Source organism: Demequina activiva, assembly GCF_016862815.1.
In the GTDB taxonomy this organism is placed as follows: domain Bacteria; phylum Actinomycetota; class Actinomycetes; order Actinomycetales; family Demequinaceae; genus Demequina; species Demequina activiva.
Genome location: NZ_BONR01000001.1, coordinates 837,490 through 893,564, shown reverse-complemented (window position 1 = coordinate 893,564; position 56,075 = coordinate 837,490). Strand labels below are relative to the sequence as shown.

Sequence of the window (56,075 nt, the reverse complement as noted above, 5' to 3'; positions counted from 1 at the left end):
CGCGGTGCTGGAGCGCCACCTGGGAGATCCCGAGCTCACGGAGGAGGACGCCGCACGCGTGCGCGAGATCCTCGTCGACACCGGTGCCCGCTCCCGCGCCGCCTCGCTCGGCAGGCGCCACGCTCGTCAGGCGGCGCGCATCGCACGCGAACGTGTCCCAGCACCCCTCAGCGGGTTCCTCCTCGACCTCGTGGAATCGCTCGACGGTCGCGCATCATGAGCCGCTCCCGGCAGCGCGCGGCGAACGACAACGAGACCTCGCTCGAGCTGTACGACCAGGCGGCCCAGGCTGCCTCGGCGCAGGTCATCGCGCACTACTCCACGTCCTTCGGGGTCGGCTCCCGCATGCTCCCGCGCGCGATGCGCCATCACATCGAGTCCGTGTACGCGATGGTCCGCGTCGCGGACGAGATCGTCGACACGTACATGGGCCCTGACGCCCCGGCGCTGCTGGACGACTTCGAGGCCGAGGTGCTCCGCGCCATGGACGGCCGCTTCTCCACCAATCTGGTCGCCCACGCCTTCGGCGCGACCTCCCGCGCGGTGGGCATCGACCGGACCATGGTGGACCCGTTCTTCGCGTCCATGCGCATGGACCTCGAGCGCACCGAGCACGACCAGGCCAGCTTCGAGCGCTACGTGTTCGGCTCCGCGGAGGTGGTGGGCGAGATGTGCCTCGCGGTGTTCGTCAACACGAGAACGGGCCCGCGCCCCATCCCCGATGACCTGCGCGCGGGCGCGCGTCGCCTGGGCGCCGCCTATCAGAAGGTCAACTTCCTGAGGGACCTGGGCGCGGACAGCGAGCAGCTGGGCCGCTCGTACTTCCCTGGCATCAGCGCCAGCACTCTCACCGACCACCAGCTCGCCGGGCTGGTCGAGGACTGTCGGGCGGACATCGACGCCGCCCGTGCGACCCTGCCGGGCCTGCCACGCCGTGCCCGCATCGCGGTGGCGACCACGATCGACATCTACGAGCGCCTGCTGACCCAGATCGCGGCGACCGACGCCTCCGCGCTGGTGGCGACGCGAGTGCGCGTGAGCGACCCGACCAAGCTGGCACTGGCGGCGCGCAACATCGTGGGGAGGCAGTCATGAGCGAGAGCACGGGCGGGGGAAGGGTCATCGTGATCGGCGGTGGCGTGGGCGGTCTCGCGAGCGCCGCACTGCTGGCCCGCGGCGGCGCGCAGGTGACGCTGCTGGAGCGCCACTCGCGCGTGGGCGGGCGAGCGGGCCGGCTCGAGGTGGACGGCTTCACGTTCGACACAGGACCGTCGTGGTACCTGATGCCCGAGGCCTTCGAGCACTTCTTCGCGCTGCTGGGAAGGGACGTCGAGGACGAGCTCGACCTCATCGACCTGGACCCGCGCTACCGCATCTTCTTCGAGACGGCCGATGCTCGGGGAGCGGACATCCTGGACGTCACCTCCTCCTCGGAGCAGAACTGGGCTGCCTTCGACGCGATGAGCCCGGGCGACGGCCAGGCCATCCGCGAGTACTCGCAGGAGGCCACCGCACTGTACGAGCTCGCGCTCGAGCGCTTCCTCTACACGACCTTCCAGCGCCCCCTGTCCGTCGCCGACGCATCGCTGCTGCCGCGGCTGCCCCAGCTCGCCGGGCTGCTGACCCGCTCGCTGGGCGCGCGCATCGGCTCTCGCGTGAGCGACCCGCGCCTGCGCCAGCTGCTGGGCTACCACGCCGTGTTCCTGGGCTCCGCTCCTGAGCGGGTGCCGTCCCTGTTCTCGCTCATGAGCCACCTCGACCTGGTGGACGGCGTCCGCTACCCCCGCGGCGGGCTCTATGCCGTGATCGAGGCGCTCGAGCGGGCGGCGCTCGAGGAGGGCGTCGAGATCGTCACGGACGCGGACGTGGCGCGCATCACCGTCGAGAACGGCCGCGCCACCGGCGTGCGGCTGCGCTCAGGACGCACCCTGAGCGCCGATGCGGTGGTGTCGGGCGCGGACATGCACCACACGGAGACGGAGCTGCTGGAAGCCCAGTACCGCACCCGGCCCGAGCCCGCGTGGAAGAAGGTCCGCCCGGGCGTGAGCGCCCTCCTGGTGATGGCGGGCGTCGAGGGTGAGCTGCCGGAGATCGAGCACCACAGCCTGTTCTTCACGCAGGACTGGGACGCGAACTTCCGCGCGATCATGGACGAGCGGACCGTGCCGCATCCCGCATCGGTGTACGTGTCGCGCACCTCCGCGACCGATCCGTCCACGGCCCCGGACGGACACGAGAACCTCGTGATGCTGGTCCCGTTCCCCGCGGACCCCGCGCTGGGCGCGGACGAGGCCTCTCGCGAGACGATGCGCCAGCACGCGCTGCGGTATCTGGATCAGGTGGGCGACTGGGCGAGCATTCCGGACCTGCGCGCGCGCACGGACATCAAGGCGATGCTGACGCCGTCGGACTTCGCCACCTCTCTGTCCGCGTTCCAGGGCGGCGCGCTGGGACTCGAGCACACCCTGCGCCAGTCCGCCATGTTCAGGCCCCGCAACGTCTCCGCCAAGGTCGACAACCTCCTGTACGCCGGCGCGTCGACGGCTCCCGGCATCGGGGTGCCCATCTGCCTCATCTCCGCGGAGCTGGTCGCCAAGCGCCTGCTGGGCGAGACCGGCGTCAAGCCGCTGAACACCCCGCTGCCGCACGGCTACCTGCGCCGCACCCTGCGCCGTGACCGGCTGGGCGCGCTCGCGAAGGCGATGGGAGCGCAGGCCGTTCCCACGGAAGGCGCACTGTGACGCAGTACCTGTACCTCATCGCGCTGCTGGTGAGCCTGATGGGACTGGGCACCCTCGACTGGCGCTACCGCGTGGCGCTGTTCGCGGACGCGCGGCGCACGCTGCTGACGCTCGCGATCACGGTCGTGCTCTTCCTGCTGTGGGACCTGGTGGGCGTGGGGCTCGGGATCTTCTTCATCGGCGAGGCGCCGTACTTGAGCGGCTGGCTGGTCGCGCCCGAGGTGCCCGTCGAGGAGATCGCCTTCCTCACGCTGCTGACCTACCAGACGCTGTTGCTGTGGCTGGCCTTCGCGCGACGCCACGCGCGACGCCACGCGCGGCGCACGGACGCCGCTGGAGCGGAGGCGTCATGACGTACGTGGTGCTCTCCGTCGCGGTGCTCGCGCTGCTCGTCCTGGCGACGGCGCCCGTGCTCAAGGCGCTGCCGTCCAGGCCGCTGCTGCTCACCGCCGCCGTGCTGCTCACGCTGACGGTGGTGTTCGACAACGTGATCGTCGGCACCGGGATCGTCGACTACGACGAGGCCCTCATCAGCGGCGTGCGCATGCCCATCGCCCCCATCGAGGACCTCGCCTACGCGATCGGCGCCGTGCTGCTGGTCCCCACGGTATGGGAGCTGCTCGGCGGACGCCGGCGCGCCTCCGAGCCCGCCGGCGGCACGGAGGACGTCGCATGATCGCCGCGATCGTGCGCGCGTCGCGCCCCATCAGCTGGATCAACACCGCGTTCCCGTTCGCCGCCGGCTATCTCATGGCGGTGCGCGAGGTCGACGCCGTGCTGATCGTGGGCACCCTGTTCTTCCTCATCCCGTACAACCTGCTCATGTACGGGGTCAACGACGTCTTCGACTACGAGTCCGACCTGGCCAATCCGCGCAAGGGGGGCGTCGAGGGGGACGTGATCCGGGACCGTGCCGCCGCCGCGCGCGTGCACCGGGGAATCCTGTGGGCGAGCGCCATCACCGTGGTGCCGCCGGCGATCTGGCTGCTGCTGCAGGGAGGCGTGGCCGCCGCGATCACGCTGGTGCTGGTGCTGTTCGGCGTGGTCGCCTACTCCGCGCCCGGCCTGCGCTTCAAGGAGAGGCCCTTCCTGGATTCGCTGACCTCCGCGCTGCACTTCGTGGGCCCGCTCCTGTATGCGCTGGTGCTCGCCGGGGTGTCGCTGGCGGACCCCGTCGTGTGGCCCATCTGGGTGGCGTTCGTGCTCTGGGGCATGGCGAGTCACGCGTTCGGCGCGGTGCAGGACGTGCGTGCGGATCGCGAGGGCGGGATCGGCTCGGTGGCGACCGTCATCGGCGCCCGTGCCACCACCCGGCTCGCGGTCGCTCTCTATGCCGGCGCATCGGCCGTGCTGCTGGCCCTGCCGTGGCCGGGCCTCCTCGCCGCGGCGCTGCCGCTCGCCTACGCGGTGTCGGTGGCGCGCTTCTGGAACGTCACGGACCAGACCTGCGAGGAGGCGAACCGCGGATGGCGCACGTTCCTGTGGCTCAATCAGCCCGCGGGATTCCTCATCACCGTGCTGCTGATCGTGGAGTGGAACGGCTGGCTCTAGGCACCCGACGTTCGCGGCTGCGCTGGCGCTACTGGCGCACCAGCGGCGACAGCCCCGCCGAACGGCCCTCGGCGTCCGGCATGCCGCACACCTCGAGCCAGTTGGCCAGCAGCCGGTGCCCGCCCTCGGTGAGCACGGACTCCGGGTGGAACTGGACGCCGTGCAGCGGCAGGTCGCGGTGCTGGAGACCCATGATGATGCCGTTGTCCGTGCGCGCGGTCACCTCGAGAGCGTCATCCACGGTGCCCTCCTCCACGGCGAGCGAGTGGTATCGCGTCGCCGTGAACGGGGACGGCAGGCCGGTCAGCACGGACTCCTGCTCGTGGTTCACGGTGGACGTCTTGCCGTGCATGAGCTCGGGAGCGTGGCTGACCACGCCGCCGTAGACCTCCGCGAGCGCCTGGTGCCCCAGGCAGATGCCCAGCATGGGCGTGCCCGTGCGTGCGCACTCGCGGATCACGTCGTTCGAGGCGCCGGCCTCCGCGGGCGTGCCAGGACCGGGCGAGACCAGCACGCCGTCGTAGTCGTCGATGTCGCCGGCGTCCGCGACGGCGTCGTTGCGCACCACCACGGTCTCCGCGCCCATCTGGCGCAGGTAGCCCACGATCGTGTAGACGAACGAGTCGTAGTTGTCGATCACCAGGATGCGCGTCATGTCTCCTCCACCGTGGTCTCCTGCAAGGCAAGGTACTCGCTGATCCAGGGGAACACGTACTCGAACAGCACCAGCACCACGGCGGCCACCACGATCAGCAGGATCAGCAGCCTCACCAGCGCCGGGCCGGGCAGCGCGTTCCAGATGCGGGTGGAGATCATGACGGCACCTCGAGCAGCTCCTCGGGCACCCCGTTGCCGGTGGGAGCCCAGTAGTCCAGCGACCCGTGCACGATCCACCGCTCGGCGGCGGAGAACTTGGGGTGGCAGGTGGTCAGGGTGATCATCCGCTCCGTGGGCGCCTCGCCCGGCGCATACGGATCCGGCGCGATGACCTCGACGTCCGTGGGTCGCACGATCTCCCATTCCTCGACGCTGTACACGAACCAGGCGTCCTCGGTCTGGATGATGAGCGAGTCGCCCACCTTGAGATCGGACACGTCCGCGAACGGCTTGCCGTAGGTGGTGCGGTGGCCGGAGATGGCGAAGTTGCCCACCTCGCCCGGCAGCGCGGTGTCGGGGTAGTGGCCGATCCCGAGGGGATCGAGCACGTCCGCGCGCGTCACGCCCTCGGACACGGGCTTGATGTAGTCCTCGCCCCAGCGCGGGACCATCATGGTCGCGAAGGTCTCGGTGAAGTCGGGGTAGTCCATCGCGGGCGGGTCCACGTCCGTGAACTGCAGCTCCGCCGGAATGGTCGCGGGGCCGTCCTGACCGCCGGCCTGGATGCCGTCCACGACGTCGGGCTCGACCCAGTCGAGGCTCTCGACCACCTCGCGCTGGGCGCGCTCTCCCTGGACGTCGGTGTAGAACAGCTGCCACAGCACGAACAGCGCGAGCAGCGCGCCCGCCAGGATCAGCAGCTCGCCGATCACTCCCACCACGCTCAGGCGTTCGCGCTCCGGGCGGCCAGGCGCGGGCGGACGCTCGGCCTGCGACGGGGGCGCGGTGGGGGCGGTCATGGTGCGTCCAGGGTACGCGAGCACGGGGGCGCGCCCAAGCATCGGCCGCACAGTGGGTACCCTGGGGGCCAGGAACGTCCGCACCGCGCGGACCGCGGCAGAGCGATGGAGCACCACGTGGCACTGAGGAAGAAGCGCGACGACGACAAGCAGGTCTACAAGGCACCTCGCAGGCTGGGCAAGGCCAAGGCCGAGGACGAGAACCCTGGGTGGCTGCTGCCCACCGCGATCACGCTGCTGGTGCTGGGCCCCGCCTGGATCGTCGTCTACTACATCTCGAAGGCGCAGTACCCCCTGCCCATCGGCGACTTCAACCTGCTCGTGGGCTTCGCGTTCATGGCCGCGTCGATGGCGCTGCTGACCCGCTGGAAGTAGCCGCGACGCGAGTTACACGCCTGTAGTTATCCCCCGTTGTGGACAACGGTGGGGATAACTACACCCGTGTTATTCACAGTGGGGACAGGCCTGGGGATGGCCGATGCGCGGGTGGGGTCCGCGTGCACCACCCCGCCGACAGTGCGCACCACCCACGCCGCGACACGCCGTCTCGGGGAGCGGCTCGGTCGCGACGCGCCGCGCCGGGCGTCCAAAATCGGTTCGAACTGTCGCGGGTCAGGCGGAGGCGCGGACCGTGCGCTCGCGCCTGTCCACGCCGCGGAACATCGCGAGCATGATGAGTGCGCCGGCGACCGCGCCGCCCAGGTGCCCCTGCCATGACAGGCCGGAGAAGAACGCCAGGCCGGGAATCAGCTCCGCCACGAGCGGACCGCCGATGAAGATCGCGGCGATCACCAGCACCGAGGTGTAGGGCAGTCGCAGCCGCTTCAGGACGATCCCGTAGGCGGCGAGGAGGCCGAAGATCGCGCCGGACGCGCCGGCATGCACGGACCCGGGCACGCCCAGCAGCTCGGTCGCGATCGCGCTTCCCACGAGTCCACCGGCGTAGAGCGCGAGGAAGCGCCAGCGGCCCAGCGCCGGCTCGAGCGCCTGGCCCAGCTGCCACAGCGCCAGCATGTTCATGCCGATGTGGAACGGCCCGAAGTGCGTGAACCCCGCCGTCACCCACCGGTACCACTCGTTGCCGGCTCCATAACACCAGAACTCTGCGGAGGCATTGCAGATCGCCGCCTCTGCGTCAGACAGGCCCGGCCACATGCCCCAGGCGTCCTGCCACACTTCGGACGAGCCGTACAGCAGCGAGCCGACGAGGTACGCCAGCACGTTCAGCCCGATCAGCGCATACGTCACGACGGGCGGGCCGGCGGACATCGTGAAGCCGAGCCGGGAGCGCACCGGGCGTGCCTGCGCCTGCGCCTGCTTGAGGCAGTCGACGCACAGCACGCCCACCGCGGCGGGACGCTGGCACTCGGGGCAGGCCGGGCGCTCGCACCGCTGGCACCGCACGTAGGACACGCGGTCCGGGTGGCGCGGGCAGGTGGGAGCGCCGGCCGCTCCCGGCTGCTGGGTCACGAGGCGGAGCCCTAGGAGATCGTGACGCCCGTGATCATGACGTCCTCGAGGGGACGGTCACGACCGTCGACGGGCGTGGAGGCGATCTTGTCGACCACGGCCTTGGACTCGTCGTCCGCGACCTTGCCGAAGATGGTGTGGCCCTGGTTCAGGTGCGGCGTCTGCGCCACCGTGATGAAGAACTGCGAGCCGTTGGTCCCGGCGGGCTTGCCGGTGATGGGGTTGAGGCGCTTGCCGGCGTTCGCCATCGCCAGCATGTACGGCTCGGAGAACTGGTTGTTCGGGTGGATCTCGTCGTCGAAGGTGTAGCCAGGACCGCCCGTGCCGGTGCCCTCGGGGCAGCCGCCCTGGATCATGAATCCCTGGATGACGCGGTGGAACACCAGGCCGTTGTAGAAGGGCTCGTTGCTCTTCTCGCCGGTCTCCGGGTCCGTCCACTCCTTCTCGCCGGTGGCGAGGCCCGTGAAGTTCTTCACGGTGGCGGGGGCGTCGTTGGGGAGCAGTTCGATGCGGATGTCACCTGCGGTGGTCTCAAGAGTTGCGATCATGCGGACTATTCTCGCACGCCCCTCGCGTTACCCACAGTGAAGTGACAAGATGGAAGGTCAGGACACCCCTGCTAAACGGAGGCACCCCAGTGGCACGCAAGAAGAATCCCCTCGACGACATCGACGTGGACCAGTACCGCGCGCAGGCTCAGGAGGCCGCCGCGAGCGCCAAGGTCGCGGCCGAACAGGCGGCAGCATCCGCCAAGGAAGCCGCCAAGCGGGCCCAGGATTGGGCTGGACCGCAGTACGACAAGGCCAAGGATTGGGCCGGTCCGCAGTACGACAAGGCCAAGGCGTGGGCCACGCCCAAGGCCAAGAAGGCGTACCACTCGGGCGCCCGCAAGGCTGAGCCGTACGTGCGCAAGGCCGGAGAGACCACCACGCGCTGGGCGGACATCGCACACGCGGCGATCGTGGGAGCCGCGATCCCCGCGGCCGTGGGCGCCGTCGAGCACGCCGCCGAGGACGACACGCCGCAGGGCCGCAGCTGGGGCCGGCTGCTCATCCCGATCGCCCTGGCAGGCGCCGCCGCCGCCGCGCTGGTGGTTTGGGCGCGTCGCGACCCGGGCCGCGACGAGTGGGCTGGCGACGACGAGGAGTGGGAGCTCGCCGGCGACGGCGACTTCAAGCAGCAGCTGCGCGACAACGTCAACAAGGCGACGGATGCGGCGATCGAGGCTGCGAAGAAGGCCGGCGAGGCTGCGGCCTCGGCCGCCTCTGCCGCGGCGGACCAGGCTGCTCCGGTCATCGACAAGGTCAAGGAGCAGGCGGGCCCTGCGGCCGAGCGCGTCAGGGACACGGCGGTCGAGCAGAGCAAGAAGCTCGCAGACCAGGCCGGTCCCGCCTACGCGAAGGTCAAGGACACCGCGGTCGAGCAGAGCAAGAAGCTGGCGGACCAGGCCGGCTCGAGCGCCGCGAAGGTGCGCGACACCGCTGCGAGCGAGGTGAGCAAGGTGCGTGCGTCGGTGGACGATGCGCGTGACCGGGCCACGGCTGCCGCGGAGAGCACGCTCGACGACGCCGAGGACGTGTGGGAGGACGAGGCGGCCGACGCCGCCCCTGCCAAGAAGCCCGCTCCGGCCACGAAGCCGACGGCTCGCAAGTCGACTCCCAAGAAGTCAGGCGGCGCCGCCTCCTAGCGGCACCCGTCCCTGCGGCGCCCTGGCCCTCGTGGCCGGGGCGCCGTTGCGTTCACCCCACCGGCGAGCCGATCTCCACTCCGTGGCCATCCGCGAGCTCGCTCACGCACCGCGCCACCTGACGGGCACGCTGGGCCTCGTCCCATCCCATCCTGGGCGCCATCGCATCGGCCACCCGCTCGACCACCTCCCGGGTCACGCGACCCTCGAAGGCCAGCGAGGTGCGTCGCTGGAGGATGTCGGAGACGGTCCGCGCATGCTCGGCTGCCACGAGATAGTCGACCTCCCGGATGCTGAGCCGGTCTCCCAGGATCGCGTGGTCCTCGCCGTCGCGGAGATGGTCGAGGACCTCGGGCGCGCGCGTCCCGTACCGACGCAGCAGCTCGTCGCGGCGGCCGGGCTCGGCAGCAGCCAGGTGGTCGGCGGCCCACTCCAGGCGATCGTCGGCGCTCAGGGGAAGCCCGCGGGCGCCGCCGATCGCCACGTCGCGGGTGTCGCGGAGCCGGGACAGCCCCTGCGCCTCCAGAACCTGATCCGCGACCCGCTCGCCCAGCGCGCGGAACGTGGTCCACTTTCCGCCGACGATGCTGAGCCGCAGCCGCCCCTGCGCGTCCTCGCTCGTCTCGATCCGGTAGTCCCGCGAGACCGCCCCGGGCGCCGTGCGGTCAGCGCGTGGCAGGGGCCGGATGCCCGCGAAGCGGTACACGATCTGCGCGGGCTCGACGGTGATGCCAGGGAACACGTCCGCGACGAGGTCCAGGAAGTACTGCACCTCGTCCTCGGTGCAGCGGGCCGGCTCGCGTGGATCCGCCGGGATGTCCGTGGTCCCGATCATCACGCGCCCGTGCATGGGGTGGATGAGCACGATGCGCCCGTCCGCGTGCTCGAAGAACATCTCGTGACCGCCGGTCGCCGCCAGCAGCTCCGGATGGTCCACGACGATGTGCGAGCCCTTGGTGCCGCCCATCCACGCGGTGGGCTCGCCCAGGGCTGCGTTCGTCAGGTCCGTCCAGGGGCCTGAGGCGTTCACGATCACGTTCGCGTCCACCACCACGGTCTCGCCCGTCTCGGCGTCCGTGACCACGGCGCCCTCCGGCTCCACGCCCGTCACCTCCGCGTAGGTGACCGCTCGCGAGCGCGGGTTGGCCTCGAGCGCATCCCTCAGCAGGTCGATCGCCACGCGCTCGGGCTGCGCGACGGCGGCATCGAAGTACGTCGCCGTGCAGCGGACCTCCGGCGCGAGAGCCGGGAACATCTGGTGCGAGCGCCGCCGCCCGCGGAACTCGTGGCGCGGCACCGGCCCGCCAGCGCCGGAGAACGCGTCATACGCGAGCAGGCCCACCTTGACCAGCACGGCGCCTCTCTCGCTGTGGTGGGCGGAGCGGGTCAGGCGCAGCAGCCGCAGCGGCGCCGTGAGCAGGCCGGACCAGTAGCGGCGCAGCGGGATGGTCGTGGGAAGCGGCGCGACGTGGTGAGCGGCGTTGCGCAGCAGTCGGTTGCGCTCCTGCACCGACTCTCGCACCAGCCGCAGCTCGCCGTACTCCAGATAGCGCAGCCCGCCGTGCACCATGCGGCTCGAGGCGGCCGATGCGCCGGCAGAGATATCGCCGCGCTCGACCAGGACAGCGTCCACTCCCTGCAGACACAGGTCGCGGAACACGGCGAGTCCGTTGATGCCGCCGCCGATCACCAGCACCGTGGGGCGCGCCCCGCCGGCGATGCTGCTCGCGAGTCTGTCCGTCATGCCTTCCACCTCATCACCACGCGCCCCGGTGCGCAATGGTGGAGGCAGCATCGCGGTGGCGCCTCACCCGCCGGTGCCCGTAGGTTCGTGGGAGGGAGAGCGAGCGAAGGAGCCCATCGTGACGTGCATCGTGGCCATCGATCAGGGCACCACCAGCTCGCGCGCGCTCGTGTTCGACGAGTCGGCGACGGTCATCGCCACCGGCCAGGTGGAGCATCGTCAGCACTTTCCCCAGCCCGGCTGGGTCGAGCACGATCCGCTGGAGATCTGGGAGAACGTGCGGGAGTCGGTCGCGCTCGCCCTGGCTCGCGCGTCGCTGACCCGTCACGACATCGCGGCGGTGGGGATCACCAACCAGCGCGAGACCGTGGTGGCGTGGGATCCCTCGACCGGCACTCCCGTGCATCCGGCGATCGTGTGGCAGGACACGCGCACGCAGCCGCTGATCGACCGGCTCACGCAGGAGCACGGGCGCCATGCGTTCGTGCAGGAGACGGGGCTGCCGCTCGACGCGTACTTCTCCGCCTCCAAGATTCGCTGGCTGCTGGACCACGTGGACGAGGGCCAGGCGCGCGCGGAGCGCGGGGAGATCCTCGTGGGGACCATCGACAGCTGGCTGCTGTGGAACCTCACCGGCGGCCCGGACGGCGGCGTCCACGCGACGGACGTCACCAATGCGTCGCGCACGCTGCTCATGGACCTGCGCAACCGGCAGTGGAGCGACACCATGCTCGCGCTGTTCGACGTGCCGCTCGCGTGCCTGCCGGACATCCGCACCTCCTCGGATGCGTTCGGCCGGGTCAGCCAGACCAGCCTCCTGCGGGAGGTGCCCATCACGGGAATCCTGGGCGACCAGCAGGCTGCGACCTTCGGGCAGGCGGCGTTCGCGGCGGGAGAGTCGAAGAACACCTACGGGACGGGCAACTTCGTGCTCCTCAACACCGGGTCGCAGCCGGTGTTCTCCGACAACGGCCTCATCACGACGGTCGCCTACGAGCTCGAGTCCGGGGAGCTCGCCTACGCGCTCGAAGGGTCGATCGCGGTCACGGGCTCGCTGGTGCAGTGGCTGCGCGACTCGCTGGGGATCATCTCGACCGCCGCGGAGGTCGAGGAGCTCGCGAGCAGGGTGCCGGACAGCGGTGGCGTGGTGCTGGTGCCCGCGTTCTCGGGCCTGCTCGCTCCCCACTGGCGCTCCGATGCGCGCGGCGCGATCCTGGGGATCACGCGGTTCACGAACCACGCCCACATCGCTCGAGCGGCGCTCGAGGCCGTCGCGTGGCAGTCCCGCGACGTGCTGGACGCGATGGTCGCGGACACGGGCACGGTGCTGACGGAGCTCAAGGTCGACGGCGGCATGGTGGTCGACGATCTGCTGATGCAGATCCAGGCCGATGCGCTGGGAGTTCCGGTGGTGCGGCCCGAGGTCGCGGAGACCACGGCGCTGGGAGCGGCCTATGCGGCCGGGCTCGCCGTGGGCTTCTGGGAGTCGATGGACCAGCTGCGGAGCCTGTGGCGCGAGGGGGCGCGGTGGGAGCCTCGCGTCGACTCGGAGGCGCGCGAGCGCGCCTTCGCGCAGTGGCACAAGGGCGTGGACCGCTCGCTGGGCTGGGCGGACTGAGGGGGCCCGGTGACCGTCCCGGTCAGCAGGTGAAGCTGAAGTTCAGCGGCCCCGTGGGGGTGTCCGCGGATCCGGTGACGGTCCGGCCGTCCTTGACGAGATCCGCGAGGGTGGTCTCGATGGGCGCCAACGAGTCGCCCAGCACGAGGCCGTCGTCCGACGTCAGGAAGAAGTCGGTGCCGTCGTCGAGGGTGGTCGCGATGCGGAAGTAGTCGTCGCCCTCGAGGCCAGTGACGTCCTGCGTCTCGCACAGCCCCGTGCCGGCGCTCGGGTCGAAGTCGGAGGCGTCCAGGTCCGAGCGTGCGCCCGCCCACTCGACGTATCCCTCCTTCGCCACCTCCGGTGCATCGCCGCCGGCCTCACCGCCGTCGCCACCGTCCGCCGCATCGGCTGGGCAGGAGAAGGCGAACTCGACGGTGATGTCAGCGTTCTGGCCCGCCAGCGAGCCCATCACGATGGTGCCTGTCGCGCCGGTGTCCGTGATGGTGATGTCGAAGCTGTCCGGCTCGTTGGTGCGATAGCTCGCGGCGCCCTCGGCATCCGTGAACTCCGCCGCGACGATCTCCGGCGGATAGTGCGTGAACTCGAACGCCGGGAAGCCCGTCGCTCCCGCGGCCGTCATCATCCGCGGATCCGTGGAGTCGTAGGCGGACTCGAGGCTGCAGATGTCCAGCGTCACGTCCTGGGCGACCCCGTCGACCAGCAGTGTCACCGGCGCGCCCTCAGCCGGCTGCTCGGCCTGGGGCGCGGGCTGCGCGTCGGTGGCGGTCGGGGCAGGGGTGCTGGGGCTCGGACTGGCCGTGGGCCCAGCATCGTCCTCGCCACCCGAGCATGCGGCGAGCATCAGCGCGGACGCTGCCGCCCAGGCGATCGCTCTCATCGCGCCTCCTCTGCAGGCCTCGTGCGCCGCGGTCGCGGGCTTCCTCAGGCTACGTCGGATGCGACCGATGCGCGAAGTCGGGTGCGCGGGGGCAGGCTCTCAGGGCCGCGCGAACCAGTCCCCGGACTCGATCGCCGGCAGCCCGTCGATCAGCGCCCCGGCGCCGGCCACGTAGAGCCAGCCCCACCTGTCCGCGCCGTCCCGTGGGTCGACGAAGGTCAGCGGGACGCGCTCGTAGTTGTTCGCGGCCCCACCCAACGTGAAGCCCTCGAGAAGGTCGAGGTCGCGGCGCAGGGAGACCTGGGCCCGTGCGTCGGCCGGTGGCATCACGACCTCGGCCCGCACCGCCGCACCGTCGCGCGGAAGCACGTACGGATAGCCCGCGGGCGCGTCGACCATGGCGAAGCCGTCGAGGATGAGCGAGCCAGTCCATCGGCCGCCGTGGCGCGTCACCAGGTGGGCGTTCGAACCGCCCTCGCGCAGGGTGCCGTAGACGAGGTACGGGAGATCGAGGCCGCCGTCCAGCGGCGGAGGGGTCAGGGGTGCCGTCACAAGGAGATTGTGCACGCACTGCGCCTGAGGATGGTGGAGCCTGGGGGAATCGAACCCCCGACCTCCTGCTTGCAAAGCAGGCGCTCTACCAATTGAGCTAAGGCCCCGCGTCCCGATCAGTGATCAGAACTCGTGGTGGACATCATCCCAGATGTCGCGTCTCGCGTCACGGGCCAGGGCCCCATACGCGAGAGCAGCCGCCGCGATCACTGCGGCGAGGACGACGATCTTCTTCATACGACCACCTCGGTGGGCCCAGGAGGACTTGAACCTCCGACCTCTTCGTTATCAGCGAAGCGCTCTAACCGCCTGAGCTATGGGCCCGTTGCGGCGAAGGCCGCGGCGACCAACAATACAGCACCGCCACGCGCGCGACAAAACCGGTGGCGGCCGATGCCGGACAGACCTGGCGCGGGCGCTCGTCAGTCGTCGGTGAGGGTGACGTACACGCCACCCACGACCTTGGAGACCGTGTTGTAGAGCAGCGCGCCCAGCGTGGACAACCCGGTGAGCAGCACCACGTTCACCACGGCGACGAGGGTGGACGCCGCCATCCACTTGTTGAGGTCGAACACCGGCATGATGTTGACCTCCTGCTCCGCGGTGAACAGCTGCTGCACCCAGTCGTTCGCCAGCCCGAAGAACTCGATCGAGTTCAGCACGGACCAGATCACGTAGACGGCGACCACGAGCATGATGCCCAGGGCGATCGACAGCAGGAAGCCCATCTTGAGCGCGGACCATGGGTCGATGCGGGAGACGAGGACGCGGGCCTTGCGCGGGCCGCCCCTGCGCTCGGAGGCCCGGATGTCGTCGCCTGCCGTGAGATCGTCCTTGGCCTTGATGGCGAAGCCCTTGATCTTGTCGAAGCCCGTGCCGAGCGTGGCGCCCACGCTCGCGCCGGCGGCCGTGCCGCCCACGAAGGACTGCTGGTCGCCCGTGGTGGGCTGGGAGGCGCGCGTGGGCTGCGGGGCAGACGTCGGCTGCGGCGAGCTGGTGGGCTGCGGCGCGGAGGACGGCTGGGGCGCCGACGTGGGCTGCGGTGCGGTCACCGGAGCGAACGGGGACGGCGCGTTCGTCGTGGGGGCCTGCGCGCTCGACGCCGCGGGCTGCTGGCCGGACACGGGCGCGTACGACGGCGCGGCGGCGCGCTGCTGGCCGGAGGGAACCTCTCCCGTGATGGGGCGCAGCGAGGTGCGCTGCGGCTGCGACGTGGGCGCCGCGGCGCCATCCGGGCGCGGCGTGAAGGTCGAGCTGGTGCTCGACGTGGCGCGGTCGTCCGCATTCATGACGTCTCCTCCTGGCCCGCGCGAGGGCACGAGCATGGTGTCAAGGGTACTTGAGGCCGGTGAGAGCGCGATCGCCGGGCATCGTCACCGGCCCCGACCGCTGTTCGGCCCACCGTACCCGAACGTCTGAGCACGCGCGAGAGGTTCCCCACGCCTCGGTGGTCCGTCCCCGTCTGTGACGGCTCGGACCCGTCGCGGGGGCTGGTGGCCGCAGACGTGCATCGGCCGGACCGTCCTAGGGGGGTGGGACGGCCCGGCCGATGGTCCATGACCGGGGTGCGGCGCGCTGCGCCGTCCGGTGACTCTCGTCTCGCGGCGCCGCTGGGAGCGGTCACCGGATCCTGTCGCCCATTGTGCCAGGGCTCTGCGGAGCGCACCACCTGAGGACACGCCGCAGGGGCCCGATGCGCGGCCGCTTTCTGTGCAGAGGGCGGCCGCGCATCGGCCCGGTGGAGGTCAGACCTGGGCGGGCTCCCAGCCGGTGCCGGGCTCTCCGGCCTCCTCGGGAGCACCGGCCGCCTCGAGGTTGGACCGCAGCTTGGCGCCCAGGTCCGCGTCGACGTTGGTCCAGTACTGGATGGCGCGCTCGCGGATGTCATCCGACTTCACCGCACCCACATGGCCGGTGATCTGCTCCAGGATGTGCGCCTTCTGCTGGTCGTCGAACACCTCGCGGTACATGGTGCCGGCCTGACCGAAGTCGTCGTCCTCGGCGTGCAGGGTCGCGGCGGCGCGCACCATCTCGCCGTCCGACTCCCAGTTGCCCGCGTCGCCCGCACGCTCCGCGTCCGCGTGCGCACCTCCGGTGCTGTTGGGCGCGTACACCGGGGTCGAGGCGGAGGAGAAGGAGTAGCGCATCGCGCCGTCCTTCGAGTAGGAGTGCCCGTGCGGGTCCGCGTTCTTGGCGGCGTTCACCGGCAGGTCAGCGTGGTTGGTGCCCACGCGGTAGCGGTGAGCATCCGCGTAGGAGAAGATGCGCGCCATCAGCATCTTGTCCGGGCTCGCGCCGATGCCGGGCACGAAGTTGGACGGCGCGAACGTCGCCTGCTCGATCTGCGCGAAGTAGTTCTCCGGGTTCTTGTTCAGCTCCATGACGCCCACGTCGATGAGCGGGTAGTCGCCGTGAGGCCACACTTTGGTGAGGTCGAACGGGTTGAAGCGGTAGTCCTTGGCGTCCTCGTAGGGCATGATCTGCACCTTGAGGTCCCAGCGCGGGAAGTCGCCGGCCTCGATGTGCTCGTAGAGGTCGCGGATGTGGTGGTCGCCGTCCGAGCCTGCGAGCTGGGCCGCCTCGTCGATCGAGAGTCCGTGCACGCCCTGCTGGCTCTTGAAGTGGTACTTGACCCAGAACCGCTCGCCCTCGGCGTTGATCCACTGGTAGGTGTGCGAGCCGTAGCCCTGCATCTCGCGCCACGAGCGGGGAAGGCCGCGCTCGCCCATGAGCCAGGTGACCTGGTGGGCGGACTCGGGCTGGAGGGTCCAGAAGTCCCACTGCATGTCGTTGTCACGCAGGTGCGAGCCAGGAAGGCGCTTCTGCGAGCGGATGAAGTCGGGGAACTTGATCCCGTCGCGGATGAAGAACACCGGGGTGTTGTTGCCCACGAGGTCGTAGTTGCCCTCGGAGGTGTAGAACTTGAGCGCGAAGCCGCGGGGGTCGCGCCACGTGTCGGGCGAGCCCGACTCGCCGGCCACCGAGCTGAAGCGCGCGAGCATCTCCGTCTCGACGCCGGGCTGGAACAGCGCGGCGCGGGTGTAGTTCGCGATCTCCGGGTTGGTGACGGTGAAGGTGCCGAACGCGCCGCCGCCCTTGGCGTGGACCACGCGCTCCGGCACGCGCTCACGGTTGAACTGCGCGAGCTTCTCGACCAGGTAGTGGTCGGTCAGCGTGGTGACGCCGTCGTTGCCGACGGTCTGCGAGTGCTGGTCGGAGGCGACGGGCGCCCCGGCGTTGGTGGTGGTGAACTTCTCAGACACGTTTCTCTCCTTGATTGGCAGTGGGCGAGTCAGCGGGGGGAGCCGGCGTCGACCCGCGCAGCCATGGCGGCTGAGCAGTCGGCGCAGGTGCCCCAGAAGGTGACTTCGGCCTCGGCGAGGTCGAAGCCGCTAGTCTGGCTGGGCGTCAGGCAGGGCGCGTGCCCCGTGACGCAGTCGACGTCGGCGACGGCACCGCATCGCTGGCACACGATGTGGTGGTGGTTGTCGCCCACGCGAAGCTCGTAGAGTCCGGGCTGGCCGGCAGGCTCGATGCGGCGTGCGAGACCGGCCGCGACGAGGTCCGTGAGGACGTTGTGGATGCTCTGGCGCGAGGTGGCGGGGAGCGCGTCTCCCACGGCGTCCAGGATCGTGTCGACGCCCGAGTGCGGCAGCACATGCAGCGCGGCGATCGCCGCCACGCGCGTGTCCGTGACGCGCAGGCCCGCGTCGCGCAGCATCGCGACGGCGTCTGGAGCTGGGACAGCGGTGGACGTGGTCATCGGTGTGAGCATACGGGCTTGTTTTGACTCTGTCAAAAGGTAGCGATCGTGCGCGTCGGCGCGGGCCTCGGGACCAAGGACCCGCGTGCACGGCACGGCGGCGTCCTAGCGTGAAGACGACACCTGATACCCCCGGAGGTATGTGATGAAGATCGTCGTCGTCGGCGGAGTGGCCGCCGGAGCGTCCGTCGCCGCACGCGCCCGCCGTCTCGACGAGACGGCGCAGATCATCGTGCTCGAGCGCGGTCATCACGTGTCGTTCGCCAATTGCGGCCTGCCGTACCACGTGGGCGAGGTGATCACCGAGCGGTCGCGCCTGATCCTGCAGACGCCGGAGAGCCTCAGGGAGGCCCTCGATCTCGATGTGCGCCTGGGAACCGAGGTGATAGCGATCGACCGCTCCTCGCGCACGGTCGCGCTGCGCGACACGGACACCGGCGAGGAGACCACCGAGAGCTACGACGCGCTGGCCCTGTGCATGGGCGCCGAGGCAGTGCGTCCACCGCTGCCCGGCATCGACCACCCCACCGTCCACGTGCTGCGGCGCATCGGCGACATGGACCGGATCAAGGCGCGACTCGATGCCGCTCTCGCAGCACAGCGGGCCGGTCGCCGCGGCGTGGTCCGGGCAGTGGTGGTCGGCGCCGGGTACATCGGCCTCGAGATGGCGGAGAACCTGCACCACCGCGGCGTCAAGGTCGACGTCGTCGAGCTGTCGGACCAGATACTGCCGCCCGTCGACCACGAGATCGCCGCACCGGTCGAGCAGCACCTGACCGCTCGTGGCATCGGCCTGCACCTGTCCACCGCCGCCGCGGCGTTCCGGCCACTCAGCGGTGAGGGCGGCGACGGAGAGCAGGACGAGCGTGTCGCCGTCGAGCTCGACTCGGGCACGACCATCGATGCCGACCTCGTGATCCTCGCCGCCGGCGTCAAGCCGGCCGTGGCGCTGGCAGCGGAGGCCGGCCTTGAGCTGGGGCCTCGGGGCGGGATCGCCGTGGACACCCACATGCGCACCTCCGACCCCCACGTGTGGGCGGCGGGCGACGCCGTCGAGACGCCGCACCCGGTGCTGCCGGGCACGCATCTGAACCCGCTCGCGGGTCCCGCGAACCGCCAGGCGCGCGTCGCGGCCGAGAACATCTGCGGACGCGACACCGAGTACCGCTCGACGCAGGGCACCAGCATCGTCAAGGTGTTCGACATGGTCGCGGGCGGGACCGGCGCCACCGCCCGTCAGCTCGACGCGGCAGGCGTCGCCTACCGCGTGGTGCACCTCCATCCGTCCGGCCACGCCGGCTACTACCCCGGCACCGCGATGATGCACATCAAGCTGCTCTTCGCGCCCACGGACGGGCGGGTGCTGGGCGCGCAGGCGTGCGGATTCGACGGGGTCGACAAGCGGCTGGACCTGTTCGCCATGGCGATCCGCGCAGGCCTCACGGTGTACGACCTCGAGGAGCAGGAGCTCGCCTACGCACCGCCCTTCGGCTCGGCCAAGGACCCCGTCAACATGGCAGGCTTCGTCGCCGCGAACGTGCTGCGCGGCGACCTGAGCCTCTGGTACGCCCAGGACTACCCGGCGGGCACGGCCGGCACGCGCCTGGTCGACGTCCGCACCCCGGAGGAGTACGACCTGTGGCACATCCCCGGAGCGCAGAGCGTGCCGCTCGCCACGCTCCGCGATGCGATCGCCGACTGGGATCGCACCACTCCCGTGCGTCTGTACTGTGCCGTGGGCTTCCGCTCGTACCTCGCGCACCGCATCCTCGTCCAGACCGGCTTCGAGGACGTCGCGACCCTGTCCGGCGGCTCGACCACCTTCAAGCACGTGCACCATGGTGGCGAGAGCTCGGAGGCACAGCCACCCATGGAGAGCTACGCCGAGCACGTCTCGGTGGCCTCCGCGGTCGCGGCGGCCACCGGCGCGCTCACCGACCTCGACTGCACCGGTCTCGCCTGCCCGGGCCCCATCATGCGCCTCGCCGCCGCCATGAGGACGGCCGATGCGGGGGACGAGATCCGCGTGACCGTCTCGGATCCAGGGTTCGCCCTCGACGGGCCGGCGTGGGCATCGAAGAACGGGCACACCCTGGTGTCGATGGAGCCACAGGGTCCCGGCTACGTCGCGACCTTCCGCAAGGGCGGCACCGCGCCGGTGACCAGCTCATCGGCCCCCGGACCGGCGAAGACCTCGATGGTGGTGTTCTCCGGCGACCTCGACAAGGTCCTGGCGGCGTTCATCATCGCCAACGGCGCGCTCGCGATGGGGCAGGACGTGTCGATGTTCTTCACGTTCTGGGGTCTCAACGCCCTGCGTCGCGAGGATCCCCCACCACGCGAGCGCACGGCCATGGAGAGGATGTTCGGCGCGATGATGCCGCGGGGCGCGGACAAGCTGACGCTGTCACAGATGCACATGGCAGGCGCGGGCACAGCGATGATCCGCAGGGTGATGCGCCAGCACGATGTCCAGCCGCTGCCAGAGCTCGTCGCCGCAGCGCAGGCCGGTGGCGCCAGGCTCATCGGCTGCACCATGACCATGGACCTGCTGGGGATCGCGCAGTCCGACCTCATCGAGGGCGTCGAGCTGGGCGGTGTGGCGACGTTCCTGGGCGAGGCTCAGGAGTCCGGGAGCACCCTGTTCATCTGAGGGGCGGCTAGGCCCACTGTCCGCGAGCGACCAGCACGTCTTTGAGGATGTCCGCGCGATCCGAGACCAGGCCGTCGACGCCGAGGTCGAGCAGGTGCTCCATGTGATCGCGCCTGTTCACCGTCCAGATGTGCACCTCGCGCCCCGCGGCGTGCGCGGCGTCGATGTGCTTGCGGCCGATGAACGGCACCGGCCCGTTGCGCCACGGGATCTGCAGCGCGTCCACGTCTCCCAGGGTGGCCTGCGCGTCCGCCCCGGTCCACACGCCGATCCACCACGCGATCGCCTCGCGCTGGGCGGCGGGAGTCGCGACCGGCTTGGACAGCAGCTTCAGTGTCGCCCGGCGGCGATCCGCCGAGAACGAGCCGACGCACACGCGATCGTGCGCCTGGGTCCTCTCGATCGCGGCCGCGATGGGGCCGATGCCGGACTCGCCCTTGACGTCGATGTTCACCTTGACGTCGGGCCAGGTTCCGAGGATGTCCTCAAGGCGCGGCACGGGCTCGACGCCGCCGATGCGCGCAGCCTTGACGCGCGACCACGGGTGGTCGGCGACCTCTCCGGTCGCATCCGTGGTGCGGTCGAGCGTCGAGTCGTGCAACGCGACCGCCACCTCGTCGCTGGTTCCATGCGCATCGGTCTCGAGATAGCGGTATCCCAAGTCCACCGCCGCCTGGAAGGCCCTCATGGAGTTCTCGAGCCCCTCGAGCGAGAAGCCACGATGCGCGAGGGCGACCGGGCGGCCGCCATTGTCGAAGTACGGGTGACGAGCGCTCATTCCAGCACTGTATCCACGAACGCCTCCACGGCGTCGAGGAAGGCCTGACGGGGCCCGGGCGCGGACAGCGTGAGGTCATGGATGGCGCCGTCGATCACGACCTCGTGCACATCAGGCCCCAGGCCCTGCGCCCACGCCGCGATGAGAGAGACGTCGATCACCACGTCCTGGCTCTGATGACGCGGGTTGCTGTCACGATCCGGGCCCGAGGAGTCCGAGCGGCCCACCAGGACAGGGACCTGGATGTCCAGGCCTTGCGACACCCGGCGCTGCGCCGCGCGCGTGGCTGCGAGCCAGCCAGCGGTCGCGGGTTCGCCGCCGGGCTTCTTCCACGCCGGGTCGAACTCCCATCGGCCCTTGTCGATCAGGGCGACCGTGTACGGCGAGGGCACGCGCGCGATCACCGTCGCGGGCCGCACCCGGCTGATCGCGGGCGTGGCCGTCATCGCGTATCGCTCCCACGGTCGCAGCAGCAGCCCGAAGAAGGGGCTGTTGAGGATCACGGCCGCGAGGTCGGGGTCGGGGGTGTCGGATGCCCAGATGGCTGCCGCGAGGCCGCCGGTCGAGTGGGCATGGACCACGAGCGGGAGGCTGTCATCACCGGTGACCGCGCGCGCGTCCACCACCGCAGCCGCGGCCGCAGCGGAGATGTCCGCGCCCAGCTCCGCGATGTCGGTGATGTGATGAGGCTTCTCGCCGGGCTGGAGCGAGCGCCCCGCGCGCCGCATGTCCACCGCATAGAACGCCAGACCCATCTCAGTGAGCGCCTCGGCCACATGCGTGGTGAAGAAGTAGTCGTTGTAGCCATGCACGTGCAGCACCACCGCGCGGGGCTGCTCGGGACGGCCGATGCGCCGGATCAGCGTCGCGGGGGCCAGCGGCGCCTGCTCGTACCCGTCGAGCACATCCTGCTGCCAGTCGAGAGTGGTGGGCGCGCTGACGGGATCCATCTGCTGATGCTATCGCCGCGCGCCCGCCACCCGCCGTTCACCGAGGTAGGGCACGCTGTGACCTATGAGCGACCACGACGACGTGCTGCCCTCCATCGCTGACGCCCGCGTGCCCGCCGAGGGCGGGACCATCCCGCGCCGGCGGGTGTGGGCATGGGCGCTGTGGGACTGGGCGACGCAGCCGTTCAACACCGTGATCATCACCTTCGTGTTCGTCGCGCTGTACCTGACCAAGGACGGCTTCATCGATCCGGAGATCGCGGCACTGGGCGAGGACTCGCCTCAGGTCGAGACGGCGCTCAGCGATCTCGCGGCGGACTTCGGCCTGGGCATGACGATCGCGGGGATCCTGGTGGCTCTCCTGGCTCCCGTGCTGGGGCAGAGGGCGGATGCGACAGGGCGACGCAAGGCCTGGCTGGGGGCCATGACTGCGCTGGTGGTCGCGTGCACCCTGGGCCTGTTCTTCGTCCAGCCCTCTCCCGACTACTTCTGGCTGGGAGCGGGGCTGATCGCGCTCGGCGGCGTGTTCGGCGAGATCGCCGGCGTCAACTACAACGCGATGATCGTGCAGGTCACGACGCCGAGGTCGATGGGCCGGGTATCCGGTCTGGGCTGGGGCCTCGGATACCTGGGCGGGATCGTCGCGCTGGTGATCGTGGTGGTGCTCACCGAGCTCGACTGGTTCGGCATGGACACCTCCAACGGCATGGCCTTCCGCGTCATCGCCGTGGGCTGCGCCGTGTGGACGCTGCTGTTCGCCTGGCCGGTCTTCGCCTTCGTGCCGGAGTCGACGGCCGCGGCTGGTCGGCCGCGGGTGGGGATCTTCCAGGGCTATGCCGTGCTGTGGCGTGACCTCGGCGACCTGTGGCGCACCGCGCGCTCGACGCTCTGGTTCCTGCTTGCGTCCGCCGTGTACCGCGACGGGCTGGCGGGGGTGTTCACCTTCGGAGCGATCCTCGCGACCCAGGCGTTCGACTTCGGCGACAGCTCGGTGATCGTCTTCGGCATCGCCGCCTCCGCGATCGCCGGCGTCGCGACCATCATCGCCGGCCGGTTCGACGACCGGCTAGGGCCCCGCCGGGTCATCCTGTTCTCGTTGGGGGGCGTGGTGGCCGCGGGCCTCGCGGTGCTGGTCTTCAATGCCGCTGGCGCCATCGTGTTCTGGGTCGCAGGGCTGATCCTCACGGCGTTCGTGGGGCCGGCGCAGTCGGCGTCGCGCTCGCTGCTGGCTCGCGTCGCGCCCGCCGGGCGCGAGGCCGAGGTGTTCGGGCTCTACGCGACCACGGGGCGTGCGGCCTCGTTCCTCGCGCCGCTCGCGTGGTGGGCGAGCATCGAGCTGCTGGGCGCGACCATCTGGGGCACGCTCGGCATCATCGCCGTGGTGGGCGCCGGCATGGTGCTGCTGCTGTTCGTGAAGACGCCGGCGGATCGCGGATCGCGAGTCTAGGCGGGAGCGTTGAGCGCTGGGCCACCCGCGGGTGAGGCCTCGTACCGCGCCTCCTCCTCGAGCTGGTCGTGATCGCTCGGTCCCAGGAACAGGTACGCCACCCATGCCATCGGCACCAGCACCACGATGCCGAGCGCCACGAGGATCGCGACCACCGTCCGGCGCGCGCGTCGGGGCCGGTCATAGCGGGAGACCCACCAGACCGCGCTCGCCAGGAACGCCACGAACCCCAGGGCTGCCACCGCCCAGGTCACGGCCGCACTGATCTCCACTCGAGCCCCGTCTCCGCGTCTCGGCACAGCTGCCGACATGCCGATGGTAGAGCGAGAACCCGGCGTCGAGGCCCTACTCGCCCGGGCTGTCCTCCGGTGCGCCGTCGGCCTCGCCGTCCTCGAGCGGCTCGTCGACGTCGAGCTTGCGCTCCACGTTGCGAGCGATACCGATGATGGTGTCACCCTTGGCCGGCTTGGCGAACGTGACGCCCATGGTGTCCTTGCCCTTGGCAGGGACCTCCGAGACGGTGGATCGGACCACCTTGCCGGAGCCCATGATGACGAGCACCTCGTCGTTCTCGTCCACGAGCATCGCACCCACCAGGTCGCCGCGCTCCTCGGTGAGCTTGGCGACCTTCACGCCGAGCCCGCCGCGGTGCTTGGGGGTCCAGGCGGACACGGCCGTGCGCTTCGCGAACCCGTTCTCGGTGACCACGAAGGAGAACGGACCGCCCGCATCGGCCGCCACGTCCGCGGCGTCCTCGTCGGAGGCGTCGGAGACGCCGAGCTCCTCGGCGTCCGGGACGGACGCATCGATCACGTCGAGCGCGAGCAGCTCGTCGTCGCCGCGGAAGCTCATGCCCTTCACGCCGGACGTCGCACGGCCCATGGGGCGCAGCTCCTCATCCGTGGCGTGGAAGCGCACGGACTGTCCCTTGCGGGAGACCAGCATGAGGTCGTCCTCCGGGCTCACGAGTCGCGCCGCGACGAGCTCGTCGGGACGCAGCTCGCCATCCTCGCCCTCGACGTCTCGCAGGTTCACGGCGATGAGGCCGCCAGTGCGGTTCGAGTCGTACGCGGTGAGGTCAGTCTTCTTGACCAGGCCGCGCTTGGTGGCGAGCACCAGGTACGGCTTGTCCTCGTAGGACTTGAGGTCGAGCACCTGGGCGATCTCCTCGCCCGGCTGGAAGGCCAGCATGTTCGCGACGTGCTGGCCCTTCGAGTCGCGGCCGCCCTCGGGCAGCTCGTAGCCCTTCGCGCGGTAGACGCGGCCCAGGTTGGTGAAGAACAGCAGCCAATGGTGCGTGGTCGTCACGAAGAAGTGGTCGACCATGTCGTCCGTGCGCAGCGTCGCTCCACGGACGCCCTTGCCGCCGCGCTTCTGGGCGCGGTACTGGTCCGAGCGCGTGCGCTTGGCGTAGCCGGAGCGGGTGATCGTGACGACCACCTCCTCCTCGGCGATGAGGTCCTCCATCGACACCTCGCCGTCGAAGGGCGAGATCTCGGTGCGACGCTCGTCGCCGTACTTGCGGACGATCTCGCCCAGCTCGTCGGAGATGATGGTTCGCTGGCGGGCGTCGTCCGCGAGGATGTCCTTGAGATCGGTGATCTCCTCCATCAGGGCGGCGTAGTCGTCCTGGATGCGCTGGCGCTCGAGGGCGGCGAGACGGCGCAGCTGCAGGTTGAGGATCGCGGTCGCCTGGACCTCGTCCACATCGAGCAGCTCCATCAGGCCGGTGCGCGCCTCCTCGGCGGACGGCGAGCGGCGGATCAGCGCGATGACCTCGTCGATCGCGTCGAGCGCCTTGAGATAGCCCTGCAGGATGTGGGCCTCGCGCTCGGCCTCGCGCAGGCGGTACGCGGTGCGGCGCTGGATGACCTCGAGCTGGTGCGCCACCCAGTAGCGGATGAACCCGTCGAGCGCGAGGGTGCGGGGAACGCCGTCCACGATCGCCAGCATGTTGCAGCCGAACGTGTCCTGCAGCTGCGTGTGCTTGTAGAGGTTGTTGAGCACCACCTTCGCGACCGCGTCGCGCTTGAGCACGATCTCGAGTCGCTGCCCGGTGCGGCCAGAGGTCTGGTCGCGGATGTCCGCGATGCCGCCGACCTTGCCCTCCTTGACGAGGTCCGCGATCTTGATCGCGAGGTTGTCCGGGTTGACCTGGTACGGAAGCTCGGTGATCACCAGGCACATGCGGCCCTGGATCTCCTCGATGTTCACCACCGCGCGCATCGTGATCGAGCCGCGACCGGTGCGGTACGCCTCCTCGATGCCACGGCGGCCCAGGATGGTCGCACCCGTGGGGAAGTCCGGACCGGGGATGCGCTCGATGAGCGCCTCGAGCAGCTCCTCGCGCGAGGCGTCCGGGTGATCGAGGTGCCACTGCACGCCGTTGGCCACCTCGCGCAGGTTGTGCGGCGGGATGTTGGTGGCCATGCCCACCGCGATGCCGGCGGAGCCGTTGACCAGCAGGTTGGGGAAGCGGGCCGGCAGGATCTGCGGCTCCTGCTCGCGGCCGTCGTAGTTGTCCTGCCAGTCGACGGTGTCCTTGTCGATGTCGCGCACCATCTCCATGGCGAGCGGAGCGAGCTTGCACTCGGTGTACCGCGAGGCGGCGGCACCGTCGTTGCCGGCGGAGCCGAAGTTGCCCTGGCCCCAGATGAGCGGGTAGCGCAGGGACCACGGCTGGACCAGACGGACCATCGTGTCGTAGATCGCGCTGTCACCGTGCGGGTGGTACTTGCCCATGACGTCGCCCACCACGCGCGAGCACTTCGAGAAGGCGCGGTCGGGGCGGTAGCCGCCGTCGTACATCGCGTAGAGCACGCGCCGATGCACGGGCTTGAGGCCGTCGCGGACCTCGGGCAGCGCACGGCCCACGATGACCGACATCGCGTAGTCCAGGTAGGACCGCTGCATCTCGGTATTGAGATCGACGTCCTCGATCTTGCCGTGGTTGAACACCTCAGATGTCAAGGAAACGCACATCCTTCGCATTGCGCTGAATGAAGTTGCGGCGGGACTCGACGTCCTCGCCCATCAGAACCGTGAAGACCTCGTCCGCCTGCGCGGCGTCATCCATCGACACCTTCAGGAGGGTGCGGGTCTCGGGGTCCATCGTGGTGACGCGCAGCTCCTCGTGGTCCATCTCGCCCAGGCCCTTGTACCGCTGGATCCCGTTCTCCTTGGGGATCTTCTTGCCCTCCGCGATGCCCGCCTTGAGCAGAGCGTCGCGCTCCTTGTCGGAGTAGACGTACTCGTGCTCCGCGTTGGTCCACTTGAGCTTGAACAGCGGTGGCTGCGCCAGGTACACGTACCCGGCCTCGATGAGGGGGCGCATGAAGCGGAACAGCAGCGTCAGCAGGAGGGTGCGGATGTGCTGGCCGTCGACGTCGGCATCGGCCATCAGCACCACCTTGTGATACCTGGCCTTCTCGATGTCGAAGTCCTCGCCGATCCCCGCGCCGAACGCGGTGATGAGCGACTGCACCTCGAGGTTGGCGAGCGCCCGGTCCAGGCGCGCGCGCTCGACGTTGAGGATCTTCCCGCGGATGGGCAGGATCGCCTGGAAGTAGGGCTCGCGACCGGCCTTGGCCGAGCCTCCCGCGGAGTCGCCCTCGACGATGAAGATCTCGCACTCGTGCGGGTTGCGGCTCTGGCAGTCGGACAGCTTGCCCGGCATGCCGCCGGACTCGAGCAGCCCCTTGCGGCGCGTGGCCTCGCGGGCCTTGCGCGCGGCCATGCGCGCCTGCGACGCCTGGATGGCCTTGCGGATGATGTCCTTGGCCTCGTTCGGGTGCGCGTCGAAGAAGTCGGTGAGCTGCTCGCCCACGATCTTCTGCACGAACGTCTTCGCCTCGGTGTTGCCCAGCTTGGTCTTGGTCTGGCCCTCGAACTGCGGCTCGCCCAGCTTCACGGAGATCACGGCGGTGAGGCCCTCGCGGACGTCGTCGCCGGTGAGGTTCTCGTCCTTGTCCTTGAGGATCCCCTTGTCTCGGGCGTAGCGGTTCACCAGCGAGGTGAGCGCCGCGCGGAAGCCCTCCTCGTGAGTGCCGCCCTCGGTGGTCGAGATGGTGTTCGCGTAGGTGAACACGGACTCCGAGTAGGCGTTGGTCCACTGCATGGCCATCTCGAGGGAGATCTTCTTCTCGGTGTCCTCGGCCTCGAGGGAGATGACCTCGGCGTGCACGCGCTCGGACTTCTTGGTGTCGTTGAGGTGGTTGACGTAGTCGACCAGGCCGCCGTCGTACTTGTAGGTGACCACTCGCGAGGTGGGCTGATCCTCGGCGTCGGGATCCGCATCGGCCGCGATGTGATCGGGGCGCTCGTCGATGAGCGTGATCGAGAGGCCCTTGTTGAGGAAGGCCATCTGCTGGAAGCGGGCTCGCAGCGTCTCGAAGTCGAACTCGGTGGTCTCGAAGATCGTGTCGTCAGGCCAGAAGGTCTGCTGGGTTCCGGTCTCGTCGGTGGCCTCGCCCTTGACGAGCGTGCCCTGCGGCTTGCCGCCGTCCCCGAAGGTCTGGCGCCACACGTGCCCCTGGCGCTTGACCACGGTCTCGACCTTGGAGGACAGCGCGTTGACCACGGAGATGCCCACGCCGTGCAGACCACCGGAGACCGCGTAGCCGCCGCCGCCGAACTTGCCGCCCGCGTGCAGGATGGTCATGACCACCTCGACGGTGGGCTTGCCCTCCGTGGGGTGCATGTCCACGGGGATGCCGCGGCCGTTGTCCGTGGTGCGCACACCGCCGTCCTCGAGAAGCGTCACCGTGATGGTGTCGCAGTGGCCGGCGAGGGCCTCATCCACCGAGTTGTCGACCACCTCGTAGACCAGGTGGTGCAGTCCCCGCTCACCGGTGGAGCCGATGTACATGCCCGGGCGCTTGCGGACGGCCTCGAGGCCCTCCAGGACGGTGATGTTCTCGGCGCCGTAGGCAGGCTGGCTCGCCTGTGCGTCGGTGTCGGCCACAGATTTTGCCTTTCACGGGACTCTCGCGGCCTCGGACGGGACGCGGTGTACTGCACGTCATTCTAGTCGGTTCTAGGGCCGATCTGGCGCGATTCAGGGGTATTTGGGGAGAAACCGTCGGGTGCGCTCGCAGCCGTCAGAGAATCTGCTCCAGAATGGGCTCGAGACTGCGGCGCTCGGCAGCCGGGGGGCTCTCGCCCCAGCGCATCGCGGCGATCACGGGTTCCCACGCGCGAGAGGCATCCAGAAGTCCGGGAGCGAGCCGTTCCGTCGCCGCGGCGAAGGACGTCTCCGCGTCGATGAGGATGGGACGCATGTGGCTGCGTTCGCGACGCGGGAGGAAGTGGATGATCGATCGGAGCAGGAGTCGCGTGCGTGCGACGTCGGCAGCGGGGTCACCGCGGGAGCCGTTGTTCCAGTCGATCACCGTCGATGTGCCGTTCCAGATCACATTGCGAGGGTGGAGGTCGAGGTGGCACAACGCGGTGCCACCCGGAAGGGCGGAGATGCGATCGAGCACTGCGTGGCGCACGCGCCCGTCCAGTGGCCCTCGGGCAATCACCTCGAGCAGGTACGTCTGGAGTCCGATGAGTGGCGGTGGCGCCTTCACGCTACGGATCTGATGCTGAATCTCCGCGAGCTCTCGTCCGATCCATTCCGCACCACGGGTCTCCAGCATCGTCCCGAGCTCGGGACCATCGACGTAGGCGAGAGTGAGGGACGGCGGCTGCCCCTCGACATCCGTGCCGAGCAGCTCGGGGACGGGGAGTCCGCCGGTTCGAGCAGCGCGGAGAGCGTCTGCCTCCAGAGTCACCACGATGCTCGGCACTCCCGGCAGCAACGTCTTCACGACAGTTCCCGGAGCGCCGTACGTGACGACCGCCGTGGCTCCCCTCGCGATCTGAGCTCCCTCGACCCACACCGCGTCACCCATAGGTGTCCCGCGGACCTCGACCGGGCACCCGTCGTTGGCCGCGCTGCCAGGTGCGCGCGGTGGGGCCCAGCACCGTGAGCTCGCGCACGATGTCCCGTCCGAACTCCTCGTTGATGCGGTGGCGGATCTGTCCGGACATGATGCGCAGCTGCGTCGCCCACGCGGTGGAGCTCGCCTTGACGGTGAGGACGCCCTCCTCGAAGGTGACCGGCTCGCAGTGATCCGCGATCTGGTCGCCCACGACCTCGCGCCAACGGCCGGTGACGCCCGAGACCTCGATCTGCTCGGTCCAGCCCATGCGCCGCAGAAGCGCGTCGACCGCCTCCGACATCGCCGCGGGATCGCGCCCGTTCGAGTACGGCTGCGACTGACGTCGCTTGTCCTCGCGCTGGCGGCGACCGGCCTTGGGCGTGGTCCGGGAGGCGCCGCGCTGACGGGCCGATGCGCGGGCTCGCTCCATCGCCTCACGCGCGAGGTCCTGCGCTGAGCGAGTGGGCTCGTCGTCAGTCATCCGCGCCGCCCTCGCCTCCCGTGACCTGGCCATCTGCCACCACGAGCACCCTTCCGCGCAGCGCCTCCGGGACGTCCTCGGCGACCGCTGCCGTGATGAGCACCTGGCTCGCGTCCGCGAGGCGCTCGACCAGAGCCGCGCGCCGTCCTGAGTCGAGCTCCGCGAACACATCGTCCAGGATCAGCACGGGCTCGCCGTCCTCGTCGCCATCCGGACCGCCCTCGTCGGTGAGCAGCGCATACGTGCCCAGTCGCAGCGCGAGTGCGCACGACCACGACTCGCCGTGGCTGGCATACCCCTTGGCGGGCATCGTTCCCAGGTGGATGTCGAGGTCGTCGCGGTGAGGTCCGGCCAGCGTCACGCCGCGGTCGAGCTCCTTGGGCCTGACCTCCTGCAAGCGCTCAAGCATCATCATCGACAGCGCCGCCGCATCGGCCGTCTCGTCCCACTCCTCGTGCGAGCTCAGCGACGTCGCATACGACACCGAGCATTCGCCGCCGTCCGGGGCGACGGCCGCGTAGGCCTCGGTCACATGCGGTCCGAGAGCCCGCACCGCGCGCAGTCGGGCGGCGAGCAGGCGGCCTCCCAGTCCGGCCAGCTTCTCGTCCCAGATGTCGAGCATCGTGAGGTCGCCGCGGGCGTTCTTCGCGGTCTTGATCATCGAGGATCGCTGGCGCAGCACGCGGTCGTAGTCCGCGAGGTCGCCGGCGAGCGCGGGCTGCAACGCGACGCACAGCTCGTCCATGAACGACCGCCTTCCGGCCGGGTCGCCCTTGACCAGAGCGAGGTCCTCCGGAGCGAAGACCACCGTGCGCAGCGCGCCCAGCAGGTCGCGAGGCTTGGCAGCGGAACGTCCGATGCGTGCGGTGTTGGCCTTGCCAGGGTTGAGCGAGACCTCGATCGCCAGGGAGCGGCCGGACTTCTCGACCCGCGCGCGCACCACCGCCCGCTCTGCTCCCTGCCTGATGAGCGGGGCGTCTGCCGCGACGCGGTGCGAGGACAGCGTCGACAGGTACCGGACGGCCTCGACCACGTTGGTCTTGCCCTGACCGTTGCGCCCCACAAGGGTGGTGACCCTGGGCCCGAACTCGATCTCTTGATCGGAGTACGAGCGGAAGTCGACCAGATGCAGGTGGGTGACGCGCATCGGCCGGACTAGGACTGGATGCGGATGGGCACCAGCAGGTAGCGGAAGTCGGCCACCACATCGCCGCCGGGCTTGTCGATCCCCACGAACTCGACCGGCTTGGTCTCCTGCGTGAAGCCCAGCTGCACGTACTCGCTCGACAACGCGCCGAGGCCGTCGAGCAGGTACTGCGGGTTGAAGGCGACGGTGATCGCGTCACCGTTCAGCACGCACTCGATGGCCTCGGACGCCTGGGCATCGTCGCTCTGGCCGGCGTCGAGCGTGAGCTCACCCTCGGAGAACGCCAGTCGCACCGACGAGTTGCGCTCCGCGACCAGGGACACGCGGCGCGTGGCCTCGATGAGCTCCGTTGTCTTCACCACGGCCGTGACGGGGCTCTCCTCCGGGAACAGCCGACGCACCTGCGGATAGTCGCCGTCCATGAGCAGCGACGTGGTGGTGAGACCGCCCGCCTCGAAGCCCACCAGGTCCACGCCTTGACCCGAGCTGAGCGCGACGGTGACATCACCGGCGCCCAGCGCCTTCGCGGTGTCGTTGAGCGTACGAGCTCGCACCAGCGCGACGGCCGATGCGTCCGAGGATGACGGCTTCCAGGACAGCTCACGCAGCGCGAGCCGGTAGCGGTCCGTGGCGAGCAGCGAGATGCTCGAGCCCTCGATCTCCATCCTCACGCCGGTGAGGATGGGAAGGGTCTCGTCGCGCGAGGCCGCGACCGTCACCTGACCGACGGCGCGCTGGAACTCGGACCCGTCGATGGTGCCGGACTGGGCCGGCAGCTCCGGGAGCGCGGGGTACTGATCGACGGGCATGGTCGCCAGGGTGAAGCGCGACGCACCGCACGTGACGGACACCTTGGTTCCCTCGAGTGCGAAGTCCACGGGCTTGTGCGGCAGGGCGTTCGCGATCTCCTTGAGAAGACGGCCCGAGACGAGCACCTCGCCGGCCTGGTCCACGTCAGCGGAGAAGGTGCCTCGAGCGGAGACCTCGTAGTCGAAGCTGGCCAGCGCCACCTCCCCCGAGGACTGCGCCGTGATGCGCACTCCGGCGAGGACGGGAACGGGCGGGCGCGCCGGGACGGCGCGCGAGGTCCATGCGACGGCGTCAGCCAGCACGTCGCGATCGACGGTGAATTTCATGGAACTGCTCCTCAGGTTCTGTCGCACAGACTACGCCAACGCCACGGCAGCGGAAGGGCGTTGGCGCGCCAGCGCCTGATCGAGGTCGAAACGTCATGAAGGTCCATCGGGCTTGATGCTGAATGACAAGAGTAGGTAGTCGTCATAGGCACCGTGGAAACTGGGGAGAACCACAAGAGTTCCTGCTATTTCCCCACTCTTGCCTGTGAGAAAGCTCGGGACGGAACGTGTGATTCGACCAGGGTGCCCGTGGACGAGGCCGTGTCATGCACAGCCCGTCCACGATTGCCCACAGCTCCGTCCCTGTGGATGAGCCCTCTGTCCACGGCAATTCACAGGTTTATCCACAGCTGTGAGCGACACAGTGGTGGTGCGTGAGGAGGGGGCAGAGCGGTCAGCCGCGCGACTGCTGCTTGATGCGCGCGTGGATCTCGTTGACCTGGTTGTACATCTGGCGGCGCTGAGCGATCTGGTCCTCGACCTTCTTGACCGCGTACATGACCGTGGTGTGGTCCTTGCCGCCAAAGTGCTCGCCGATCTTGGGCAGCGAGAGGTCCGTCAGCTGGCGGCACAGGTACATCGCGATCTGGCGGGCGGTGACGTAGACCCGGCTGCGGCTGGTGCCCGTCAGCTCCTCCATCGAGATGCCGAAGTAGTCGGCGGTGGTGCCGATGATCGCCGATGCGGTGATCTCCGAGTCGTCGTCGGAGATGAGGTCCTTGAGGACCACCTGGGCGAGGCTGAGGTCGACCGGCTGCTTGTTGAGCGCGGCGAACGCCGTGACGCGGATGAGCGCGCCCTCGAGCTCGCGGATGTTGCTGGTGATGTTCGAGGCGATGTACTCCAGCACATCGGACGGCGCCTGGACGTCATCCGCGGCCGCCTTCTTGCGCAGGATCGCGATGCGCGTCTCGAGGTCAGGCGGCTGCACGTCCGTCATCAGGCCCCACTCGAAGCGGGTGCGCATGCGCTCCTCGATGCCGTCGAGGTTGCGTGGGCTCACATCCGAGGTGATCACCACGTGCTTGCCGGCGTTGTGCAGCGCGTTGAAGGTGTGGAAGAACTCCTCGAGCGTCTGCTCCTTGCCCTGCAGGAACTGGATGTCGTCGATGAGCAGCACGTCGACCTCGCGGTACTGGCGCTTGAAGCTCAGCGACTGATCGTCACGAATCGAGTTGATGAAGTCGTTGGTGAACTCCTCCGAGTTCACGTAGCGCACGCGGGTCTGCGGCTTCAGGTGGCGCGTGTAGTGACCGATCGCGTGCAGCAGGTGCGTCTTGCCGAGCCCCGAGTCCCCGTAGATGAAGAGCGGGTTGTACGTCTTGCCGGGCGACTCGGCGACGGCCAGCGCCGCCGCATGGGCGAACCTGTTCGATGCACCGATGACGAAGGTGTCGAAGGTGTACCGCGGGTTGAGGTGCGGATCCTCGTAGGTCGCCGGCGGCGGGGCCTGAGGCCGTCGCTGCACCGGGGCGGTCTCGAAGTCATCGTCGAGTGAGTCGCTGGGCTCGGGCGAGTTCACCGACGAGTCGACGGTGACCGCGATGCGGACCTCGCGCCCCAGCACCTGGGACAGCGCTCGCGTGATGAGCGTGCGGATCGTGGTCTCGACGTAGTTCTTGGTGAAGTCCTCGCGCACCGCGAGGAACACGTTGTCCTCGACGATCGCGAGAGGCTTGATCAGACGGATGAAGCTGCGGTGCTGTGCGGTGACGGCGTCATCCGCGCGGAGGACGGCGAGGGTTCTGGTCCACACGTCGTCCATCGTCTCGGTGCCTGTCTCGGCAGCCATCGACCCTCCTCTGCGGCGTTCTCCACATAGTTCTACACAGCCGGTTGAGACAGTGTCATCAGTTCGTTACCACCGCAGCGGCGTGTCGCTCCCGGGTGGTGCATCGGTGATGGGCGAGCCTATCCTGTTCGGAGCGCCCATCCAATGCGAGACGTGCGATTTGACCGCGAGGTCCCACGCGCGTAACGTTAGTGCGCTGTTCTGACCGTACCCAAAATGACTTTCTGTGGAGTGACCCGTGAGCAAGCGGACCTACCAGCCGAACAACCGCAAGCGTGCCAAGACGCACGGCTTCCGCCTGCGCATGCGCACCCGCGCCGGCCGCTCGATCCTCGCGTCGCGCCGCCGCAAGGGCCGCGGCAAGCTGTCGGCGTAAGGTGCTGCCGGCTCGCTCCCGGATGACGGACGCGGCGGACTTCAGGTCCGCCATGCGTCAGGGATCTCGGAGCGGGCGGGCCACCGTAGTCGTCTACGTGGTGCAAACCGGCGATGCTGAGAGCATGGCCGGTTTCGCTGTTTCCAAGGCAGTGGGAGGTGCGGTGATGCGCAACCGTGTGAAGCGCCGTCTGCGCGCGATCATGGCTGCGCTCCTGCCGACCCTCCCCCACGGAACCGCGGTGGTGATCCGCGCCCTTCCTCGCTCCGCCGAGGTCGACTTCGCACGCCTGCGCGCGGACGTCACCGACGCCGTCGACACCGCCCGTCGCAAGGCGGCACTCGCGTGAGCGCCGCGCGCCGGGCAGTGCACGCGATCGCCTCTGCGCCGCGGCTGCTGCTCATCGGCCTGATTCGCGCGTACCAGCTGCTCGTCTCCCCCTTGCTGGGGCCCCGCTGCAAGTACTACCCGTCGTGCTCGCACTACGGGCTCGAGGCGGTGCGCCGCCACGGCGCCATCAAGGGCTTCGCTCTCGCCGGCTGGCGAGTGCTGCGCTGCAATCCGTGGAGCAACGGTGGCGTCGATGACGTGCCCGAGCGCGGTGCGCCGCTGTTCCGCTCCTCCCGAATCTCCACGGAGGCGCCCGCCTCCGCCCTCTCTACGTAAGGACCGACGTGGGCTTTCTCGACACGATCCTCTTCCCCCTCGAATGGGTGGTCGCCAACATCATGGTTGGCTGGCATTGGCTGTTCACTGCGCTGGGCATGGAGTCCGACTCGGGCTGGGCATGGTCCCTGTCGATCGTGGGTCTCGTGGTCACGATCCGCATCATCCTGATCCCGCTCTTCGTCAAGCAGATCAAGGCGTCCCGAGCGATGCAGGTGATCGCCCCCGAGCTGAAGGCCGTCCAGGCCAAGTACAAGGGCAAGAAGGACCAGGCTTCCCGCGAGGCGATGAGCCGCGAGACCATGGAGCTGTACTCCAAGCACAAGACGAACCCCTTCGCCTCGTGCCTCCCCATCCTCGTGCAGGCCCCCATCTTCTTCGCGCTGTTCAGGGTGCTCAACTACCGCATCCGGCCGGCCGACGAGGCCAACCCCATCGGCCTTCTGACCGCTGAGCTCGCCGGTGAGGCCTACGACGCGACCATCTTCGGTGCCCAGCTGTCGGAGACCTTCCTGCGCTCCGAGGGCGCCTCCGCCAAGATCGTGTCTGCAGTCCTCATCATCGCGATGGTCGCCACCACCTTCCTGACGCAGCGCCAGCTCACTCAGAAGAACATGCCGGCGGCTGCGCTCGAGGGCCCCATGGCGCAGCAGCAGAAGATCCTCATGTACGCGCTGCCGTTCATCTTCGTCATCACCGGCCCCAACTTCCCGGTGGGTGTGCTCATCTACTGGACCACCACGAACCTGTGGACCATGGGTCAGCAGTTCTACGTGATCCGGCGCAACCCCACTCCCGGCTCCGAGGCGGAGAAGCAGCTGAAGCTGCGCCAGGCGGAGAAGGCCAAGCGCAAGGGACTGACCATCGAGGGCACCGGGACGGACGTCACCGAGCTCGAGGCCCCCAAGTCCGGCGGTCAGCGCCAGCAGCCCAAGAAGAACCAGCCGCGCTCGAAGCGCAAGAACCCTCCGGGGCAGGCCCCCAGGGCGGGTTCATCGGAGGGCGGCGATGAAGCCGCCCCCTCCGACGACGCCGGTTCCACCGACGACCAGCCCCAGAAGTAAGGACCACCATGACTGAGCAGAACAAGGCGCTCGAGGCTGAGGGAGACGTCGCCGCGGACTTCCTCGAGGAGCTTCTCGACATCCTCGACATGGACGGCGACATCGACATCTCGGTCGAGGCTGGACGCGCGAAGGTGGCGGTGCTCGCCGAGGGACCGAGCCAGGACCTCAAGCGGCTCGTGGGCCCCGACGGCGAGGTGCTCGATGCACTGCAGGACCTCGCTCGGCTCGCGGTGCAGGCGGAGACGGGCGAGATGAGCCGCCTGATGCTGGACATCGCGGAGTTCCGCGCGGGCCGGCGCGAGCGCCTGGCCGAGCAGGCCCGGGAGGCGATCGCCACCGTTCAGGAGACCGGCGCTGCCGTGTCCCTGTCCCCCATGAACGCCTTCGAGCGCAAGGTGGTTCACGACGTGGTCCTGGAGGCCGGTCTGGTCTCCGAGTCGGAGGGCGAGGACCCGAACCGCCACGTCGTGGTGCGACCCGCGTCCTGATCCCTGTTTCACGTGAAACAACGGAGCATCCCGTGAGCGACGAGCAGACAGAGCCGGAGGCGGAGGCGGTCGTGGCCACCCTCGCCGACGACCCGCTGCACGGCGCCGCCGAGGTCCGTGAGTTCTTTGGCGACGTCTACCCACGGGTCGAGGCGTTCGCGTCGCTGCTCGCCGACCAAGGCGTTCTTCGCGGGCTCATCGGTCCGCGTGAGGTGGGACGCCTGTGGGAGCGCCACATCCTCAACTCTGCCGCAGTGGCTCCTTTCCTGGGCACCGGGACCATCGTGGATGTGGGCTCCGGAGCGGGACTTCCGGGACTCGTGGTCGCGGCAATGGTTCCTGGGCGGCAGGTAGTGCTGGTCGAACCCATGGAGCGTCGCACGGCGTGGCTCTTCGAGGCGGCAGAGGCGTGCGGCATCGACAACGTCACCGTGGTGCGAGGCCGTGCCGAGGAGGTGCGCGACGTGGTCGAAGCCGACGTCATCACCGCGCGCGCCGTGGCGTCCATCGACAAGCTCGTGAAGTGGAGCGCGCCCCTGCTGAGCGACAAGGGAGAGATGGCGTTGCTCAAGGGCCGCTCGGCACCGGACGAGCTGGAGCGAGCGAAGTACGTGCTGCGCAAGTTCAACTTGATGGGAAGCGTCCACGCGGCCCCGACCCTGGCTGGACTCGAGCCCACGACGGTGGTCCGTCTGCAGCGTCCGTCCTAGGCCCTCATCGCTCGGACCTTGTGTCACGGCTGCACCCGAGACATGGAGGCCAGCACGAGGCAGCCGGTTCATCAACAGCGTTGTCCACAGGCAGTTCATACGGGGAATGGCGGTTCTCCCCCGAAGTTGTCCACAGGAGGAGCCGCGCGACTCGAGACGGTAGAGTCGTGCGGAGCGCAGTCCCCGACGGGGGCTGTTTCACGTGAAACAAGGAAGGAGTCCGTGTGACCGAGACGACGGGTCAGGACGGACAAGTGTCCTCGACGTCAACCTCGCCACGGGTCTCCCCACGCGCCGGCGTCCCGTCTATGGACGCTCTCAGCGCTCCTGTTTCACGTGAAACACAGGACGCCTACGACGCGCTTGGCGAGGACGAAGGTAGCCCCTTGGCCAACGAACTCATCGCCACGGAACGGCTGCGCCGCGAGCTCGACAGCTCGGACTTCCCGCGGCCTCGCGAGACTCGGGTGTTCGCGGTCTCGAACCAGAAGGGCGGCGTGGGCAAGACCACGACCACGGTCAACGTCGCCGCCGCATTGGCGCAACGCGGCGCCAACGTGCTGGTGATCGACGCGGACCCGCAGGGCAACGCCTCCACGGCGCTTGGGGTCGACCACCATTCGGGGACGCCTTCCATCTATGACGTGCTGCTGGACGACGTCCCGATGGCCAAGGTCGCCCAGCGATGCCCGGAGATCTCCTCCCTGTGGTGCATCCCCGCGACCATCGACCTTGCGGGTGCCGACATCGAGCTGGTGTCCGTGGTGCGCCGCGAGTTCCGGCTCCACGATGCGCTGCGCGATCTGCTCGAGGGTCCCGGCAAGGACCTGGACTACGTCTTCATCGACTGTCCCCCCAGCCTGGGCCTGCTGACCCTCAACGCCATGGTCGTCGCTCAGGAGGTGCTCATCCCCATCCAGTGCGAGTACTACGCGCTCGAGGGCCTCACGCAGCTCATCAAGACCGTCGAGATGGTGCGCAAGCACCTCAATCGGGAGCTCGAGGTCTCGACCATCGTGCTCACGATGTTCGACGCCCGCACCAACCTGGCACGCGAGGTCGCTGACGAGGTCCGTGCCCACTTCCCCACGCAGACGCTCGAGCAGACCATTCCGCGCAGCGTGCGCGTCTCCGAGGCGCCATCCCACGGCCAGACCGTGATCACCCATGACCCCCACTCGAGCGGTGCGGTCGCGTACACCGCCGTCGCCCGCGAGATTGCCATGGCCGGAGCGCCGGCCCAAGGAGAGCACCAGTGAGCAAGCCCAAGCGTGGACTAGGAAGGGGCCTCGGAGCCCTGATCCCCAGCGAGCCAGAAGAGCAGGCGGGCGACGCCGGTGCACAGCAGGACTCGGGCGGTCGCGCGACGGGCACCGCCACGCGGGAGCGTCCGCACGACATGTTCTTCTCCGGCTCCACGTCGAACGGGCGCGAGGACGGGCCGGAGCTCGTTCCCGTGCCCGGCGCGCGGTTCGCCAGCATCGACCCCCACAGCGTGACGCCCAACCCGCGTCAGCCGCGCGACGTGTTCGATCCCGAGGCGCTCGCCGAGCTGGTGGGATCCATCAAGGAGATCGGCGTCCTCCAGCCCATCGTGGTGCGCCCGCACCCCTCCGGCGACGGCTACGAGCTCATCATGGGCGAGCGTCGCCTGCGTGCCTCCAAGGAGGCTGGCCTCGAGGTCATCCCCGCGATCGTGCGCGACACGGACGACACGGACCTGCTGCGCGACGCCCTGGTGGAGAACCTGCATCGCAGTCAGCTCAACCCGCTCGAGGAGGCGGCTGCCTATCAGCAGCTGCTCGACGACTTCGGGATCACCCACGAGCAGCTCGCCGAGCGCATCAGCCGCTCACGCCCGCAGATCTCGAACACCCTGCGGCTCCTGCGCCTGCCGGCCCCTGTGCAGAAGCGCGTCGCGGCAGGTGTGCTCAGCGCAGGCCATGCCCGCGCGCTGCTGGGCCTCGAGGATGCCGCGGACATGGAGATCCTCGCCCAGCGCATCGTCGCCGAGGGCCTGTCCGTGCGCGCCACCGAGGAGGCCGTCACGTTGGGCGTCGAGGGTCCCAAGCCCAAGCGAGGGCAGGTGCGTGCCGGCGCCCGAACGGCCGCACTCGACGAGCTGGGATCACGGCTCGGCGATCGCTTCGACACCAGGGTGAAGGTCCAGCTGGGCCGTGCGCGGGGCAAGATCACCATCGACTTCGCGTCCGTGGAGGACCTCAATCGCATCGTCGCGGTGATCGACCCCGAGGACCCGGGGATCCTGCAGGCCTGAGCCCGAGCGCCACCGTCGCCTGGCCCGGCAAGGTGCCCATCTAGCAGGAACGACGCTGATCAGTGCGCGGTGACCCCGCGCACGATGCTCTCGTACAGCGCACCCAGGTCCTCACCGGATCCCGCCGCCGCCTGGGGCAGCAGGGACGTCTCCGTGAGGCCAGGAGCGATGTTGATGTCGAGCACCTGAGCGCGGCCCTGACCGTCGAGGATCATGTCGACCCTGGACAGGTCACGCAGACCCAGCCTCCGGTGGACGGCGAGTGCCGCATCCGTCACGGTGGCCGTCGCTGACTCGTCGAGACGCGCAGGGGTGAAGTACTCGACCCGGCCGGGGTTGTAGCGGGCGTCGTAGTCGTACGGACCGTCGCAGACGATCTCCACCGGTGCGAGGGCGCGGGCGCCATCCCCGGTGCCGATCACGGACACGGCGATCTCCGTGCCATCCACGGCGGTCTCGATCATCGCGTTGTCGCCGTAGGCGAAGCAGTGCACCATCGCCCGCGCGAGCTGGTCCCGCTCGCGGACCAAGGAGACGCCCAGGGCTGATCCGCCGCGCGCAGGCTTCACCACCAGCGGCAGCCCGAACCGTTGGACGATCGCGTCGAGGACCTGGTCCGCTCCCACCTCGCGGAACAGGGACTGAGGCAGCGTGACGAAGTCGGGGGTGGCTGCGTCCTCGCCACCATAGACGGCCTTCGCGACCGGCTTCACCCAGGCGACGCGGGCCTCCTTGGAGCGCGTGCCCACGTAGCGTGCGCCGGTGAGCTCGAGCAGCGCCTGCAGCGAGCCGTCCTCGCCTGAGGCGCCGTGGAGGAGCGGCCATACCACTGCGTCCGCATGCTCGCGCAACGCCGGCAGGAGCCCCGTGTCGACGTCCCGGACCTCGACCTTCAGGCCGCGGTCGCGCAGCTCCTCGGCCACCCGCCGCCCGGATCGCACGGACACGTCGCGCTCGTGAGAGAGCCCTCCAGCGAGGATCAGCACATCCATGGGTATCCTCCAGATACAGTGTCGGTCACAGTTGAGCCAAGGTCATGCCAAGTCTGGCGAGGGGAAGTCCACGCTGTCGCCCGGGCCCTGGGCGCCGGAGCCGAAGATCCGCACCGTCTCGAGCTCCGCCTCGATCACACCGGCGAGTCGACGCACGCCCTCGCGGATGCGCTCGGGCGTGGGGTAGCAGTACGAGAGCCGCATGTGGCCCGCGCCGGAGCCGTCGTAGTAGAACGCCGTGCCGGGCACATAGGCGACGCGGGCGGTGACGGCACGCGGAAGCATGGACTTCGCGTCCAGGCCCTCCGGCAGCGTGAGCCACACGTAGAACCCCCCTTCGGGGACGTTCCACGACGCCTCGGGGATGTGCTCCTCGAGCGCGGAGATCATCGCGTCGCGACGCTCCCGGTACTGCTCGCGGAACTTCTTGATCTGACCCTGCCAGTCGGCGTGCTCCAGATACGTGCGGATCGCCAGCTGCGAGGCGTTCGACGGGCACAGGATCGCGGACTCGGATGCGAGCACGAGCTTCTCGCGCACGGCGTGGGGAGCGACTGCCCAGCCCACGCGATAGCCGGGAGCGAATGTCTTGGAGAATGACCCCAGGTAGATGACGCCCTCCTCGCTCATCGACCGCAACGCGGGCAGGGGCTCGCTGTCGAATCCGAGCAGCCCGTACGGGTTGTCCTCGAGCACCAGCACTCCGTAGCGCCGGCAGATCTCGAGCACCTGCGGGCGTCGCTCGAGCGCGAGCGTCACTCCCCCGGGGTTGTGGAAGTTCGGCACGGTGTAGAGGAACTTGACCCGGCGGCCCTCGGACGCGAGCCTCGCGAGGGTCGTCTCCAGCGCAGCGGGCACGAGCCCGTTCTCGTCCATGGCCACGTGCACCACGTCGGCCTCATGTGCCCGGAACACGCCCAGGGCTCCCACGTACGAGGGCGCCTCGGCGACGATCACGTCGCCGGGGTCGATGAAGATCTTGGTGACCAGGTCCAGCGCCTGCTGCGACCCGGTGGTGACCACGACATCGTCCGGATGCGCGCTGATGCCCTCGAGCGCCATCACCTGGGTGATGTGCTCCCGCAGGCCCTCGTCGCCCTGCCCGGAGCCGTACTGCAGCGCGACCTCGCCCTGCTCCATGACGAGGCGCCGCTGCATCTCTGCGAGCTCCTCGAGCGGGAGGCCGCCGATGTACGGCATGCCACCGGCCAGCGACACCACCTCGGGACGGTTGGCGACCGAGAACAGCGCGCGGATCTCCGAGGCGCGCATCGCATGCGCGCGTGCGGCGTACGAGTCGAACCAGGGGTCGAGTCGAGTTCCGGGGCTGTCAGGGCTGGTCATGTGGGCAAGTCTCCCATGTGCGAGGGGGGTGGAAACAAGAAGGCCGGGACCTGTGCGGTCCCGGCCTTCCGTCAATGAGCTGCGGTCAGGCGAGGACCTCGTCGAACAGTGCTGCCAGCGCGGGCTTGGGCTTGGCGCCCACGACCGACTTGACCACCTCGCCGCCCTTGAAGAAGTTCATGGTGGGGATCGAGGTGACGCCATACGCCGCAGCCAGCTGCGGGTTCGCGTCGGTGTCGACCTTCACCACCTTGAGCTTGCCGGCGTACTCTTGCGCCAGCTCGTCCAGCAGCGGCGCCACGGCGCGGCACGGGCCGCACCACGTCGCCCAGAAGTCCACCACGACGGGGATGTCGGACTTGATGACCTCGTCCTGGAACGTGTCCTCGGTCGCGGGCACGGGCTCGGCGGGAGCGGCCGCGGCGGGCGTCTCCTCCACCGCGATGACCTCGTCCACGCCGTCCGCGGCCGCGGCGCCCTCGGCGTCAGCGAGCGCGTCCAGGTAGTGCTGCGCGTCCAGCGCGGCGGCGCAGCCCGAGCCCGCGGCGGTGATCGCCTGGCGGTACCGGTTGTCCACGAGGTCGCCGCACGCGAACACGCCCTCGACGTTGGTCGCGGTGGTGCGGCCCTGAACCTGCACGTAGCCCTCGGCGTCGGTGTCGATCACGCCGGTGACCAGCTCGGAGCGCGGGACGTGGCCGATCGCCACGAACAGCCCCGTAGCAGGGACGACGCGCTCCTCGCCGGTGTTGACGTCGCGCAGGCGCACCGAGGACAGCTTGCCGTCACCGTCGAGCCCGGCGACCTCGGAGTTCCACGCGAACTCGATCTTGGGATCGTTCTTGGCGCGATCCGCCATGATCTTGGACGCGCGCAGCTCGTCGCGCCGGTGGACCACCGTGACCTTCGAGGCGAAGCGGGTGAGGAACGTCGCCTCCTCCATCGCGGAGTCGCCGCCGCCCACGACCACGACCTCCTGGTCGCGGAAGAAGAAGCCGTCGCAGGTCGCGCACCAGCTCACGCCCTTACCGGACAGTCGCTTCTCGTCCTCGAGGCCCAGCTCGCGATACGCGGAGCCGGTGGCGAGGATGACAGCCTTGGCGGAGAACTCCTTGCCCATGCCCGTGGTGACGGTCTTGACGTCGCCCTCGAGGGACATCGCGGTGACGTCGTCGAACAGCACCTCGGCGCCGAACCGCTCCGCCTGGCCCTGCAGGGTCTCCATGAGCTCCGGTCCCTGGATGCCCTCGACGAAGCCGGGGAAGTTCTCGACCTCAGTGGTGTTCATGAGGGCGCCGCCAGCGGTGATCGAGCCGGCGACCACGAGGGGCTGCAGGCCCGCTCGGGCGGCGTAGATGGCGGCGGTGTAGCCGGCGGGGCCTGAGCCCACGATGATGACGCTGCGGGTGTCGCTCACGGTCGATCCTTCTGTTGCGGTGACAGGCGCGTGTCGCGCCCGGCTTGGTAACGAATCGTAGGGGGTCGTTCTTCCCGGCTCCACCACGGCCGATGCGGGTTCACTCGGTGTTCGTCGCACTGGGCGACGCGGATGGCAGCGGGGCAGGACTGAACGTGTAGGCGGGGTAGTCGGGCTCCCGTGTGGAGAGGCCGTCCATCGGCACAGGAGACACCAGCATGTTGAACGCCACCAGACCCACGATGAGCAGCGCCGTCGCGAACAGTCCCACGAGCAGCGGGCCCGTGGACAGCGGCCCGGACCTGCCTGCCCTGTCCTGGGCGCGCTCCACCGCGGCGTCGAGGGGGGCATTGCGCGGCAGATGGCGTTGCGCGAACTCGAGCGTGGCCTGCACCACGGAGCGATCGTCGCCCGCGTTCTGCTCCTCGTTGATCTCCTCGAACGTGTCGAGCGCCAGCGGCTGGTCCCGCTCGCGCTCGACCGCCTTGCGCGTGCGCCGCGAGAACTGGGCCGCCTCCTCCGGCGAGGCGTACAGCGAGCGGTCGACGGCGGCACCGGGCTCGAGCTCTGGAGCGACGATGCGCTCGGCGGCCACCTCGGCAGCCACGCCCGGAGCGGCGACCGCAGCGGCGATGCTCAGCTCGGTCTGGTGCTCGGCGGCCGCGAGCGTCTCAGGCGAGACGGCGATCGGAGCGTGAGGCTCCTGCGGCTCCTCGTGTGCGACGGCGGGCAGACTCGGGAGAGAGCCTCGCAGGCCGCGCAGCGCGGCGGGGTCGGGTGGCCCCATCGCAGCGGCCACCTGCGCGAGGGTGTCGGGGCCGGTTCCGGCGATCGCGGCGCGCGCGAGGTTGGCCGCGCCCAGCGACAGCGCATCGGGCAGGTCCGGCACGGTCACCTGCTCCGACTCCATCCCCGTGACCAGGGCGAGGTAGAGGTGAGCCAGCGCCGCCGCATCGGCCTGCTCCGTGCGGCCACGGCCCAGTCCCGCCTGGGTGGCCAGCTCGCCCTCGGCGTCGAGACCGCTGACCACCACGCGGCCGCCGTCCGCCACGGTGATCGCGCGGGCCCGGAGGAATCCGTGATGGATCCCCTGCCCGGCGGCGACCTGGAGGGCGCGGGCGGCCTCTCCCACGATCGCGCCCGCGACGCGCGGCGGCACCACGCGTTCGTGAATGAGGTCCGATGCGCGGACGCCGTGAGGCCGCTCGGTCACCACGTAGGTGACTCGGTCGGAGCCCACGTTCTCGCGCCCGGAGGCGAGCACTCGGGCGAAGCGCGCATCGCGCACCTGGGCGGCACGGACGGCGGCCTGGCGGACCGCGCCCGGAGCGAGGGACGTGAGGATGTCGACCGTCACCTCGACGTCGCGGCGGGCGTCGAGCGCTACCCAGCGATCGACACCGGGAACGTCGTGCGGCTCAGCGCGCAGTGTCGTGAAGCGGCGACCCAGCGTCGCTCCTTCATGCACGTCGTAACCCCCGATTGATGTAGCCGGAGTCTCATCCTAATCGGGTCTCAGCGGCGCCCGAGGCGCCGCAGCAGCGGCGCCGCCGCATCGCGTGCCTCGCGCACGCGCAGGGCCCACAGGCCCGCGGCGTAGACAGCGATCATGGCCGTGCCGACGCCCATCACGATGAGCAGGGACACGCCGGCGCCTGGCACGCCCGTGAGCTCGCTGGCGGGCGGTGCGAGCTGCAGCAGCAGCCAGCCGATGCCGCCGGCGGCGCCCGCGGCCAGCAGCGCCTTGCCGTGGGTGACGAGCACCCGCCGGCCGTCCAGTCCGTCGAGTCGCCGGCGCAGCCCACCGGCTCGCAGGATCACACCCACCCAGTTGGACGCGGCGAGCCCCAGGCCCACGCCCACCGTCCACCAGCGGGGCTCCGTCAGGGCCATCACGCCGTAGGCGACGCCCACCCAGGCGATGGCCATCGGGATGTGCATGTAGAAGATGGAGCGGGCGTCCTCGAGCACGAAGTACATGCGCTTGAACAGCACCGTGGCGCCCAGGGGCACCAGGCCCAGCAGCATCGCGATGAGCACCTCGGTGATGGACGCCGCCTCCGCGGGCTTGGTCGTCGGGTAGACCACCCGGACCACATAGGGCGCCATGACGATCATCGCGACGGTGGCGAACACCGTGAAGACCCCCACGGATCTCAGTCCGCGGGACAGGTCGGCGCGCAGGCTGGCGACATCGTCGCTCGCGGCATGGCGTGCCATCGCGGTGTACATCGCGGTGGCGATCGACACCGTCACCAGCGAGTGCGGCACCAGATAGAGCGACAAGGCGTAGAAGTACGCGGCGTTTCCCGCGATGTCCAGCTCCGAGCCGTCAGGATTGGCGGCTGCCGCGACCTGCGTGGTGAGCAGCACAGCGACCTGCTCGACGAGCACCGCGGCGAGCGCCCAGCCGGCGATGCGCCCGATGGTGGTGAGCTCGCCCTTGGGGCCGCGCCACCGCCAATGCCAGCGGTAGCCGCCCCTGACCATCGGGATGATCAGGATCAGGGCCTGCGACGCCACGCCCAGGGTCGCGACGCCGCCCACGAGCGCGATCGCTCCGGCGGTCCAGTCCTCCGGATCTACGGGTGACGCGGCGTCGAAGGGCCCGAACAGCACGAGGTAGGCGCCGAGTCCCGCGATCGCGACCACGTTGTTGAGCACGGGCGCCCACATGAACCACCCGAACTGCTCGCGCGCGTTGAGCACCTCACCCACCAGGGTGTAGAGCCCGTAGAAGAACAGCTGCGGGATGCACCAGAACGCGAACGCCGTCGCCAAGGCGATCATCTCCGGCGGCCAGTCGCGGGTGTAGAGCACCACCCACAGCTGGGCGGACAGCGTCAGCACGATGGTCGCGCCCAACGTGAGCACGCCGCCCACGGTGAGGATCCTGTCGACCGTGCGCTCTCCGCCCTTGCGCTGGAACGCCTTGACGATCTGGGGCACCAGGGCCGCATTGAGCACGCCGGCGGCGAGGATCGCGAACATCGCGTTGGGCAGCTTGTTGGCGATGTCGTAGGCGTTCGCCGCCGGAGCGTTGGCGCCGATCGCGGCGATGAGCATCGCGTTGCGCACCAGGCCCAGGATGCGCGAGGTTCCTGTGCCGGCCGCCATGATCGCGGTCGAGCTGCGCAACGACCGGCGCCGCCTCCCCGTCACGGTGAGCTCGGGATCAGGCTTGGGCTCAGCGGCGTCCGTCATGGTCTCCGCCTTCGGAGTCGGTCGCGGCGTAGGACTCGTGCTCGGCCTCTGTCTCCGGCTCGGGCGGTGCGGTCGCCGGCGCGGCGCCTGGGCTGGTGCGAGTGTCCTTGCGCCCGCGTCGAATGGTGCGCACGATGCCCGCGACCATGAGCATCACCAGCAGCACGGAGAAGATCGCGGTCGCCGCGGTCCCCCAGTCCGCCCGCACGCGCACGGAGAACTGCTGCACATCGCTGACGGCCACGCCGGTGGTGCTCCTCAGCACCGCACGGAGCTCGACGTTCGACGATGACACGGCCTCGACGGTCACGGGGGCCACGACCTCCCGCCCCGCCGGCACCGTCACCACGGGCCGGTTCTCCACCTGGAGCGTGGGAGACAGGCTCGTGAGCTCGACGGTGACCGTGACGGGACGATCCAGGTCGTTGACCACCGTGATGGGGATGTCGCCCGCGTCCGCGAGCAGGTTCAGGTCCGAGCTCTCGGCGATCCGGACGCCGGTCAGGGTGGCGTCAGCCATCTCCAGTCCCGCCACCACGGCCGCGTCCCTGGCCGCGGGGTCGCCGCGCAGCGCGGTGGGGATCGCCTGCGCCACCGGCGCTCCCCATTCCCGGAAGGCCTGCGCGGGACTCGCGGCCGTGGTCGACAGGGTCCACAGCTCCGCGAGACGCCGCTCGAGGGATTCGATCTCCGCGAGCGGGAGGTCATTGTCCGTGTCGAGGGTGGCCTCCAAGGCGACCGCGGTGGCGGCGTCGCCCAGCAGCTCCTCCACGGACCGCACCTGCACCCAGGGCGCCTCGACGAGGGCCTCGAGAGCCTCCGATGTCTGCGTCCCGCCCAGCTGCCACGAGCGCCCCGGCGCGACCAGGACGGGAGCGCCACCGCCCGCATCGGCCGTCAGCGCCGACTGTGCGACGAGCACCGTGCGGGCGGCGTCCGAGCCGGGACGGTACTCGGCCAGCGTGGTGCTCAGCCGTTCGTCCGCCACCAGCAGTGGGCCGCCACCGTCCGCGACGGCCAGCGCACCCGCGCCGGCCGCGGCATCGGAGTGGCCAGGGGAGCCTGGGTGGGCGAGGGTCGCGGCGGCGCCGTTGGCGTCGGCCCAGGCCGCGGTCGAGGCGTCGACCGCGGCGGGCTGCGCGAGCCACGGCGCCGTGCCGAAGGCTCCGAGCGTGGTGCCGGCGGGAGTGTCGAGCGCCAGCGCGATCAGGTTCTCGTCCTGCGCGTGCGCGAGCGATGTCAGGTCGGGATCACCCGAGGGCAGCCGGAACACCTCACGGCCCAGCAGCTCCTGGTCGAACACCTGGGCAGTGGTGAGCTCGGTGGGGTCCAGTGCGACCGCGACGCCGGGCACGGCCGATGCGCGCAGCACCGCGTCGACGCGGGTGGGCTGGCCCTGCGCGGTCGCGAGCACGGTCAGCGGGAGCTCCGGAACCGGGGCGCCGGCCCACGTGATGGGCATCGCGTCCACCAGGTAGGCGTCTGCGCCCACCTCGACCTCGAGCACCACGCCGTACACGCCCCACTCGCCGTCCGGCAGGCCCAGGCTCGCCGCTGACGAGGACACCATCAGCGACACGCGCGATCCGGGATCGATGGTCAGTCCCGCGGGCTCGGGCTCCGGCGGCCCTGTCCCGTCTGGCGCCCCGTCCTCGGGCGCGGCTGGGTCCGCGTCGTCGTCGCCGGCGTCGGGCTCGGGCGGCGCTGGCGGCTCAGGCTCCTGCGTCACGCGGTCCAGCGGCGCGCTGCGCGGGTCCTCCAGGAACGCGTCCAGGGACTCGAACGACTCGAGCGGCTGCTGGGTGACGTGCATCGAGACCACGACCTGGTCCACCGGCAGCGCTCCAGGGTTGTGCACGGACACGGAGGCGCCCACAGCACCGCCGGGCTCGACCACCGCGGACCCGAAGGACGAGACGGTCGCCGTGACCGGAGCCTCGGTCTCGGTGGCCAGCGGCGTTCGCGCCGGTGCCGCGGCCGCCGCCATCGCCGGTGCGAGCAGCGCCACCGCCATGGCCGCTGCTGCGGCCGCGATCGAGCGCTTCACGGCGCGATCGCGAGCAGGTCGGCGGCCACCTGCGCCATCTTGCGCTCGTTCGGGAAGGCGAGCCTGCCGCCGAGGTCGCTCACGCGGATCCACTCCGCGACCTCCGCCTCGTGATCGGGATCGTTCTCGGTGGTGATGATGCCCCCCTTGGCCTCCATCAGGAAATGGTGAACCACCTTGTGCACGCGTCGATCGTCGCCGGTGAACCAGTAGTCGATCACCCCGATGGGGCGAATGATGTCCGCATCGATGCCCGTCTCCTCCGCGACCTCGCGGATCGCCGCCTGCTCGGGCGTCTCGTCGCCTTCGATGTGCCCTTTGGGCAGGCACCACTCGAGCCGCCCTGCACGGTTGCGGCGGCCGATGCACGCGGCGTAGGCGACACCGTCCTCGACCCGGACGGCGATGCCGCCCGCGGACGTCTCGTTGGAGACGGGGAGCTGTGCGGAGCGCCGCGCAGCCGAGTCTCGCCGCTGTCGCATCACGTGACCCGCGGGTGGCCGCGGGGTCGCGTGGGGACGCGGATCGGACGGACGAGACATGCGCTCACTCTAACGAGCCGGGGCCGGGAGCCGAGTCGCCCCGCCCGGCACCTGGCGTGTCCGAATTGCCCTCCCTCCCCGACGTAGGCAACTCATGTCCACGTTCCTGCGCGCATCGTCCCTCGAGAGGCAACTGATGGTCACGCGTGCTCCTCCCGCCGCCCATCTGAGATGCTGGTGGGCGTGACCCAGACCCCCGCCCTGCCGTCGATGGACGTGCTGCGCCAGCGCGCCGAGCACCTCTGGGATGCCCTCCCGGCCGAGGTCCTCGACCTCGCCGCCCTGTTCGACGGCGCGGGTCACGAGTTCGCGCTCGTCGGCGGCCCCGTGCGCGACGCGTTCCTGGGGCGCTCGAGCTCGGACCTCGACTTCGCGACGTCCGCGCGGCCCAATGACACCGAGGCGCTGCTGCGTCAGTGGACCCGCTCCACCTGGGACATGGGTCGCGAGTTCGGGACCATCGGCGGGCGCCGCGGGGACCTCGTCGTGGAGATCACCACCTTTCGCGCGGACGAGTACGACGGCGTGACGCGCAAGCCCGTGGTCGCGTTCGGAGACTCGCTCGACGGCGATCTCGCGAGGCGGGACTTCACCGTCAACGCGATGGCCGTCCGGCTGCCGTCCAAGGAGTTCGTGGACCTTCACGGCGGGCTCGAGGACCTGGGTGGCGGACTGCTGCGCACGCCGGTCGAGGCCGAGGTGTCCTTTGGCGACGATCCGCTGCGGATGATGCGCGCGGCGCGCTTCGCGTCGCAGCTGGGCTTCGAGATCGAGCCGGTGACCTTCGCCGCCATGTCGCGACTGGCCGAGCGCATCTCGATGGTCAGCGCCGAGCGCGTGCGAGACGAGCTCACGAAGCTCCTGCTGGGGTCGCACGTCAGGGCCGGGCTGGCGGGGCTCGTGGACTCCGGCGTCGCGGAGCATGTGTTGCCCGAGCTGCCCGCGCTGAAGCTCGAAGTGGACGAGCACCACCATCACAAGGATGTGTACGAGCACACGCTCACCGTGGTGGAGCAGGCGATCGACCTGGAGACAGGTCCCGACGGGGCCGTTCCCGCCCCCGATCTCATCCTGCGCCTGGCGGCGCTGCTGCACGACATCGGCAAGCCCCCCACCAAGCGCCACGAGCCCGGCGGGGGCGTCTCGTTCCACCACCACGAGGTGGTGGGCGCCAAGATGACGCGGCGGCGCATGAAGGAGCTGCGCTTCGACAAGGACACCATCAAGGCCGTCTCCCACCTCGTCGAGCTGCACCTGCGCTTCCACGGCTACGTCGACGCGCGCTGGTCCGACTCCGCGGTGCGCCGGTACGTGACCGACGCCGGCGACCAGCTCGAACGGCTTCACCGCCTCACGCGCGCGGACGTCACCACGCGCAACCGGCGCCGGGCCGAGCGACTGTCCTTCGCCTACGACGACCTCGAGCAGCGCATCGCGGACCTGCGGGAGCAGGAGGAGATCGACTCCATCCGCCCGGACCTCGACGGCAACCAGATCATGGAAATCCTCGGGATCGGGCCCGGCCGGGAGGTGGGCATGGCATATCGGCACATGCTGGAGGTCAGGATGGAGCACGGCCCGCTGCCGCTCGAGCGCGCGCGCGAGGAGCTCCTCGCCTGGTGGAAGGGGCAGGGCTCATGACGCCGGGCGTGCTGGTGTTCTTCGCGGTGCCTGCGCTGGGCGCCGCGGTGGCGCTGGTCTACGGGATCGTCTGGCTCTCGTCGAGGGCGACGCGGGCGTCGTTGGCTGCTCGCTACCCGTTGCCCCTGCTCACCTGGATCATCGCGTTGCCCATGACGCTCTACGCCGGCGCCGCTGTGCTGATGGGAGTCGCCTTCCAGCCCACGTTCGACTCGGGCGCGTCATCCGGTAGCGCGCTGCGGAGCCTTGAGCAGCTGGTGCTGCCGGTGCTGGGCCTCGCGACCGTGGTGCTCGGCGTCCTCGTCATCGTGATGGGCCATCTGCGCTCGCGGCGGGGGCCCTGGCCGCGCTTCGCGATGCTGTCCGTCGCCGCCGTGCCCATCGCGGGCGTGCTGTACGGCACGGCGGCCTTCATCATGGTGGGAGACGCCGTCAGTGGGTTCGTCGGCATGGTCCTCGCCGTGGGCTCGATCGCGAACGCCCTGCTCGCGCGCCCCACTCAGGAAGCCCGCCAGGCGCGCCGGGACGCTCGCCGCACGGCCGCATCGGCCGCCGTCACCACCGAGCTGCCGTCGCCACCGCCGCCGTCGACCCCACCCCTCTGAACTAGGCAACTCACGCTCACGATCTGCTCCTGCCACGGCTGACGAGGCACCTCATGGTCACTCCGTCGCAGGCCCTGGTCGGCACTCTCCACAGCCGCGTCGGAGGACGCTGCTCTGCACGGGCACGTGGGCTATCGCTCGCGAGGACGCGCTCGGCCGCGGTACACCGCACCCATGTCGCTTGCAGATCTGGTCTCCTTCCTGGAGTCGACGCCCGCGAGCTTCTCTCTCGCGGAGCTCATGCGGGGCGCGAGTCGAGGTGGGGTCCGGGCCGCGATCACCCGCGGTGAGATCACTCGCGTGCTTCCGGACCGCTACGCGGCATCGCTGCACGCGGAGTCTTGGGCCGTTCGTTCGCATGCCGCCGCGATGTGGGGACCGGATGGCTGCGCTCTCACGGGCGCCGGAGCGCTCTTCGACGCCGGTCTCCTACCGTTGCCGCCCGCCGTCGTGGACCTTCGGGTTCCACGCTGGCGGCACCGACCGTCGGCCCCGTGGCTGCGCATCACCAGCACCACCTACGTGCCACCGGTGGTGCTCACGCGGCCCGACGGTGCGACGCTCGTCGATAGCGCTCTCGCGCTTGTCCACGCCTACGGCCGAGCGCCTGAGCGCGAGCGCGCGGAGCTGGTGTACCGCCTCACGCGTTCGAACCTCGTCGATCCAGAAGCGGTGCGCCTGCATCTGGACTCCTTGCCTCGCGCACGCGGCCGCGCGTCCTTGTTGCGCCGGTGCGCGTTGGCTCAGGACGGCGTGGAGAGCTACCTCGAGGAGCGCGGCGCGGAGGAGATCCTCGTGGGCCGGGGCTTCGAGTCCATCGTCCGGCAGCATCGGCTACGGGTCCGCGGCGAGCTGTTCCGGTTGGACGCGTATGACGCGCAGACAAGGACGGCGGTCGAGTTCGACGGCTCCGAGTTTCACGCGGAGCCGGCGCAGCGCGTGCGGGACATCCGTCGGGACGCGACGCTCGCGACCATCGGGATCCTTACCTTGCGGTTCGGGTACGGAGACGTGGAGCAACGCCCCGACTGGTGTCGAGACATGGTCCGCGACACGCTGGAGGCGCGTCGTCTGAGTACGTGATGTGCCTCGCCAACGACCCATGCGCGCGAGACGTGTACATGAGTTGCCTACTTCAGGGAGCGGGGGACCGGCGCCGGCGCCGGCTCGCGGGGAGCACGCGCGAACACCGCAGCCGACCCGACGTAGAGCAGCACCAGCGCCGCCATGAACGGCTGCGAGTACCCGTTGTCCGGCAGCACCAGCCCGCCGATCACCGCGGACAGGATGAACGCCACGTTGTAGGCCATGTCGTAGAGCGTGAACGCGCGCCCCCGCACGCGGTCCTCCGTGTCGCGCTGGACGATGGTGTCCACCGCGATCTTGGCGCCCTGCACCGCGAAGCTCACCACCACCGCGGCGGCGAACAGCGCCCACGGCGCGGAGGAGATCGCGAGCATGGTCTGGCCCGCGGCCCCGATCAGGAGGCACAGCACGATCCACGCATGTCGCGAGAAGCGCTCCTTGAACACCGGTGTCAGCACAGCGGCAAGGCCGAAGCCCACCGCGGCGAAGCCCACCACGATCGTGAAGCGACCGAGTGCCTCCTCCGGCTTGTCCGGGTCGCCCAGCACGTGCCGCGAGATCAGGATCGACGCGACGAACATGATCCCGTAGAGCAACCGCTGCGCCGCCATCACGAGCAGCGCCTGAAGCGGTGTGACCCTGGCGTGCAGATAGCGCACGGCCTCGGCGAGCTCCCCGCCCAGCTCGCGCACCTGAGCGACGAAGCGGAGCCGTTCCAGGGGGTCCTCCGGTCCCAGCTCGCGCCGCCCGATGAGCACGGTGGTCCAGGAAGACAGCGCGAACGTGGCGCCCGAGCAGGCCAGCGCCGCGAAGGCCAGCCCCGCGTCGCTCGCATCCGGAGCGAGGAACGTCGCGATGCCTCCCACCGCTCCTCCGATGGCCGCCGCGACCGTGCCGAGGGTGGGAAGGATCGCGTTGGCCGTGAGCAGGTCCTGGGGCTCGACCACGCGGGGGATGCCCGCGGTCATGGCGGCGAGCAGGAAGCGGTTGACGGACAGCGTCAGCAGTGCGAGCACGTACAGCGACCATTCGGGCCCGTCGATGGCGAGCATCCCGCAGATCGCAGCGACCAGCCCCACCCGCACCAGGTTCCCCATGAGCAGGATGCGTTGGCGCTGCCACCGGTCGATGAGCGGCCCCACGAACGGCCCCACGATGGTGAACGGCGCGAGCAGCACGGCGAAGCCAGCCGCGATGGCCTGCGGCGTGGTCGCGGTGGTGGGGTCGAAGAAGAAGGCCGCCGCGATGCCCACCTGGAACATCCCGTCGCCGCCCTGGGACAGCAGTCGCACGTACGCGAGGCGGCGGAACCCTCGCGCGCGCCACAGCCGGGACAGATCGCGCGCGAAGGACATGGCGACAGCCTAGGGCGCAGGCACGACGGGCGGGAGGGCGGCCGATGCGCGGGTGGCGGGGTGGGATCCGGCGCCCGCCGCTACAGTGTCCGGCAGGAGGTAGGGACATGACTGTCGGGTGGTTCTTCAAGGCTCTGACGCAGTATGCGGACTTCCATCAGCGGGCCAGGCGCCGCGAGTTCTGGTGGTTCGTGGCCACGGCGTACGCAGTGCAGGTGATCCTCGTGGGATTTACGCTGGTGACGCTGAACAACGCGTGGGATGGCTCGACGCTGGATGCGGACGAGGCGGGCATCTCCACATGGATCATGGGCATCGGCACCATGGCTGTGTCGCTGCTCCTCGTGGTCCCGTACTGGGCGGTCACGGTGCGTCGCCTGCACGACACCGACCACTCCGGCTGGTGGGCGCTGTTCCTGCTGTTCTTCCCGCTGCTGATCTGGATCTTCGCGTGCTTTGACGGCACGCCTGCGCCCAATCGGTACGGGCCGGATCCCAAGGAGCTCGAGCGGCCGGGGGTGGCCTGAGATGGGCTTCACGGACGCGGTGCGCCACAGCTTTCGCAACTTCGCGACCTTCGAGGGCCGCGCTCGTCGCAGCGAGTTCTGGTTCTTCTACCTCTTCCTCAGTCTCGCGGGACTCGCGGGTGGCGCCATCGTCCTCGTGGTCGCCCTGCTGACCATCGGGCTGTCGAGCGCCGGCGACGGCGAGCCCTCGGGCGTGGCGATCGCGATCTACCTCGTGGTGATCGCGCTGTGGTTCCTCGGGATGCTCGTGCTGTACCTCCCGTTCCTCGCGGTGTGGGCGCGGCGTCTGCACGACATGGGCCAGACGGGTCACTGGCTGTGGCTCAACCTGGTGAGCCTGGGGATCGTGCCGGGCATCATGGCGTTCATGGACTCCGAGCCCGGCCCGAACCGGTGGGGCCCTGACCCCAAGGCCGCCGAGCGTCCCGCGGTCCCCTACGGCTACGCGCAGGCCGGCTATGGAGCGCCGGCGGGCTACGCCGGTGCGCAGCCTGGCCAGATCCCTCCGGGCTCAGCGCCCGCGCCGCACCAGCCCGGGCAGGTGACCCCTCCGCCTCCGCCCCCGCCGACGGGCGACAACCCGTGGGCCCAGCCGAGCCCTGAGCCCCCCGCGCAGCCGGACGAGCAGCGGTAGCGCGGCGCGCATCGGCTGGCCGCAGGCGCCGCCGTGGGGTCTAGCCTGAGCGCATGATCTCCTGGGACACCCTGGCCGCGTTCGTCGCGCTGTCCTTCGTGATCATCGTGATCCCCGGCCCCAGCGTGCTGTTCATCGTGGGGCGGGCGCTGCAGCATGGACGCCGCGAGGCCCTGCTGTCCGTGGTCGGCAACGCCGGTGGCGAGGTGGTGCACGCGGTGCTGGTCGCGGTCGGCATCGGCGCGCTCATCGCCGCCTCCGCCACGGCGTTCACCGTGCTGAAGATCGCGGGCGGCGCGTATCTCGTCTACCTGGGCATCCAGGCGGTCCGGCACCGCCGCGACGGGCTGGCCATGCCGACGGCCGATGCGCAGGCGGCCGACGTCCTCACCTCGCCTCCCCTGACGTCCCGGCGGGTGCTCGCCGAGTCCTTCACGGTAGGCGTGACGAACCCCAAGACGCTGGTGTTCGTCGCCGCGGTGCTGCCGCAGTTCGTGGACCCGTCGCGCGGCCCGGCGTGGGCGCAGATCCTGCTGCTGGGTCTCGTGTTCGCGGTGGTGGCGGTGATCTCGGACGGCGCCTACGCGCTGCTGGCATCGGGGGCGCGCAGCTGGTTCGCGTCCTCGCCCACGCGTGTGGCTCGGATGCGTGCGACCGGCGGCGCGATGATGGCCGCGCTGGGGGTGGCGCTGATGCTGTCGCGCCGGGCGGCGTGAGGCATTCCCTCTTCACCTGAGCGCGAACGAGCGTGCATCGCGGGCGTGCGACAGGCATGGTGGAGACATGACTACCGACACCCAGACCAAGGACAGCAAGCGCATCGCGATCGTGGGAGGGCACGGGAAGGTGGCGCTCCAGCTCATCCCCATCCTCACGGGTCGCGGCCACACCGTGGTCCCGCTCGCCCGGAAGCAGGATCAGCTGATCGAGCTCGCCGCGCTGGGCACGGAGCCGCGTGGTCTCGACATCGAGGCGGCGAGCGAGTCCGACTTCGCCGCGGTGTTCGAGGGCTGCGACGCGGTGGTGTTCGCCGCGGGTGGAGGCCCGGACGGCAACATCGAGCGCAAGCGCACGGTGGACCTGGAGGGCGCGACCAAGTCCATCGCGGGTGCCAAGAAGGCTGGGATCTCCCGGCTGGTGCAGGTGTCCGCCATCGGCGTGGA

General features: G+C 69.9%; 55 protein-coding genes and 2 tRNA genes (2 of these 57 only partly in view). 26 read left to right on the top strand and 31 right to left on the bottom strand.

From position 1 onward, the window contains the following. The 6 genes in view from Dac01nite_RS04355 to Dac01nite_RS04330 are tightly spaced (each overlapping or abutting the next) and all read left to right on the top strand, a layout consistent with a single transcriptional unit that may run on beyond the window. Positions 1-220: the 3' portion of a polyprenyl synthetase family protein gene (locus Dac01nite_RS04355; RefSeq protein ID WP_203653620.1), read on the top strand. It extends 863 nt beyond the left edge of the window; the window shows 220 of its 1,083 coding nt (coding positions 864-1,083); its start codon lies off the left edge, out of view; the stop codon is at positions 218-220. After that, positions 217-1,095 carry a phytoene/squalene synthase family protein gene (locus tag Dac01nite_RS04350; RefSeq protein WP_203653618.1) on the top strand — a complete coding sequence of 293 codons (879 nt, stop codon included), beginning with the start codon at positions 217-219 and terminating at the stop codon, positions 1,093-1,095. Before Dac01nite_RS04355 ends, Dac01nite_RS04350 begins: the two co-directional genes overlap by 4 nt. After that, positions 1,092-2,741: a phytoene desaturase family protein gene (gene crtI, locus Dac01nite_RS04345; RefSeq protein ID WP_203653616.1), complete on the top strand. Its 1,650-nt coding sequence runs from the start codon at positions 1,092-1,094 to the stop codon at positions 2,739-2,741. The genes Dac01nite_RS04350 and crtI overlap by 4 nt, the downstream gene beginning before the upstream one ends. Next, positions 2,738-3,094 (top strand): lycopene cyclase domain-containing protein, encoded by a 357-nt coding sequence (locus Dac01nite_RS04340; protein ID WP_239066498.1) that lies wholly within the window; start codon positions 2,738-2,740, stop codon positions 3,092-3,094. The genes crtI and Dac01nite_RS04340 overlap by 4 nt, the downstream gene beginning before the upstream one ends. Beyond that, positions 3,091-3,417 (top strand): lycopene cyclase domain-containing protein, encoded by a 327-nt coding sequence (locus Dac01nite_RS04335; protein WP_203653615.1) that lies wholly within the window; start codon positions 3,091-3,093, stop codon positions 3,415-3,417. The genes Dac01nite_RS04340 and Dac01nite_RS04335 overlap by 4 nt, the downstream gene beginning before the upstream one ends. Next, positions 3,414-4,292, top strand: coding sequence for a prenyltransferase (locus tag Dac01nite_RS04330; protein WP_308438270.1), 879 nt, complete (start codon positions 3,414-3,416; stop codon positions 4,290-4,292). Before Dac01nite_RS04335 ends, Dac01nite_RS04330 begins: the two co-directional genes overlap by 4 nt. A gap of 28 nt (positions 4,293-4,320) precedes the next feature. Here Dac01nite_RS04330 and Dac01nite_RS04325 read toward each other — a convergent pair whose 3' ends face one another. The 3 genes from Dac01nite_RS04325 to Dac01nite_RS04315 are packed head-to-tail and all read right to left on the bottom strand — an operon-like array spanning position 4,321 to position 5,908. Beyond that, entirely contained in the window at positions 4,321-4,947 is a 627-nt protein-coding gene (locus Dac01nite_RS04325; RefSeq protein WP_203653613.1) for an aminodeoxychorismate/anthranilate synthase component II, read from the bottom strand. Further along, positions 4,944-5,108, bottom strand: coding sequence for a hypothetical protein (locus tag Dac01nite_RS04320; protein WP_203653774.1), 165 nt, complete (start codon positions 5,106-5,108; stop codon positions 4,944-4,946). The genes Dac01nite_RS04325 and Dac01nite_RS04320 overlap by 4 nt, the downstream gene beginning before the upstream one ends. Beyond that, a complete protein-coding gene (locus tag Dac01nite_RS04315; protein WP_239066497.1) occupies positions 5,105-5,908 on the bottom strand; it encodes a class E sortase in 804 nt (267 codons plus the stop codon). Before Dac01nite_RS04315 ends, Dac01nite_RS04320 begins: the two co-directional genes overlap by 4 nt. 117 nt (positions 5,909-6,025) lie before the next feature. Here Dac01nite_RS04315 and Dac01nite_RS04310 point away from each other — a divergent pair, with 117 nt between their 5' ends. Then, positions 6,026-6,283 carry a cell division protein CrgA gene (locus Dac01nite_RS04310; protein WP_239066496.1) on the top strand — a complete coding sequence of 86 codons (258 nt, stop codon included), beginning with the start codon at positions 6,026-6,028 and terminating at the stop codon, positions 6,281-6,283. Between the two features lie 237 nt (positions 6,284-6,520). On the opposite strand, the gene Dac01nite_RS04305 is transcribed toward Dac01nite_RS04310, so the two are convergent. Together Dac01nite_RS04305 and Dac01nite_RS04300 are read right to left on the bottom strand one after the other, a co-directional pair. Beyond that, the gene (locus Dac01nite_RS04305) at positions 6,521-7,378 is read right to left on the bottom strand and encodes a rhomboid family intramembrane serine protease (protein ID WP_203653608.1); all 858 of its coding nucleotides are present in this window, start codon (positions 7,376-7,378) and stop codon (positions 6,521-6,523) included. 11 nt (positions 7,379-7,389) lie between these two features. Beyond that, positions 7,390-7,926 (bottom strand): peptidylprolyl isomerase, encoded by a 537-nt coding sequence (locus Dac01nite_RS04300; RefSeq protein ID WP_203653606.1) that lies wholly within the window; start codon positions 7,924-7,926, stop codon positions 7,390-7,392. Positions 7,927-8,015: 89 nt separating this feature from the next. Here Dac01nite_RS04300 and Dac01nite_RS04295 point away from each other — a divergent pair, with 89 nt between their 5' ends. Continuing rightward, positions 8,016-9,065 (top strand): hypothetical protein, encoded by a 1,050-nt coding sequence (locus Dac01nite_RS04295; RefSeq protein ID WP_203653605.1) that lies wholly within the window; start codon positions 8,016-8,018, stop codon positions 9,063-9,065. Positions 9,066-9,117: 52 nt separating this feature from the next. On the opposite strand, the gene Dac01nite_RS04290 is transcribed toward Dac01nite_RS04295, so the two are convergent. Further along, entirely contained in the window at positions 9,118-10,809 is a 1,692-nt protein-coding gene (locus tag Dac01nite_RS04290; RefSeq protein ID WP_203653603.1) for a glycerol-3-phosphate dehydrogenase/oxidase, read from the bottom strand. A 115-nt stretch (positions 10,810-10,924) separates the two neighbouring features. On the opposite strand from Dac01nite_RS04290, the gene glpK reads away from it, so the two are divergent. Then, positions 10,925-12,427, top strand: coding sequence for a glycerol kinase GlpK (glpK, locus tag Dac01nite_RS04285; RefSeq protein WP_203653769.1), 1,503 nt, complete (start codon positions 10,925-10,927; stop codon positions 12,425-12,427). A gap of 22 nt (positions 12,428-12,449) precedes the next feature. Here glpK and Dac01nite_RS04280 read toward each other — a convergent pair whose 3' ends face one another. The 7 genes from Dac01nite_RS04280 to Dac01nite_RS04250 all read right to left on the bottom strand — a co-directional run bounded on the left by Dac01nite_RS04280 (position 12,450) and on the right by Dac01nite_RS04250 (position 17,622). After that, the gene (locus tag Dac01nite_RS04280; protein ID WP_203653602.1) at positions 12,450-13,307 is read right to left on the bottom strand and encodes a hypothetical protein; all 858 of its coding nucleotides are present in this window, start codon (positions 13,305-13,307) and stop codon (positions 12,450-12,452) included. A 99-nt stretch (positions 13,308-13,406) separates the two neighbouring features. Further along, positions 13,407-13,859, bottom strand: a complete 453-nt coding sequence (locus Dac01nite_RS04275; RefSeq protein ID WP_203653600.1) for a gamma-glutamylcyclotransferase family protein — start codon at positions 13,857-13,859, stop codon at positions 13,407-13,409. A gap of 31 nt (positions 13,860-13,890) precedes the next feature. After that, positions 13,891-13,966, bottom strand: a tRNA-Ala gene (locus Dac01nite_RS04270). 143 nt (positions 13,967-14,109) lie between these two features. Then, positions 14,110-14,183, bottom strand: a tRNA-Ile gene (locus tag Dac01nite_RS04265). 98 nt (positions 14,184-14,281) lie between these two features. After that, positions 14,282-15,148: a DUF3566 domain-containing protein gene (locus tag Dac01nite_RS04260; RefSeq protein WP_203653598.1), complete on the bottom strand. Its 867-nt coding sequence runs from the start codon at positions 15,146-15,148 to the stop codon at positions 14,282-14,284. A gap of 456 nt (positions 15,149-15,604) precedes the next feature. Next, positions 15,605-17,122, bottom strand: coding sequence for a catalase (locus Dac01nite_RS04255; RefSeq protein ID WP_203653596.1), 1,518 nt, complete (start codon positions 17,120-17,122; stop codon positions 15,605-15,607). Between the two features lie 29 nt (positions 17,123-17,151). Then, positions 17,152-17,622: a Fur family transcriptional regulator gene (locus Dac01nite_RS04250; RefSeq protein ID WP_203653594.1), complete on the bottom strand. Its 471-nt coding sequence runs from the start codon at positions 17,620-17,622 to the stop codon at positions 17,152-17,154. Between the two features lie 145 nt (positions 17,623-17,767). Between Dac01nite_RS04250 and Dac01nite_RS04245 the strand changes: the two genes are divergently transcribed. Then, positions 17,768-20,275, top strand: a complete 2,508-nt coding sequence (locus Dac01nite_RS04245; protein WP_203653592.1) for an FAD-dependent oxidoreductase — start codon at positions 17,768-17,770, stop codon at positions 20,273-20,275. 7 nt (positions 20,276-20,282) lie between these two features. On the opposite strand, the gene Dac01nite_RS04240 is transcribed toward Dac01nite_RS04245, so the two are convergent. Both Dac01nite_RS04240 and Dac01nite_RS04235 read right to left on the bottom strand, forming a co-directional pair. Then, positions 20,283-21,053: a glycerophosphodiester phosphodiesterase family protein gene (locus Dac01nite_RS04240; RefSeq protein ID WP_203653591.1), complete on the bottom strand. Its 771-nt coding sequence runs from the start codon at positions 21,051-21,053 to the stop codon at positions 20,283-20,285. Beyond that, positions 21,050-22,003, bottom strand: coding sequence for an alpha/beta hydrolase (locus Dac01nite_RS04235; protein ID WP_203653589.1), 954 nt, complete (start codon positions 22,001-22,003; stop codon positions 21,050-21,052). The genes Dac01nite_RS04240 and Dac01nite_RS04235 overlap by 4 nt, the downstream gene beginning before the upstream one ends. 64 nt (positions 22,004-22,067) lie before the next feature. Between Dac01nite_RS04235 and Dac01nite_RS04230 the strand changes: the two genes are divergently transcribed. Continuing rightward, a complete protein-coding gene (locus tag Dac01nite_RS04230) occupies positions 22,068-23,450 on the top strand; it encodes an MFS transporter (RefSeq protein WP_203653587.1) in 1,383 nt (460 codons plus the stop codon). Here the strand turns inward: Dac01nite_RS04230 and Dac01nite_RS04225 are convergent. From Dac01nite_RS04225 to dnaA, 8 genes are all read right to left on the bottom strand, one after another. Beyond that, entirely contained in the window at positions 23,447-23,722 is a 276-nt protein-coding gene (locus Dac01nite_RS04225) for a hypothetical protein (protein ID WP_203653585.1), read from the bottom strand. The genes Dac01nite_RS04230 and Dac01nite_RS04225 overlap by 4 nt on opposite strands. Positions 23,723-23,795: 73 nt before the next feature. Beyond that, on the bottom strand, positions 23,796-26,432 hold the full coding sequence (gyrA, locus tag Dac01nite_RS04220) for a DNA gyrase subunit A (RefSeq protein WP_373307227.1): 2,637 nt from the start codon (positions 26,430-26,432) through the stop codon (positions 23,796-23,798). Then, positions 26,410-28,413 (bottom strand): DNA topoisomerase (ATP-hydrolyzing) subunit B, encoded by a 2,004-nt coding sequence (gene gyrB / locus Dac01nite_RS04215; protein WP_203653581.1) that lies wholly within the window; start codon positions 28,411-28,413, stop codon positions 26,410-26,412. Before gyrB ends, gyrA begins: the two co-directional genes overlap by 23 nt. Positions 28,414-28,549: 136 nt before the next feature. After that, the gene (locus Dac01nite_RS04210) at positions 28,550-29,347 is read right to left on the bottom strand and encodes a phosphotransferase family protein (protein WP_203653579.1); all 798 of its coding nucleotides are present in this window, start codon (positions 29,345-29,347) and stop codon (positions 28,550-28,552) included. Next, on the bottom strand, positions 29,340-29,858 hold the full coding sequence (locus tag Dac01nite_RS04205; RefSeq protein WP_203653577.1) for a DciA family protein: 519 nt from the start codon (positions 29,856-29,858) through the stop codon (positions 29,340-29,342). Before Dac01nite_RS04205 ends, Dac01nite_RS04210 begins: the two co-directional genes overlap by 8 nt. Next, entirely contained in the window at positions 29,851-31,005 is a 1,155-nt protein-coding gene (recF, locus tag Dac01nite_RS04200; RefSeq protein ID WP_203653576.1) for a DNA replication/repair protein RecF, read from the bottom strand. The genes Dac01nite_RS04205 and recF overlap by 8 nt, the downstream gene beginning before the upstream one ends. An 8-nt stretch (positions 31,006-31,013) precedes the next feature. Next, entirely contained in the window at positions 31,014-32,141 is a 1,128-nt protein-coding gene (gene dnaN, locus Dac01nite_RS04195) for a DNA polymerase III subunit beta (RefSeq protein ID WP_203653574.1), read from the bottom strand. A 394-nt stretch (positions 32,142-32,535) separates the two neighbouring features. Next, positions 32,536-33,933: a chromosomal replication initiator protein DnaA gene (gene dnaA / locus Dac01nite_RS04190; RefSeq protein WP_239066495.1), complete on the bottom strand. Its 1,398-nt coding sequence runs from the start codon at positions 33,931-33,933 to the stop codon at positions 32,536-32,538. Between the two features lie 238 nt (positions 33,934-34,171). Between dnaA and rpmH the strand changes: the two genes are divergently transcribed. From rpmH to Dac01nite_RS04150, 8 genes are all read left to right on the top strand, one after another. Continuing rightward, on the top strand, positions 34,172-34,309 hold the full coding sequence (gene rpmH, locus Dac01nite_RS04185; protein WP_084079500.1) for a 50S ribosomal protein L34: 138 nt from the start codon (positions 34,172-34,174) through the stop codon (positions 34,307-34,309). A gap of 1 nt (position 34,310) precedes the next feature. Further along, positions 34,311-34,658 (top strand): ribonuclease P protein component, encoded by a 348-nt coding sequence (rnpA, locus tag Dac01nite_RS04180; RefSeq protein ID WP_203653572.1) that lies wholly within the window; start codon positions 34,311-34,313, stop codon positions 34,656-34,658. After that, complete coding sequence (gene yidD, locus Dac01nite_RS04175; RefSeq protein WP_239066493.1) at positions 34,655-34,975, top strand: membrane protein insertion efficiency factor YidD; 321 nt, start codon at positions 34,655-34,657, stop codon at positions 34,973-34,975. The genes rnpA and yidD overlap by 4 nt, the downstream gene beginning before the upstream one ends. 8 nt (positions 34,976-34,983) lie before the next feature. Continuing rightward, positions 34,984-36,039 carry a membrane protein insertase YidC gene (gene yidC / locus Dac01nite_RS04170; protein WP_203653570.1) on the top strand — a complete coding sequence of 352 codons (1,056 nt, stop codon included), beginning with the start codon at positions 34,984-34,986 and terminating at the stop codon, positions 36,037-36,039. An 8-nt stretch (positions 36,040-36,047) separates the two neighbouring features. Continuing rightward, positions 36,048-36,530, top strand: a complete 483-nt coding sequence (locus Dac01nite_RS04165; RefSeq protein WP_203653569.1) for a Jag family protein — start codon at positions 36,048-36,050, stop codon at positions 36,528-36,530. A 32-nt stretch (positions 36,531-36,562) separates the two neighbouring features. Continuing rightward, the gene (gene rsmG, locus Dac01nite_RS04160; protein WP_203653568.1) at positions 36,563-37,240 is read left to right on the top strand and encodes a 16S rRNA (guanine(527)-N(7))-methyltransferase RsmG; all 678 of its coding nucleotides are present in this window, start codon (positions 36,563-36,565) and stop codon (positions 37,238-37,240) included. Between the two features lie 386 nt (positions 37,241-37,626). Then, positions 37,627-38,499: a ParA family protein gene (locus Dac01nite_RS04155; protein WP_373307226.1), complete on the top strand. Its 873-nt coding sequence runs from the start codon at positions 37,627-37,629 to the stop codon at positions 38,497-38,499. Further along, the gene (locus tag Dac01nite_RS04150) at positions 38,496-39,518 is read left to right on the top strand and encodes a ParB/RepB/Spo0J family partition protein (RefSeq protein WP_203653567.1); all 1,023 of its coding nucleotides are present in this window, start codon (positions 38,496-38,498) and stop codon (positions 39,516-39,518) included. The genes Dac01nite_RS04155 and Dac01nite_RS04150 overlap by 4 nt, the downstream gene beginning before the upstream one ends. Before the next feature lie 59 nt (positions 39,519-39,577). Here the strand turns inward: Dac01nite_RS04150 and Dac01nite_RS04145 are convergent, their stop codons facing one another. The 7 genes from Dac01nite_RS04145 to Dac01nite_RS04120 all read right to left on the bottom strand — a co-directional run bounded on the left by Dac01nite_RS04145 (position 39,578) and on the right by Dac01nite_RS04120 (position 49,004). Beyond that, complete coding sequence (locus Dac01nite_RS04145; RefSeq protein ID WP_203653566.1) at positions 39,578-40,510, bottom strand: D-alanine--D-alanine ligase family protein; 933 nt, start codon at positions 40,508-40,510, stop codon at positions 39,578-39,580. A 42-nt stretch (positions 40,511-40,552) separates the two neighbouring features. Next, complete coding sequence (locus Dac01nite_RS04140) at positions 40,553-41,854, bottom strand: aminotransferase-like domain-containing protein (RefSeq protein WP_203653565.1); 1,302 nt, start codon at positions 41,852-41,854, stop codon at positions 40,553-40,555. 85 nt (positions 41,855-41,939) lie between these two features. Then, entirely contained in the window at positions 41,940-43,271 is a 1,332-nt protein-coding gene (gene trxB, locus Dac01nite_RS12090) for a thioredoxin-disulfide reductase (protein ID WP_275404510.1), read from the bottom strand. A gap of 100 nt (positions 43,272-43,371) precedes the next feature. Further along, complete coding sequence (locus Dac01nite_RS12085; protein WP_239066492.1) at positions 43,372-44,739, bottom strand: protein kinase family protein; 1,368 nt, start codon at positions 44,737-44,739, stop codon at positions 43,372-43,374. Between the two features lie 47 nt (positions 44,740-44,786). Further along, the gene (gene murJ, locus Dac01nite_RS04130; protein WP_203653563.1) at positions 44,787-46,475 is read right to left on the bottom strand and encodes a murein biosynthesis integral membrane protein MurJ; all 1,689 of its coding nucleotides are present in this window, start codon (positions 46,473-46,475) and stop codon (positions 44,787-44,789) included. Beyond that, positions 46,459-48,522 (bottom strand): DUF6049 family protein, encoded by a 2,064-nt coding sequence (locus tag Dac01nite_RS04125; RefSeq protein ID WP_203653561.1) that lies wholly within the window; start codon positions 48,520-48,522, stop codon positions 46,459-46,461. The genes murJ and Dac01nite_RS04125 overlap by 17 nt, the downstream gene beginning before the upstream one ends. Further along, positions 48,519-49,004, bottom strand: coding sequence for an NUDIX hydrolase (locus Dac01nite_RS04120; RefSeq protein ID WP_239066491.1), 486 nt, complete (start codon positions 49,002-49,004; stop codon positions 48,519-48,521). Before Dac01nite_RS04120 ends, Dac01nite_RS04125 begins: the two co-directional genes overlap by 4 nt. A gap of 270 nt (positions 49,005-49,274) precedes the next feature. Between Dac01nite_RS04120 and Dac01nite_RS04115 the strand changes: the two genes are divergently transcribed. The 3 genes from Dac01nite_RS04115 to Dac01nite_RS04105 all read left to right on the top strand — a co-directional run bounded on the left by Dac01nite_RS04115 (position 49,275) and on the right by Dac01nite_RS04105 (position 52,393). Further along, positions 49,275-50,705, top strand: coding sequence for a CCA tRNA nucleotidyltransferase (locus Dac01nite_RS04115; RefSeq protein WP_239066516.1), 1,431 nt, complete (start codon positions 49,275-49,277; stop codon positions 50,703-50,705). Then, positions 50,684-51,310 (top strand): hypothetical protein, encoded by a 627-nt coding sequence (locus Dac01nite_RS04110; RefSeq protein ID WP_203653555.1) that lies wholly within the window; start codon positions 50,684-50,686, stop codon positions 51,308-51,310. The genes Dac01nite_RS04115 and Dac01nite_RS04110 overlap by 22 nt, the downstream gene beginning before the upstream one ends. Positions 51,311-51,484: 174 nt before the next feature. After that, positions 51,485-52,393, top strand: a complete 909-nt coding sequence (locus Dac01nite_RS04105; protein WP_203653553.1) for an endonuclease domain-containing protein — start codon at positions 51,485-51,487, stop codon at positions 52,391-52,393. Positions 52,394-52,440: 47 nt separating this feature from the next. Here Dac01nite_RS04105 and Dac01nite_RS04100 read toward each other — a convergent pair whose 3' ends face one another. Further along, positions 52,441-53,751, bottom strand: a complete 1,311-nt coding sequence (locus Dac01nite_RS04100) for an MFS transporter (RefSeq protein WP_203653552.1) — start codon at positions 53,749-53,751, stop codon at positions 52,441-52,443. Positions 53,752-53,858: 107 nt separating this feature from the next. On the opposite strand from Dac01nite_RS04100, the gene Dac01nite_RS04095 reads away from it, so the two are divergent. From Dac01nite_RS04095 to Dac01nite_RS04080, 4 genes are all read left to right on the top strand, one after another. After that, complete coding sequence (locus tag Dac01nite_RS04095) at positions 53,859-54,278, top strand: DUF805 domain-containing protein (RefSeq protein ID WP_203653551.1); 420 nt, start codon at positions 53,859-53,861, stop codon at positions 54,276-54,278. 1 nt (position 54,279) lies between these two features. Further along, positions 54,280-54,912 carry a DUF805 domain-containing protein gene (locus Dac01nite_RS04090; protein WP_203653549.1) on the top strand — a complete coding sequence of 211 codons (633 nt, stop codon included), beginning with the start codon at positions 54,280-54,282 and terminating at the stop codon, positions 54,910-54,912. 53 nt (positions 54,913-54,965) lie between these two features. After that, positions 54,966-55,628, top strand: coding sequence for a LysE family translocator (locus tag Dac01nite_RS04085; protein WP_203653548.1), 663 nt, complete (start codon positions 54,966-54,968; stop codon positions 55,626-55,628). A gap of 67 nt (positions 55,629-55,695) precedes the next feature. Beyond that, positions 55,696-56,075: the 5' portion of an SDR family oxidoreductase gene (locus Dac01nite_RS04080; protein ID WP_203653546.1), read on the top strand. The gene runs 307 nt beyond the window's last position; only the first 380 of its 687 coding nucleotides appear in the window; its start codon is at positions 55,696-55,698; the stop codon falls past the right edge of the window.

Coding starts and splice junctions, on each gene's coding strand:
- Dac01nite_RS04350 (WP_203653618.1), top strand. CDS start 217: ATGAGCCGCTCCCGGCAGCGCGCGGCGAACGACAACGAGACCTCGCTC.
- crtI (WP_203653616.1), top strand. CDS start 1,092: ATGAGCGAGAGCACGGGCGGGGGAAGGGTCATCGTGATCGGCGGTGGC.
- Dac01nite_RS04335 (WP_203653615.1), top strand. CDS start 3,091: ATGACGTACGTGGTGCTCTCCGTCGCGGTGCTCGCGCTGCTCGTCCTG.
- Dac01nite_RS04330 (WP_308438270.1), top strand. CDS start 3,414: ATGATCGCCGCGATCGTGCGCGCGTCGCGCCCCATCAGCTGGATCAAC.
- Dac01nite_RS04325 (WP_203653613.1), bottom strand. CDS start 4,947: ATGACGCGCATCCTGGTGATCGACAACTACGACTCGTTCGTCTACACG.
- Dac01nite_RS04320 (WP_203653774.1), bottom strand. CDS start 5,108: ATGATCTCCACCCGCATCTGGAACGCGCTGCCCGGCCCGGCGCTGGTG.
- Dac01nite_RS04315 (WP_239066497.1), bottom strand. CDS start 5,908: ATGACCGCCCCCACCGCGCCCCCGTCGCAGGCCGAGCGTCCGCCCGCG.
- Dac01nite_RS04300 (WP_203653606.1), bottom strand. CDS start 7,926: ATGATCGCAACTCTTGAGACCACCGCAGGTGACATCCGCATCGAACTG.
- Dac01nite_RS04290 (WP_203653603.1), bottom strand. CDS start 10,809: ATGACGGACAGACTCGCGAGCAGCATCGCCGGCGGGGCGCGCCCCACG.
- Dac01nite_RS04280 (WP_203653602.1), bottom strand. CDS start 13,307: ATGAGAGCGATCGCCTGGGCGGCAGCGTCCGCGCTGATGCTCGCCGCA.
- Dac01nite_RS04260 (WP_203653598.1), bottom strand. CDS start 15,148: ATGAATGCGGACGACCGCGCCACGTCGAGCACCAGCTCGACCTTCACG.
- Dac01nite_RS04250 (WP_203653594.1), bottom strand. CDS start 17,622: ATGACCACGTCCACCGCTGTCCCAGCTCCAGACGCCGTCGCGATGCTG.
- Dac01nite_RS04245 (WP_203653592.1), top strand. CDS start 17,768: ATGAAGATCGTCGTCGTCGGCGGAGTGGCCGCCGGAGCGTCCGTCGCC.
- Dac01nite_RS04240 (WP_203653591.1), bottom strand. CDS start 21,053: ATGAGCGCTCGTCACCCGTACTTCGACAATGGCGGCCGCCCGGTCGCC.
- Dac01nite_RS04235 (WP_203653589.1), bottom strand. CDS start 22,003: ATGGATCCCGTCAGCGCGCCCACCACTCTCGACTGGCAGCAGGATGTG.
- Dac01nite_RS04230 (WP_203653587.1), top strand. CDS start 22,068: ATGAGCGACCACGACGACGTGCTGCCCTCCATCGCTGACGCCCGCGTG.
- gyrA (WP_373307227.1), bottom strand. CDS start 26,432: ATGTGCGTTTCCTTGACATCTGAGGTGTTCAACCACGGCAAGATCGAG.
- Dac01nite_RS04210 (WP_203653579.1), bottom strand. CDS start 29,347: ATGGGTGACGCGGTGTGGGTCGAGGGAGCTCAGATCGCGAGGGGAGCC.
- Dac01nite_RS04205 (WP_203653577.1), bottom strand. CDS start 29,858: ATGACTGACGACGAGCCCACTCGCTCAGCGCAGGACCTCGCGCGTGAG.
- recF (WP_203653576.1), bottom strand. CDS start 31,005: ATGCGCGTCACCCACCTGCATCTGGTCGACTTCCGCTCGTACTCCGAT.
- dnaN (WP_203653574.1), bottom strand. CDS start 32,141: ATGAAATTCACCGTCGATCGCGACGTGCTGGCTGACGCCGTCGCATGG.
- dnaA (WP_239066495.1), bottom strand. CDS start 33,933: ATGGCTGCCGAGACAGGCACCGAGACGATGGACGACGTGTGGACCAGA.
- Dac01nite_RS04165 (WP_203653569.1), top strand. CDS start 36,048: ATGACTGAGCAGAACAAGGCGCTCGAGGCTGAGGGAGACGTCGCCGCG.
- Dac01nite_RS04145 (WP_203653566.1), bottom strand. CDS start 40,510: ATGGATGTGCTGATCCTCGCTGGAGGGCTCTCTCACGAGCGCGACGTG.
- Dac01nite_RS04140 (WP_203653565.1), bottom strand. CDS start 41,854: ATGACCAGCCCTGACAGCCCCGGAACTCGACTCGACCCCTGGTTCGAC.
- murJ (WP_203653563.1), bottom strand. CDS start 46,475: ATGACGGACGCCGCTGAGCCCAAGCCTGATCCCGAGCTCACCGTGACG.
- Dac01nite_RS04120 (WP_239066491.1), bottom strand. CDS start 49,004: ATGCGACAGCGGCGAGACTCGGCTGCGCGGCGCTCCGCACAGCTCCCC.
- Dac01nite_RS04115 (WP_239066516.1), top strand. CDS start 49,275: ATGGACGTGCTGCGCCAGCGCGCCGAGCACCTCTGGGATGCCCTCCCG.
- Dac01nite_RS04105 (WP_203653553.1), top strand. CDS start 51,485: ATGTCGCTTGCAGATCTGGTCTCCTTCCTGGAGTCGACGCCCGCGAGC.
- Dac01nite_RS04100 (WP_203653552.1), bottom strand. CDS start 53,751: ATGTCCTTCGCGCGCGATCTGTCCCGGCTGTGGCGCGCGCGAGGGTTC.
- Dac01nite_RS04095 (WP_203653551.1), top strand. CDS start 53,859: ATGACTGTCGGGTGGTTCTTCAAGGCTCTGACGCAGTATGCGGACTTC.
- Dac01nite_RS04090 (WP_203653549.1), top strand. CDS start 54,280: ATGGGCTTCACGGACGCGGTGCGCCACAGCTTTCGCAACTTCGCGACC.
- Dac01nite_RS04085 (WP_203653548.1), top strand. CDS start 54,966: ATGATCTCCTGGGACACCCTGGCCGCGTTCGTCGCGCTGTCCTTCGTG.